Origin of the sequence: Litorisediminicola beolgyonensis (assembly GCF_042679605.1) — a bacterium.
In the GTDB taxonomy this organism is placed as follows: domain Bacteria; phylum Pseudomonadota; class Alphaproteobacteria; order Rhodobacterales; family Rhodobacteraceae; genus Litorisediminicola; species Litorisediminicola beolgyonensis.
Window position 1 is genome coordinate 1 of record NZ_JBHTMU010000028.1, and the last position, 54601, is coordinate 54601.

At 65.9% G+C, this 54601-nt stretch carries 54 protein-coding genes, 2 tRNA genes and 1 riboswitch; of the genes, 16 read left to right on the forward strand and 40 right to left on the reverse strand.

Annotation, left to right across the window (positions count from 1 at the left end; genetic code table 11):
• Nucleotides 1–102 precede the first annotated feature (102 nt).
• The 9 genes from ACFQ4E_RS14375 to ACFQ4E_RS14415 form a co-directional block, all read right to left on the reverse strand.
• Nucleotides 103–1659 (reverse strand): hypothetical protein, encoded by a 1557-nt coding sequence (locus ACFQ4E_RS14375; RefSeq protein ID WP_386804726.1) that lies wholly within the window; start codon nt 1657–1659, stop codon nt 103–105.
• 117 nt (nt 1660–1776) lie between these two features.
• A complete protein-coding gene (locus tag ACFQ4E_RS14380; protein WP_386804728.1) occupies nt 1777–2460 on the reverse strand; it encodes a hypothetical protein in 684 nt (227 codons plus the stop codon).
• Nucleotides 2457–3554 carry a redox-regulated ATPase YchF gene (ychF, locus tag ACFQ4E_RS14385; protein ID WP_386804730.1) on the reverse strand — a complete coding sequence of 366 codons (1098 nt, stop codon included), beginning with the start codon at nt 3552–3554 and terminating at the stop codon, nt 2457–2459. Before ychF ends, ACFQ4E_RS14380 begins: the two co-directional genes overlap by 4 nt.
• 46 nt (nt 3555–3600) lie before the next feature.
• Entirely contained in the window at nt 3601–4974 is a 1374-nt protein-coding gene (locus tag ACFQ4E_RS14390) for an MATE family efflux transporter (protein ID WP_386804732.1), read from the reverse strand.
• Nucleotides 4975–5122: 148 nt separating this feature from the next.
• Complete coding sequence (locus ACFQ4E_RS14395) at nt 5123–6007, reverse strand: NAD-dependent epimerase/dehydratase family protein (RefSeq protein ID WP_386804734.1); 885 nt, start codon at nt 6005–6007, stop codon at nt 5123–5125.
• Between the two features lie 76 nt (nt 6008–6083).
• Nucleotides 6084–7157 carry a hypothetical protein gene (locus ACFQ4E_RS14400; RefSeq protein WP_386804736.1) on the reverse strand — a complete coding sequence of 358 codons (1074 nt, stop codon included), beginning with the start codon at nt 7155–7157 and terminating at the stop codon, nt 6084–6086.
• Nucleotides 7158–7173: 16 nt separating this feature from the next.
• Nucleotides 7174–8580, reverse strand: a complete 1407-nt coding sequence (locus ACFQ4E_RS14405; RefSeq protein WP_386804737.1) for an MBOAT family O-acyltransferase — start codon at nt 8578–8580, stop codon at nt 7174–7176.
• Between the two features lie 133 nt (nt 8581–8713).
• Nucleotides 8714–9520: a hypothetical protein gene (locus tag ACFQ4E_RS14410; RefSeq protein WP_386804739.1), complete on the reverse strand. Its 807-nt coding sequence runs from the start codon at nt 9518–9520 to the stop codon at nt 8714–8716.
• A gap of 3 nt (nt 9521–9523) precedes the next feature.
• Complete coding sequence (locus ACFQ4E_RS14415) at nt 9524–10510, reverse strand: 2-hydroxyacid dehydrogenase (protein WP_386804740.1); 987 nt, start codon at nt 10508–10510, stop codon at nt 9524–9526.
• 103 nt (nt 10511–10613) lie between these two features.
• Here ACFQ4E_RS14415 and ACFQ4E_RS14420 point away from each other — a divergent pair, with 103 nt between their 5' ends.
• The gene (locus ACFQ4E_RS14420; RefSeq protein ID WP_386804742.1) at nt 10614–11129 is read left to right on the forward strand and encodes an SH3 domain-containing protein; all 516 of its coding nucleotides are present in this window, start codon (nt 10614–10616) and stop codon (nt 11127–11129) included.
• A gap of 45 nt (nt 11130–11174) precedes the next feature.
• Here ACFQ4E_RS14420 and ACFQ4E_RS14425 read toward each other — a convergent pair whose 3' ends face one another.
• The 3 genes from ACFQ4E_RS14425 to ACFQ4E_RS14435 all read right to left on the reverse strand — a co-directional run bounded on the left by ACFQ4E_RS14425 (nt 11175) and on the right by ACFQ4E_RS14435 (nt 14714).
• Nucleotides 11175–12275: a Hint domain-containing protein gene (locus ACFQ4E_RS14425; protein ID WP_386804744.1), complete on the reverse strand. Its 1101-nt coding sequence runs from the start codon at nt 12273–12275 to the stop codon at nt 11175–11177.
• A gap of 176 nt (nt 12276–12451) precedes the next feature.
• On the reverse strand, nt 12452–13390 hold the full coding sequence (locus ACFQ4E_RS14430) for a lipid A-modifier LpxR family protein (RefSeq protein WP_386804746.1): 939 nt from the start codon (nt 13388–13390) through the stop codon (nt 12452–12454).
• Nucleotides 13391–13508: 118 nt separating this feature from the next.
• Nucleotides 13509–14714, reverse strand: a complete 1206-nt coding sequence (locus ACFQ4E_RS14435; protein WP_386804748.1) for an acetyl-CoA C-acyltransferase — start codon at nt 14712–14714, stop codon at nt 13509–13511.
• Between the two features lie 271 nt (nt 14715–14985).
• On the opposite strand from ACFQ4E_RS14435, the gene dctP reads away from it, so the two are divergent.
• The 3 genes from dctP to ACFQ4E_RS14450 all read left to right on the forward strand — a co-directional run bounded on the left by dctP (nt 14986) and on the right by ACFQ4E_RS14450 (nt 18868).
• Complete coding sequence (gene dctP / locus ACFQ4E_RS14440) at nt 14986–16083, forward strand: TRAP transporter substrate-binding protein DctP (protein ID WP_386804750.1); 1098 nt, start codon at nt 14986–14988, stop codon at nt 16081–16083.
• A gap of 121 nt (nt 16084–16204) precedes the next feature.
• Nucleotides 16205–17509 carry a TRAP transporter small permease subunit gene (locus ACFQ4E_RS14445; RefSeq protein ID WP_386804751.1) on the forward strand — a complete coding sequence of 435 codons (1305 nt, stop codon included), beginning with the start codon at nt 16205–16207 and terminating at the stop codon, nt 17507–17509.
• Nucleotides 17510–17512: 3 nt separating this feature from the next.
• Nucleotides 17513–18868 (forward strand): TRAP transporter large permease, encoded by a 1356-nt coding sequence (locus ACFQ4E_RS14450; protein WP_386804753.1) that lies wholly within the window; start codon nt 17513–17515, stop codon nt 18866–18868.
• Between the two features lie 95 nt (nt 18869–18963).
• On the opposite strand, the gene ACFQ4E_RS14455 is transcribed toward ACFQ4E_RS14450, so the two are convergent.
• Genes ACFQ4E_RS14455 through ACFQ4E_RS14465 form a run of 3 tightly spaced genes read right to left on the reverse strand, consistent with a single transcriptional unit; the run spans nt 18964 to nt 21491 of the window.
• Nucleotides 18964–19071 carry a DUF2474 family protein gene (locus ACFQ4E_RS14455; protein WP_386804755.1) on the reverse strand — a complete coding sequence of 36 codons (108 nt, stop codon included), beginning with the start codon at nt 19069–19071 and terminating at the stop codon, nt 18964–18966.
• Nucleotides 19071–20072, reverse strand: coding sequence for a cytochrome d ubiquinol oxidase subunit II (gene cydB / locus ACFQ4E_RS14460; protein WP_386804757.1), 1002 nt, complete (start codon nt 20070–20072; stop codon nt 19071–19073). Before cydB ends, ACFQ4E_RS14455 begins: the two co-directional genes overlap by 1 nt.
• Before the next feature lie 12 nt (nt 20073–20084).
• Nucleotides 20085–21491, reverse strand: a complete 1407-nt coding sequence (locus tag ACFQ4E_RS14465) for a cytochrome ubiquinol oxidase subunit I (protein ID WP_386804759.1) — start codon at nt 21489–21491, stop codon at nt 20085–20087.
• Nucleotides 21492–21682: 191 nt separating this feature from the next.
• Between ACFQ4E_RS14465 and ACFQ4E_RS14470 the strand changes: the two genes are divergently transcribed.
• The gene (locus tag ACFQ4E_RS14470) at nt 21683–22567 is read left to right on the forward strand and encodes an MBL fold metallo-hydrolase (RefSeq protein ID WP_386804761.1); all 885 of its coding nucleotides are present in this window, start codon (nt 21683–21685) and stop codon (nt 22565–22567) included.
• Between the two features lie 42 nt (nt 22568–22609).
• Here ACFQ4E_RS14470 and kynU read toward each other — a convergent pair whose 3' ends face one another.
• Nucleotides 22610–23830, reverse strand: a complete 1221-nt coding sequence (gene kynU / locus ACFQ4E_RS14475) for a kynureninase (protein ID WP_386804763.1) — start codon at nt 23828–23830, stop codon at nt 22610–22612.
• A 367-nt stretch (nt 23831–24197) separates the two neighbouring features.
• A complete protein-coding gene (locus ACFQ4E_RS14480; protein WP_386804765.1) occupies nt 24198–24479 on the reverse strand; it encodes a hypothetical protein in 282 nt (93 codons plus the stop codon).
• A gap of 151 nt (nt 24480–24630) precedes the next feature.
• Between ACFQ4E_RS14480 and ACFQ4E_RS14485 the strand changes: the two genes are divergently transcribed.
• From ACFQ4E_RS14485 to ACFQ4E_RS14500, 4 genes are all read left to right on the forward strand, one after another.
• Nucleotides 24631–27204 (forward strand): efflux RND transporter permease subunit, encoded by a 2574-nt coding sequence (locus ACFQ4E_RS14485; RefSeq protein ID WP_386804767.1) that lies wholly within the window; start codon nt 24631–24633, stop codon nt 27202–27204.
• The gene (locus ACFQ4E_RS14490; protein WP_386804769.1) at nt 27201–27974 is read left to right on the forward strand and encodes an outer membrane lipoprotein-sorting protein; all 774 of its coding nucleotides are present in this window, start codon (nt 27201–27203) and stop codon (nt 27972–27974) included. Before ACFQ4E_RS14485 ends, ACFQ4E_RS14490 begins: the two co-directional genes overlap by 4 nt.
• Complete coding sequence (locus ACFQ4E_RS14495; RefSeq protein WP_386804771.1) at nt 27971–29311, forward strand: hypothetical protein; 1341 nt, start codon at nt 27971–27973, stop codon at nt 29309–29311. Before ACFQ4E_RS14490 ends, ACFQ4E_RS14495 begins: the two co-directional genes overlap by 4 nt.
• A 130-nt stretch (nt 29312–29441) precedes the next feature.
• Complete coding sequence (locus ACFQ4E_RS14500; protein WP_386804773.1) at nt 29442–30983, forward strand: aminotransferase class V-fold PLP-dependent enzyme; 1542 nt, start codon at nt 29442–29444, stop codon at nt 30981–30983.
• A gap of 189 nt (nt 30984–31172) precedes the next feature.
• On the opposite strand, the gene ACFQ4E_RS14505 is transcribed toward ACFQ4E_RS14500, so the two are convergent.
• From ACFQ4E_RS14505 to ACFQ4E_RS14525, 5 genes are all read right to left on the reverse strand, one after another.
• Nucleotides 31173–31247: transfer RNA gene (locus ACFQ4E_RS14505), tRNA-Gln, on the reverse strand.
• Nucleotides 31248–31305: 58 nt separating this feature from the next.
• A complete protein-coding gene (locus tag ACFQ4E_RS14510; protein ID WP_386804775.1) occupies nt 31306–32298 on the reverse strand; it encodes a GGDEF domain-containing protein in 993 nt (330 codons plus the stop codon).
• Entirely contained in the window at nt 32295–32897 is a 603-nt protein-coding gene (locus ACFQ4E_RS14515; RefSeq protein ID WP_386804777.1) for a heme NO-binding domain-containing protein, read from the reverse strand. Before ACFQ4E_RS14515 ends, ACFQ4E_RS14510 begins: the two co-directional genes overlap by 4 nt.
• 66 nt (nt 32898–32963) lie before the next feature.
• On the reverse strand, nt 32964–33659 hold the full coding sequence (locus ACFQ4E_RS14520; RefSeq protein WP_386804779.1) for an HAD family hydrolase: 696 nt from the start codon (nt 33657–33659) through the stop codon (nt 32964–32966).
• Complete coding sequence (locus ACFQ4E_RS14525) at nt 33656–33940, reverse strand: DUF3572 domain-containing protein (protein WP_386804780.1); 285 nt, start codon at nt 33938–33940, stop codon at nt 33656–33658. Before ACFQ4E_RS14525 ends, ACFQ4E_RS14520 begins: the two co-directional genes overlap by 4 nt.
• Nucleotides 33941–34040: 100 nt before the next feature.
• Here ACFQ4E_RS14525 and ACFQ4E_RS14530 point away from each other — a divergent pair, with 100 nt between their 5' ends.
• The 3 genes from ACFQ4E_RS14530 to ACFQ4E_RS14540 all read left to right on the forward strand — a co-directional run bounded on the left by ACFQ4E_RS14530 (nt 34041) and on the right by ACFQ4E_RS14540 (nt 36904).
• The gene (locus tag ACFQ4E_RS14530) at nt 34041–35456 is read left to right on the forward strand and encodes a diguanylate cyclase (RefSeq protein ID WP_386804781.1); all 1416 of its coding nucleotides are present in this window, start codon (nt 34041–34043) and stop codon (nt 35454–35456) included.
• Between the two features lie 310 nt (nt 35457–35766).
• Nucleotides 35767–36168, forward strand: a complete 402-nt coding sequence (locus ACFQ4E_RS14535) for a DUF983 domain-containing protein (RefSeq protein WP_386804782.1) — start codon at nt 35767–35769, stop codon at nt 36166–36168.
• Nucleotides 36169–36286: 118 nt separating this feature from the next.
• Nucleotides 36287–36904, forward strand: a complete 618-nt coding sequence (locus ACFQ4E_RS14540) for an NUDIX hydrolase (protein WP_386804829.1) — start codon at nt 36287–36289, stop codon at nt 36902–36904.
• 40 nt (nt 36905–36944) lie between these two features.
• Here ACFQ4E_RS14540 and metK read toward each other — a convergent pair whose 3' ends face one another.
• From metK to miaB, 8 genes are all read right to left on the reverse strand, one after another.
• Nucleotides 36945–38123, reverse strand: coding sequence for a methionine adenosyltransferase (gene metK / locus ACFQ4E_RS14545; protein WP_386804784.1), 1179 nt, complete (start codon nt 38121–38123; stop codon nt 36945–36947).
• A 7-nt stretch (nt 38124–38130) separates the two neighbouring features.
• Nucleotides 38131–38180, reverse strand: a riboswitch (SAM-SAH riboswitch).
• Between the two features lie 39 nt (nt 38181–38219).
• A complete protein-coding gene (lnt, locus tag ACFQ4E_RS14550) occupies nt 38220–39713 on the reverse strand; it encodes an apolipoprotein N-acyltransferase (RefSeq protein WP_386804786.1) in 1494 nt (497 codons plus the stop codon).
• Nucleotides 39706–40650, reverse strand: a complete 945-nt coding sequence (locus ACFQ4E_RS14555; protein WP_386804788.1) for a hemolysin family protein — start codon at nt 40648–40650, stop codon at nt 39706–39708. Before ACFQ4E_RS14555 ends, lnt begins: the two co-directional genes overlap by 8 nt.
• Before the next feature lie 118 nt (nt 40651–40768).
• Nucleotides 40769–41272 carry an rRNA maturation RNase YbeY gene (gene ybeY, locus ACFQ4E_RS14560; RefSeq protein WP_386804790.1) on the reverse strand — a complete coding sequence of 168 codons (504 nt, stop codon included), beginning with the start codon at nt 41270–41272 and terminating at the stop codon, nt 40769–40771.
• Nucleotides 41273–41279: 7 nt separating this feature from the next.
• Nucleotides 41280–42260: a PhoH family protein gene (locus ACFQ4E_RS14565; RefSeq protein WP_386804792.1), complete on the reverse strand. Its 981-nt coding sequence runs from the start codon at nt 42258–42260 to the stop codon at nt 41280–41282.
• Nucleotides 42261–42406: 146 nt separating this feature from the next.
• Entirely contained in the window at nt 42407–42730 is a 324-nt protein-coding gene (locus ACFQ4E_RS14570) for a hypothetical protein (RefSeq protein ID WP_386804794.1), read from the reverse strand.
• Between the two features lie 11 nt (nt 42731–42741).
• Nucleotides 42742–43353: an OmpA family protein gene (locus ACFQ4E_RS14575; RefSeq protein WP_386804796.1), complete on the reverse strand. Its 612-nt coding sequence runs from the start codon at nt 43351–43353 to the stop codon at nt 42742–42744.
• A 223-nt stretch (nt 43354–43576) separates the two neighbouring features.
• Entirely contained in the window at nt 43577–44890 is a 1314-nt protein-coding gene (gene miaB / locus ACFQ4E_RS14580) for a tRNA (N6-isopentenyl adenosine(37)-C2)-methylthiotransferase MiaB (RefSeq protein ID WP_386804798.1), read from the reverse strand.
• A gap of 113 nt (nt 44891–45003) precedes the next feature.
• Here miaB and ACFQ4E_RS14585 point away from each other — a divergent pair, with 113 nt between their 5' ends.
• Nucleotides 45004–45873 (forward strand): hypothetical protein, encoded by an 870-nt coding sequence (locus tag ACFQ4E_RS14585; RefSeq protein ID WP_386804799.1) that lies wholly within the window; start codon nt 45004–45006, stop codon nt 45871–45873.
• A gap of 90 nt (nt 45874–45963) precedes the next feature.
• Here ACFQ4E_RS14585 and ACFQ4E_RS14590 read toward each other — a convergent pair whose 3' ends face one another.
• From ACFQ4E_RS14590 to fabA, 5 genes are all read right to left on the reverse strand, one after another.
• Nucleotides 45964–46638, reverse strand: coding sequence for an FAD-binding oxidoreductase (locus tag ACFQ4E_RS14590; protein WP_386804801.1), 675 nt, complete (start codon nt 46636–46638; stop codon nt 45964–45966).
• A gap of 51 nt (nt 46639–46689) precedes the next feature.
• The gene (locus tag ACFQ4E_RS14595; protein ID WP_386804803.1) at nt 46690–47013 is read right to left on the reverse strand and encodes a hypothetical protein; all 324 of its coding nucleotides are present in this window, start codon (nt 47011–47013) and stop codon (nt 46690–46692) included.
• 13 nt (nt 47014–47026) lie between these two features.
• Nucleotides 47027–47818 (reverse strand): enoyl-ACP reductase FabI, encoded by a 792-nt coding sequence (locus ACFQ4E_RS14600; RefSeq protein ID WP_386804805.1) that lies wholly within the window; start codon nt 47816–47818, stop codon nt 47027–47029.
• Between the two features lie 21 nt (nt 47819–47839).
• On the reverse strand, nt 47840–49069 hold the full coding sequence (fabB, locus tag ACFQ4E_RS14605; protein WP_386804806.1) for a beta-ketoacyl-ACP synthase I: 1230 nt from the start codon (nt 49067–49069) through the stop codon (nt 47840–47842).
• A 120-nt stretch (nt 49070–49189) separates the two neighbouring features.
• A complete protein-coding gene (gene fabA / locus ACFQ4E_RS14610) occupies nt 49190–49699 on the reverse strand; it encodes a bifunctional 3-hydroxydecanoyl-ACP dehydratase/trans-2-decenoyl-ACP isomerase (RefSeq protein ID WP_386804807.1) in 510 nt (169 codons plus the stop codon).
• Nucleotides 49700–49879: 180 nt separating this feature from the next.
• Between fabA and irrA the strand changes: the two genes are divergently transcribed.
• Complete coding sequence (gene irrA / locus ACFQ4E_RS14615) at nt 49880–50299, forward strand: iron response transcriptional regulator IrrA (protein ID WP_386804808.1); 420 nt, start codon at nt 49880–49882, stop codon at nt 50297–50299.
• Between the two features lie 4 nt (nt 50300–50303).
• Here irrA and ACFQ4E_RS14620 read toward each other — a convergent pair whose 3' ends face one another.
• The 4 genes from ACFQ4E_RS14620 to ACFQ4E_RS14635 form a co-directional block, all read right to left on the reverse strand.
• Nucleotides 50304–51164 carry a BadF/BadG/BcrA/BcrD ATPase family protein gene (locus ACFQ4E_RS14620; RefSeq protein ID WP_386804810.1) on the reverse strand — a complete coding sequence of 287 codons (861 nt, stop codon included), beginning with the start codon at nt 51162–51164 and terminating at the stop codon, nt 50304–50306.
• 32 nt (nt 51165–51196) lie between these two features.
• A tRNA-Leu gene (locus ACFQ4E_RS14625) sits at nt 51197–51280 on the reverse strand.
• A 46-nt stretch (nt 51281–51326) separates the two neighbouring features.
• Nucleotides 51327–51863, reverse strand: coding sequence for a tetratricopeptide repeat protein (locus tag ACFQ4E_RS14630; protein ID WP_386804812.1), 537 nt, complete (start codon nt 51861–51863; stop codon nt 51327–51329).
• 32 nt (nt 51864–51895) lie between these two features.
• Complete coding sequence (locus tag ACFQ4E_RS14635) at nt 51896–52372, reverse strand: Lrp/AsnC family transcriptional regulator (RefSeq protein WP_386804814.1); 477 nt, start codon at nt 52370–52372, stop codon at nt 51896–51898.
• Between the two features lie 263 nt (nt 52373–52635).
• Here ACFQ4E_RS14635 and ACFQ4E_RS14640 point away from each other — a divergent pair, with 263 nt between their 5' ends.
• Together ACFQ4E_RS14640 and ACFQ4E_RS14645 are read left to right on the forward strand one after the other, a co-directional pair.
• The gene (locus ACFQ4E_RS14640) at nt 52636–53379 is read left to right on the forward strand and encodes a rhomboid family intramembrane serine protease (RefSeq protein WP_386804816.1); all 744 of its coding nucleotides are present in this window, start codon (nt 52636–52638) and stop codon (nt 53377–53379) included.
• A complete protein-coding gene (locus ACFQ4E_RS14645) occupies nt 53376–53744 on the forward strand; it encodes a GFA family protein (RefSeq protein ID WP_386804818.1) in 369 nt (122 codons plus the stop codon). The genes ACFQ4E_RS14640 and ACFQ4E_RS14645 overlap by 4 nt, the downstream gene beginning before the upstream one ends.
• Nucleotides 53745–53746: 2 nt before the next feature.
• Here the strand turns inward: ACFQ4E_RS14645 and ACFQ4E_RS14650 are convergent, their stop codons facing one another.
• Nucleotides 53747–54538 (reverse strand): inositol monophosphatase family protein, encoded by a 792-nt coding sequence (locus tag ACFQ4E_RS14650; protein ID WP_386804820.1) that lies wholly within the window; start codon nt 54536–54538, stop codon nt 53747–53749.
• Nucleotides 54539–54601: the final 63 nt, after the last annotated feature.

A 54601-nucleotide genomic window follows, 5' to 3' on the forward strand; every position in this document is an offset into this window, starting at 1 on the left:
CGCGTCCCGCTTGAACTCATCGCTGAACTTGCTGCTGCTCATCATGGCCTCCTTGCCTCAAAATTAGCGAAGAAGGCATCCACGATACACGGGGCTATTCACTCAGCGATAAAGGCTGCAGCTATCGTCCGTGAAAACCTGCGCGCGGTCGGCGAGGAGCGGGGAAAGTTTCGTCGCCGGTGGCTTGTCGCCAAGCGTGCAGATGACCACGCCACCCGGCGCGGCGCCGTCGAGGAACTGCGTGGGGTCATCGACGATCTCGTCCACCAGATCGGAGACCAGGGACGAGATCATCAGCGCCTTGCGCTCGGCGTAATACGGGATCGCCGAGTTCCAGTCGTGCCCGAAAACGAGGATCGGCGCGTCCTCCGGGACCACCTCCTGCACAGCCTCGGCGACGGGAAGGATCGGGTGGCGGAACTGACCGCTCCAGAGCGGCATGTTGAGGATGACGGTGAAAAACACCTGTCCTGAGCAGAGGATGCCGAGACCGACCAGACCCAGCGGCGCCCCTACTCGCTTCGCGAGAAACGCCAGCCCGAGGCCCACCGCGAGCGTCAGGAACACCGTGTTGGCGACGCGGTAATAGTCGTGCTGGATATAGAGGTTGGTGAAGACCAGCATCGGCACGAGGAAACACGTCAGAAGCCCAAGTCCCACCCAGAGCGCCGCGCGTCTCCTTCGGCTTGCAGCGATCAGCGCACCGAGGAGAACGACAAGCGCGAGCGGAAACAGCGGACCGAATGTTTGCCATCCGATGGCGTCCGGCACGAGGCGGAGCCAGAACTCGCCCGAGAGTTTCTGCGCCAGGGTGCCGTAATTCCACTCTTTTAGAGCGTCGGAGGTCAGGGACGCGCCCAAGGGGTTCAAGGCCTTGACCTTGTCCGTGTAGGCCACCCAGGACATCGCGATCGGATAGGGCAGAAGCAGCGGGACGAGAGACGCGGCGAGACGTGCCTTCGGGAGCGCCGATTGCGATCCCTTGAAAGAAACCAGAAGACAGGCGCAGAGGACCAGTCCCGCCGCCAGCGAAAAGCCCGGCAGGGTCGTCGCCTTGGCCAGGCCGCAAAGCACTCCGGCAAGGCCTGCGGTCGCCGCCCACAGCCAGCGCCCCGTCGAGAGAAAGCGCACGAACGCCGCGAGAAACAACAGCCCGAGAAAGAGCGCCGTGGTCTCGATCATGAAGCTCGTCGCCCAGAACGCGTAGACCGGCGCGGCGAGAAAGAGCGCTCCGCAGGTTGCCGCGTGCCAAGTCCGGCCGCCGAAATCGCGCACCAGGCTGAAGATCGGCCAGAGGCAGAGCACCGCGGCAGCGAAGGACACGAGCCGACCGGAAAGGTCGAGCGGCACCCCCAGGCTCGCGACCGCCGCGACGAGGGACTGATACACGGGAAATTCGAAGGGGATCGCCCAGGGCGCGCCGAGGACCGGCGTGGCATAGGACAGGGACAGGCCGTCCCGAAGCATCCAGTAGACGGAGATCGCCGTCTGGCTCTGACGGAATCCGTGGCGGAAGAGGACGGGCTGATTTCCGGCGAGAACCAGGAAGGTCAGGCCCGACAGCAGGACGATGACGAGGATCAGGATCGCGCCGCGGGTAAGAGCGCGCTCGCCATCCGGGGCGCGCTCGGGGAAAGCCCGAAACAGCGGTGTCGTCATCTGGTCCTGCCTCGCCTTTTCTTCTGGCGCGCAGCTTCGGTGCGCGACCCATCGCTGTCCAGTCCGCGCGGAGCCGTCGCGCGCCGCTCTTGCGGGACTGCAACGGACGGGGTCCGCCTAGCTTTGGCGGGGCGCAGCGATGTCGGGCATGGGCACGCTGACCGCGAGCTTCTCTGCAAGCTCTGAACTGAAGCGGGCGACGAGCGCGTTGGAGAAGGCGGGCCTTCGGGCCATCACCGCGCGCAGGCGGTTCACGGGCCAGGTGACGATCTCGGTTCCCTCGTCGAGGCTGACGGTCGCGCTAGCCGGGCGCTCCAGGAGCAGACCGATCTCTCCCAGAAAGACCGGTCCCGATGCGCTGTAGACCGTGTCCCCCTTGGCGATCGCGATCTTGGGGGCTTCGGTCCAGAAGAGATGCGTGACGGGTTGGCCCTCGGTCAGAAGCGCCTCGTCCGGTCGGCTCTGTCGTCGCTCGGCGAGCTTCATGAGACGGCGGAACTGGCCGGGATTGAGGGTCCGGAAGGCCGCGAAGAGACGCTTGTCCTGCGCGCTCATTCCGAGCGTCGAACGCTCGAGCACGATCAGCACGATCAGGGCGATGTTGATCACACCCTGCGCTGAGATCAGCCACACCGATTGCGTGACCGGCGGCATCCGCGTCGCGTAGAAGAGAACGTCGAGGCTGAAGCCGATCACGATGAGCCCGCGCAGCTTCAGCTCGTCTCGCGCCAGAAATCCAAGGATTTTCAGCGCGAATCCGACATAGAGCCCGTATTCCGCGAGCGTCGCGATGGAGCTCATGTGTTGAAGAGGAAATGCATCACGTCGCCGTCGCGGACGACATAGCCCTTGCCCTCTGCCCGCATCTTTCCGGCATCTTTCGCACCCTGCTCGCCGCCCAGCGCGATGAAATCGTCATAGGCGATGGTCTCGGCGCGGATGAAGCCCTTCTCGAAATCGCCGTGGATCACGCCTGCGGCCTGAGGCGCCATCGTGCCTTCCTTGATGGTCCAGGCGCGGGCCTCCTTGGGGCCGACGGTGAAATAGGTCTCGAGGTGCAAAAGCGCGTAACCGGCCCGGATCAGGCGATCGAGGCCCGGCTCTTCCAGCCCCATCTCCGACAGGAACATCTCGGCTTCTTCGGAATCGAGCTGCGCGATCTCTTCCTCGATCTTGGCCGAGATGATCACATGCGCGTTGCCCTGCTCCGCCGCCATCTTCGCGACCGCCTGCGAATGGTCGTTGCCCTCGGCGGCCTCTGCTTCGGAGACGTTGCAGACATAGAGGACCGGCTTCGTGGTCAGAAGCTGCAGCATCCGCCAGGCCTTGGCATCCTCGTCCGAGACCTCGACCGTGCGCGCGGGGCGGCCCGCCTCCAGCGCTTCGAGCGCCAGCTTCATCAGGCGCTCCTGCTGGACGGCTTCCTTGTCGCCGCCGCGGACCTTGCGAACGATGTTCTGCAGCCGCTTCTCGATCGACTCGATATCGGCGATCATCAGCTCGGTCTCGATGGTCTCGGCATCGGCGACCGGATCGACGCGGCCTTCGACATGGGTCACGTCGCCATCCTCGAAGCAGCGCAGCACATGCGCGATGGCATCGACCTCGCGGATATTCGCCAAGAACTGGTTGCCGAGCCCCTCGCCCTTGGACGCGCCCTTCACCAGACCGGCGATGTCGACGAAGGTCATCCGGGTCGGGATCACCTGCTTCGACTTGGCGATGCCCGCCAGCCGGTCGAGGCGCGCGTCCGGCACGGCCACGTCGCCGACATTCGGCTCTATGGTGCAGAAGGGGAAATTCGCCGCTTGGGCTGCGGCGGTCTTGGTCAGGGCGTTGAACAAGGTGGACTTGCCGACATTCGGCAGCCCGACGATACCCATGCGGAAACCCATGCGTGCCTCACTCGATTGGATCTGGCCGCTTCTAGGGTCTGGGCGGTCAGCGTGCAAGCACCTCGCCGCTTTCGAGCGCAGGCAGCGCCTGCCGCCAGAAGCGCCAGATCAGCATGCCGCCTGCCGCGGTCAGCCCGAGGACCAGCCCGGCCCAGACGCCGACACCCCCGAAGCCGTACGGGAACCCGAGAAGCCAGGCCGCGGGGAAGCCGATCCCGAGATAGGCGATCCCGGCCATGATCATCGGAACCTGCGTATCCTGCAGCCCGCGCAGGAGCCCAAGCGCCACCACCTGCGCCCCGTCGACGAGCTGGAACAGCGCGGCCATCCCCAGAAGCGAGACGCCGATGGCGATGATCTCGGCTCTGGCTGGATCGGTCGGGCTCAGGAAAAGACCGATGAGCGGCACCGGCACGAGGACGAAGACCGCCGCCGCCATGAGCGCGGACGAGACCGACAGCCAGAGCACCGCCCGCGCGCCCGCGGCCAGATGCGCCGGATCGCCGCGACCGGCGGCATTGCCCGCGCGCACGGTCGCCGCGTTCGACAGGCCGACCTGCACCATAAAGGCCGCGGCGCTCAGTTGCAGCGCGATGCCGTGGGCGGCGAGCGGCACGGTCCCCAGCCGACCGATCAGCAGGGTCGAGATCGCGAAGAGCGCGACCTCGGCAAGGCTGGTGAGCCCGATCGGCCAGCCGAGGCGGAAGACCTCGGCCATCATGCCGCGATCCGGCCTCCAGAACCGCTGGAAGAGCGCGTGTTCAGGCAGTTTGCGGACCGCGTAGATCATCGCGCCCAGACACCCGACCCCGTGGGTCAGGGTCGAGGCCAGCGCCGCCCCGGCGATCCCCATCTCGGGCAGGCCGAAATTTCCGAAGATCAGCGCGTAGTTGAAGAGGATGTTGAGCGCCGCGGCCAGCGCCGTGATCACGAAGACCACCCGCGTGTGTTCGAGCGCGGCGAGGTAGCTCTTGAGGACCATCGTGCCGAGGGCCGGGATCATGCCCCATCCCGCGATCGCCAGGTAGAGCGCCGCGCCTTCCGCGACCGCGTCGCCCTGCCCCAGGAGCAAGAGCACCGGCTCGGCGAAGACGAAGACCGGCATCACCAAACCGGCAAAGATCATCGACAGCCAGAGACCCATCCGGGTCGCCCGGCGGATCGAGGTCTGATCGTCCTGCGCGACGAAGCGCGCGACCATCGGCATCACCGCCCAGGCGATCCCCGAGCCGAACAGAAAGAAGGTGAAGAACATGGTGTTGCCCAGGGTCAGGGCGGCGAGTTCCTCGACCCCGTACCAGCCGATCATCACCGTATCGGTCAGGCCGATCAAGAACTGCATCAGGTGACCGCCCACCAGAGGCAGACCGAGCACGAGGATCGCCCGGATATGACCGGCAAAAGACAACCGCTGAGACATCATGCTCGTGGAGTACTGCCCGCCCCGCCCGCTCGCAACCACGGGATAGATCAAAGGCGATGCATCGGGTTTGCATCTTTCGGATGTCATCGTCGCGTGGGCCAAGGCTGGCCGGGTTCGGCCATTGGAGCCAGCTGTCGGAGCGGCGTCAGAGCGTGTCGCGCCACCGCTCCGGCGGCTCGAACCCAAGAAGACGCCGCGCCTTGTCGATGTCGTAGACCGTCTCGAAGGGTCCCAGATCGCGCGTGACCGGCAGGCCGTCGTAGAAGCGGCGGATCACCTCTTCGGTCGGGATGGCGACGGAGGTGTCGGGGTTGGCGACGTTGAAGACCTCGAAGCCCAGCCCGTCGGTCTGCAGGCAGCGCTCGACCATCAGGCCGAGATCGCGCGCGTCGATATAGGCGAAGATGTTGCGACGCCGGAGCGCCGGGTCCTCGACGAAGGCCGGAAAGAGCTCCTGGTATTCGTGCGGCTCGATCACGTTGTTGATCCGGAGCCCGTAGAGGTCGATGCCCGAGCGCCTCTGGAAGCTGCGTGCGGTGACCTCGTTGGCGATTTTGGACATGGCGTAGCTGTCCTCGGGAACGGTGGGGTGCTCCTCATCGACCGGGATATATTCGGGCTGGCGGTCGCCATCGGCGAAGCAGACGCCGTAGGTCGTCTCGGAGGAGGCGAAGATCACCTTGCTGATGCCGAGCTTCACCGCTGCCTCGATCACGTTGTAGGTCGAGAGCACGTTGTTGGCATAGGTCACGTTGTCGGGCCGGATCAGGATGCGCGGCACCGCCGCGAAATGGACAACCGCGTCGAAGCCCGGGATGCCAGTGCCTGGCTCCAGCTCGTCGAGCGCGGCATAGGAGGTGAGCGCGTTCCAGACCTGACCGCTGTCGGTCAGATCCACGGTCAGGTTGTCGACGCCGGGGTGATCGAGCGGAACGAGATCGGCGTTGAGGACGCGATGTCCCTGCTCGAGCAGATAGGGGATGACGTGGCGCCCCGCCTTGCCGCTGCCGCCGGTGAAAAAGATGCGCATGTGGACCTCCGCCGTGTTTCTGCGCCGATATAAGGGGGCGCAGTCTTGGCTCAACCTGTGCCCGGCGGCCAGCCTGTCAATTCCGTAGGTCGCTCTCGGTCTCGGTCTCGGCGAACACGTCCGCTCCGCTCCCGATCTCGAGCTCACGTGCCAGCGCCTCGGAGAAGACCGCCGCGCCGTGAATGGTCAGGTGATTGCCGTCGACGAAGACCGCGTTCTTCGTGCGATACGCGCCGGACCAGAAGAAATCGTGGAAATCGACGAAACGCGCGCCCTCGCGCTCGGCCAGCTCTTCGATCAGCGGCCGCTCGATCTCCCAATGCCGCAAAAGCTCGGGCGTCTCGTAATAGGCCTGCGTCACCGGAGGCACGAAGAAGATCAGCTGAAGCCCGGCCTCCCGCGCCGCCTTCGCCATCCGCGTCAGGTGAACGAGGTTCTCCGCGCGGATCTCGGGCTTGGCTGTCAGCGATCCGTCGGCGTGATGCAGGTGGTTCCAGGCATTCATCTCGCTCGCGCGCGGGATGCAGTCCGCGGGCAGCGGCGTGCGCTGAAAGCCGTTGCGGATGCCGTATTCATGCGGGAAATCGGGCGGGTTCTCGATCACGTGGCAGGCTTGCGCGTCGATCTTGTCATCGACGCCGCCAAGAGCCCCGCGCACCAGTCGCGTCACCGCGTTCTTGGAGATCTCGTTGACGCGGATGAACGGCTCGAGCGACGCCAGCCGCGTCGACCAGAGCGTGAGCCGCTCGCTGGTGGTGATCGCCGCCCCCTCGCCGGGCATCGGCGTGTTGCGCAGCCAGCTGCGGTGGACGAGCCAATCGCCTGGATCCCCGATCCTGCGATCATAGGTCAGAAGCACCGGGGAGACCGGCATGAACACGTATTTCAGGTTGGGCAGGCGCGAGATCGCGGCGCGGAGCTTCAGATCGGCGGTGTTGATGTCGCCCGCGTCCTCGCTGAGCGCGTGCCCTGTCAGACCCATCGCCGGATAATAGATGTCCCGCCCATGCGACGACCCGACCGTCAGCGCCTCGATCGCCTCGGGATCGGCCTCGAGCGCCGCGAGCGGCGAGACCCGCGCGGCCTCGGGCAGTGCGAGGTGCAGCACAAGGACCGGCACCGTGAACACGAAGCCTATCCAGAACGTCATGAGCAGGAGGAGGCGCTTAAAAGTCAAAGTATATGAACTCCTGCGGGTTGAAATTGCCAAGCAGGATGGTGAGCGTGATCAGGACGGCGATCAGGATCGGGCGACCCACGGGATGGGCCGCGATGGTTTCCACATGCCAGCGCGCGCCGCGGCTGGCGCGCCAGTCGTTGATCAGCATGAGGGTCAGGAGCATGACCCCGACGGCGAAATTCTCGCGATAGACGCCGTTGGCGAGGATCGACAGCCCCAGGTCGAGCGAGAACATGCTGCCGAGTTGCGTGACGAGCTGATGCGTATCGGTGAGAAAGAACATCGGCGCGCTGAAGCTGATCACGGCAACCATTGCGGTATGCGAGACCAGCGTGGCGACCGCAGCCGGGGGGTTCAGCCGCGCTCCGAGGCTCGCGACCGGTTGCCAGCCCCGCATCACGAGACCCTGCGTCAGCCCGAAGAACAGGAAGTTCCAGGACGCCCCGTGCCAGAGGCCGATGATGCAGAGCGCCATGATCGCGATGAAGCTGCGCCAGGGCTCGTCGGGATGACGGCGCGCGAGCGGGATATGGATGTAGTCGGTCACCCATCGAGTCAGGCTGATATGCCAGCGCTGCCAGAACCCGTTGAGGTTTCGCGCAAAGAACGGCTGGCGGAAATTCTCGGAGAGCTTGACCCCCATCATCCGCGCCAGCCCGCGGGCAATCAGCGTGTAGGCCAGGAAATCGGCATAGACCTGCGCGGCGGCGCAGAACCCGATGGGCCAGAGCAAGAGCCCCCCGGTCTCGCCCCAAAGCGCCGACCAGACGAAGCCTGCGAGGTTGTCGGCGACCGCGAGCTTGGCGAACACGCCCCAGGCGATCAGCACCATGCCCGCCTCGGCCTCGGCGGCGGTCGGCAAGGTCAGGTTGCGCAGCTGCGGCAAGAGCCGCCCGGCCCGCTCGATCGGTCCCGCGACAAGCTGGGGGAAGAAGCTGACATAGAGGAAATAGGTGAAGAAACTCCGCTCCGGCGTCAGCTTTCCGCGATAGGTGTCGAAGGTGTAGCTGAGGGTCTGAAGCGTGTAGAACGAGATGCCCAGCGGCAGGATCAGGTGGTGCAGAACAATCTCGGTCCCGGTCACCGCCTCGACGTTCTCGGCGAAGAAGTTCCAGTACTTGAAGAAGAACAGGATGCCGAGATTGAGCGTGATCGAGGCCAGGAGCCACGCCTTGCGCCGCCTCTGGTCCGAACTGGCAAGGATGCGCAGCGCCGCGACGTAGTCGATCAGGGCCGAGGCGAGAAGAAGCGGCAGGTAGGCGGCGTTGTACCACGTGTAGAAGATCAGCGAGGCCAGCGCGACAAGAGGCGGCCGCCACGCGCTGTGGGCGGCATAATATGCCAACAGGAACAGCGGCGTGAACACCGCGAAAGGGATTGACGTAAACGACATGCGCCTGCTCGGCAAACTCTGTGATTATTGGCCTCTCGCATGCGTTTTCCCCTGAAACTGCGGCGCGAGCGCGGCAAAGATGGGGAATCCCGCGCCACATCCGGCACGTGCCCGCAAAAGCGGCACTTGGCGCTCAGCGCAGCGCTTCGCGGAGCACCCAGAGCCCGAGCCCGGTCAGAAGGACCGGCAGGACAAGGGTTTGGAGCAGCAGAAGGCCGATGATACGCAGGGATGCGTCGAGAATCGTATCGGCATTGGCGAGAAAGAAATTTACGCGGCTGAAGCTGTTGCGAATGACGGTCCAGGTGTCGATGTCGATCTCCGCCTCGGCCTCGGCCCCTTCGGGCAGCGTCTCGCCGAGATCGACGACGGTATCGGCCCCTTCCGCGATGGTGCGAAGCTCGAGCCGGGCCTGCGCGAGATCGGCACCGGTCGCCAGGACCGCGACACCCGACGCCGACCAGAAGAGGACGGGCAGACCGAAGGCGAGCACACCTCCGGCGACCGCGAGACGCGCAAGCCCCCTCGCCCCCTGCCCGCCGGTCGCGCGGCGACTGAGGACCCAGAGACCGCCCGCCAGCACCAGGAGACCCGCGCCGATCCCCGCGACAGGACCAAACGCCACCGAGAGCGCCATCGCGGCGACGGAGACCGCGAAGATTGTCGCGGCGACCTGCTCGACCGTGTCGTCGACGGGCTCAAGAACCTTGAGCGGCTGGACCTCGGCCGAGACGAACATGCTGCCGCCGACATCGACCTCCTGCGCTACCGAGAGCGCGGCGTTGATCGACCGGAGCGAGACATAGACCGCGCCCGCGCTGGCCGCGACGCGGGCGGCCGACTGTCCGGCGAGTGTCGCGACGGGATTGCCGAAGACCAGGCTCAGCGCGGCGAACCCCGCAAAGAGCAGAGCCAGCAGTTGCGGCGCGCGGGCGCGCATGGGTCAGAGCATCGCCGGAACCACCTGGTCCGGCGGTCTGTGACCATCCGCGAAGGTCTTGACGTTGATGATCACCTTCTCGCCCATCTCGATCCGGCCCTCGCGCGTGGCCGAGCCCATATGCGGCAGAAGCGCCACGTTGGGCAGCGACCGCAATTCCGGCGAGACATCGGTGCCGTGCTCGTAGACGTCGAGCCCCGCCCCGGCGAGATCGCCTGCCTTGAGCTTGCGGATGAGCGCGTTCTCGTCGATCACCTCGCCGCGCGAGGTGTTCACGATGACGGAGGTGGGCTTCATCAGCTGCAGCCGACGCGCGTTCATCAGGTGGAAGGTCGACGGCGTGTGCGGACAGTTCACCGACACGACGTCCATGCGCGCAACCATCTGGTCGAGGCTCTCCCAGTAGGTCGCCTCGAGCGGCTCCTCGACGGCGGGGCGCAAGCGGCGGCGATTGTGGTAATGCACCTGCATCCCGAAGGCGCGCGCGCGGCGCGCCACGGCCTGACCGATCCGCCCCATGCCGAGGATCCCGAGCCGCCGCCCTCCGAGACGCCCGCCGAGCAGCGCCGTCGGAGACCAGCCGGACCACTCGCCCGCCTGCATCAGCGACAGGCCCTCGGGGATGCGCCGCGTGACGCAGAGGATCAGCGCCATCACCATGTCGGCGGTGTCGTCGGTGACCACGCCGGGCGTATTCGAGACAAGGATGCCCCGGGCGCGCGCGGTTTCGACATCGACATGGTCGATGCCTGCGCCGTAGCTCGCGATGAGCTTCAGCCGCTCACCCGCCTGCCCGATCAGCGCCGCGTCGATCGTGTCGGTCACCGTCGGCACCAGCACATCGGCGCGCCACATCGCCTCGGACAGCTCGGCCCGGGTCATCGGCGTGTCGTCACTGCGCAGCTCGACGTCGAAGAGCTCCTTCATCCGGGTCTCGACCTCGTCGGGCAAACGTCGCGTGACGACAACACTCAGACGTTTTGATGGCATGTCCGATACCCCGATCTTCCGCGCAACAATCTTTCACGGCACAGTGTCGCATGTCAGGACGGGGCACAAGAACCCGCCGAGATTCAAGAGCAGGTTTCGCGCGATGAAATTTCTCCCCAGGGTGGCTGCCTTCGCGGTCGTGGCAGCCGTGGCGCTTTTTGCGGTCGCGGGCACCGCCCGTGCGGCCGACGGGCGCGGTCCCGTCACCAATCTGCCGCTCCCCCGCTTCGTGTCGCTCAAGGCGTCCGAAGGCAACGTGCGCCGCGGCCCGTCGCTGACGCACCGGATCGACTGGATCTTCGTGCGCCGCGACATGCCGCTCGAGATCACCGCGGAGTACGGGCATTGGCGGCGGGTGCGCGACCGCGACGGCGCGGGAGGCTGGGTGCATTACTCGCTCCTGTCGGGCGCGCGCACGGTTCTGGTCGAGCCGGAAATGCTCGAGCTGCACGCCAAGCCCGATGAGACCTCCGCCGTGACCGCGCAGCTCTCGCAGCGTGTCATCGCCCGGCTCGGCACATGCTCGCAAAGCTGGTGCGAGCTCGAGGCGGCGGGTCATAGCGGTTGGGCGCCGAAAAGCGCGCTCTGGGGTGTCGGCGCCTCCGAGATCCGCGAGTAGCATCAGCACCCCGAGACAAGCAGCCCAGACGCCGAGCCTTCGGCGTCAGGCCGCGTCGTGCTTCAGGATCGCCGCCTCGGAAGCCGTCAGGCTCCGCCGCGCGGACGCACCGTAGCCGCCGGGATTGTCCTCGACCCAAGGCAGCAACCGCTTGAGTCGCGCGAGCGCCGACGGGTCGAGCCCGTCGAGCGAGGTGGCCGCGGGGTGGAAGCTCTCGGTCTCGACGCCATTGGCAAAGACCACCTCGTGGCGCGGCAGAAGCAGGTGGATATAGGTGATCTCGCGCACCGTGTGATCCACCACCACGTTCTCGCCATCGACGAGATCGGAGGCCGAGACCAGGACCTCGGAGGTGTTGAACAGGGTCTGCGCCGCGCGGCCCTTCACCAGGACCCGGTGCATGGGCGAGACCAGAAGCTCCTCGTCCGGGCGCCCTGCCCCAAGGGTGCCGGCCCGGATGCGGATCGGCCGAAGCCGCGGCATGGCAAAGAGACGCGCGCCCGACATGCGGCGGCTGCCGATCCAGCAGATCTGCTGCGCGCCGTTGTCCTTGGTCGCGATCAGGTCGCCTTCGCGCAGCTCCTCGATCCGCCGCGGCCCGTCGGGGGTCGCGATCCGCGTGCCCGGGGTGAAACAGATCACGCCGGTGCCGAGCGCCGCGCTCTCGCTGTTGCGCAACCGGTCGAGCGTGTCATGCACCACCCAGAGATCGCGCCCGCGCGGCGGCAGGTCGTCTTGGAACATCAGGAGAGGCAGGCTGCCGGGGCCGAGCTCGATTACGGTGACGGTGTAGCTCTTGCGCCCGTCGGTCACGACGAAGGACAGGTCCTGCACCGCCGCCTCCGCGTGCACCGGACTGTCGGGTTCGTCGAAGAGCGAGGCGTCGTGAGAGCGCGCGCCCTCGCCGGTGCCCAGAGCCGCGCCGACGAGACGGCGCACCATATGCGCGGCCCGGCGGCGAATGTCGCCATCGCCTCCCCTGCGATCCAGACGCAATACGCTCCCGGGTTGATCAACCCGAAGCGCTTCCCCAGACCAAGCCCAACTGGACCCCGTGGTCAGATTGCAAACCGGGGCTGCCTGCAGCCCGTCGATACTCGTCTGTGACCAGGAAAGGACGAACGTGCCGTGAAAGCCCGTTCCCATACCTGTATGTCCTGCCATTTTTTCTTATTGAAGTTTTGTTAACAAATGTTTGGCAAGATTGGAACAATTCGAATGGATAGGGTCTGCGCGCAGTGAATAGAGCGTGCGCGATTGTCACACCGGCGCAACAGGTGTGACCCTGCCCGCGCCGGTCTTTCGAAGTTTGAAACCGAGGATCAGAAGGTCAGGCGGATGCGCGCGGCACCGACGAACTGGCCTTCTTCCTGACCCTCGAACTCTTCGCCGAGATAGGTCAGGCCGTAGAAGACGCTGTGGACCTCGCCCTGCCAGTGGACACCGGCGCGCACGCGCGAGCGAACGTCACTCAGCACGGGCCCGTCGTCCTCGGGCAGGTAGACCGAGCTCTGGACCTGCGCGATGTCTCCGCCCAGCACGAAGCTGTAGCCCGGCTGCGCGCGGGGGATCACCTCGTAGCGCTGCCCGGTCACCGGCTCGCGGACGCGCAGCCCGCCAAAGGCCAGCCCGCCGAAGGTCATGTCGAAGCCCGCCCGCGCCAGCGTCTCGTCTCCGAGGCGCAGCTCGGCGAACGGGCGCAACTCGATCGCAGAGCCAAGCGCGGTGCTGCGGGCCGCTTCGCCGACGAAGGTCGGATGGATGCCGTTGCCGATCTGATTGTCGAACACGGCCTCGGACGGCGGCGCGATGTCGAGCACGTCGTGGAGCGCGGCGTGAAACTCGTCGATATGGGTCTGAGGCCCGGTCAGCACGAGATCGCCGCCGGTCGCGAAATCGATCCCGCCGCGCTGGAAATGCGTGTGCAGTCCCAGGGACAGGACACCGGCATAGCGCCGGTCGTCCGGATCGGCGGCACGCAGGTTCGAGGGCGCGATCACCCGGCCCTGCCAGCGGAACTCGATGATCTCGCCGGGTTTCTCGGGCGCTTCGCCGTCCCAGTGCTGGCCCCAGATGCGGCTCGATATCAGCCCGCCGGTGTGCCAGCGGTCCTTGGCCGCGGCCATGGAGTCGTTGATGAAGAGACGCCCGTAGCCCAGCCGGACGCGATCCTGCGCCGAGGCGGCCTCGGCAAGGCAGAGGGACAGAAGCACGACGACCGCGCCCGCGAGGCCGCGTCGGAGAAAGAGGACGGAAGACATGAAACCTGCTCGATTTTCATCTTTTGTTAACCGCAGACCTTAAGCGGATCGCGCCGCCTCCGCCAAGCCCAAAGCGACTGCAAATCGCCGCCCTGCCCTCAAAGGTTGCGCGCGGGTCTCAGTCCATGCGTTCGAGCGCGATGGCGGTCGCCTCTCCGCCGCCGATGCAGATCGACGCGACCCCCCGTTTTGCGCCGCGCGCGCGCATCGCGCCCAGAAGCGTGACGAGGATGCGCGCGCCCGAGGCTCCGATCGGATGGCCCAGCGCCACGGCGCCGCCATGGACATTGAGCCGGTCCCGGTCGATCTCGCAATCGCGCATCGACGCCATCGCCACGACCGCGAAGGCCTCGTTGATCTCGAACAGATCGACCTCGCGCAGGTCCCAGCCGATCTTCTCGGCCAGACGCCGCTTGGCATGAATGGGCGCAGTGGTGAACCAGCCCGGTGCCCCGGCATAGGCGGCATGACCGACGATCCGCGCCAGCGGGGCCGCGCCCAGCCGCTCCGCCTCGGAGCGGCGGGCAAGCACCAAGGCGGCGGCCCCGTCATTGATCGACGAGGACGAGGCCGCGGTGATGGTGCCGTCCTTGGCGAAGGCGGGCCTGAGGCCGGTGATCTTGTCGGGATCGATCCGGCGCGGGCCCTCGTCGCTCGTGACCTCGGCCTCGCCCTTGCGCGAGCGCACAGTGACGGGGGTCACCTCCCAGTCGAAGGCGCCGCTCTCCTGCGCGCTCTTGGCCCGGGTGACGCTCTCGATCGCATAGGCGTCCTGCGCCTCGCGGGTGAACTGGTAATGCCGCGCGCACTCCTCGCCGAAGGTGCCCATCGATCGGCGCGTTCCGTCGGGGGCGATGTCATAGGCATCCTCGAGCCCGTCGCGCATCATGTGATCGACCATCGCGCCATGCCCGATCCGCGCCCCGCCGCGCGCCTGCGGCAGAAGATAGGGCGCGTTCGACATGCTCTCCATCCCGCCAGCCACCGCGACCCCGATGGAGCCCGCGCGGATCCCGTCATGCGCCTGCATGACCGCCTTCATGCCCGATCCGCAGACCTTCGAGACCGTCGTGCAGGGCACCTCGGTTCCGAGACCCGCGCCGAGTGCCGCCTGTCGCGCAGGTGCCTGACCGAGGCCCGCGGGCAGGACGTTGCCCATCAGAACCTCCTCGACCGCCTCGGGTTTCAGACCGGCCGATCCCAGCGCGCCGGAGATCGCCGCCGCGCCGAGCTCGGTGGCCGAAAGCGCCGACAACTCTCCGAGAAACGCGCCGAGCGGGGTGCGCGCCGCACCCAGGATCACCACCTCGTCCTGCCCTGCCATCGACGCCTCCCTCTCCGATCAACCGACCTCTGGACCGTAGCCGCGCTCCGCAGGCTTGGCGAGCGGACATTAACTGGGGTTAAAGGCCTCACCCCTTAGTGGGCATTGCAAGTTGGCGCTGTCAGTCTATCGTTCCCTGAGGGGGGAACACCTGCGGTCTGAACCGCGTCGTCGGAACGGGTTCGAAAAAGAAGCCCGACAGCGACATGGGTCCGGATCGTGCGCCGTGCGCGGCGCAAGCGTTCTCCCGTGGCAACAAAGGGAGGATGACATGAAATCCATCACAAATCGTAGGAACGCACTGCGTACGATTGCCGGCGCCGGTGCGGCAACGCTTGCGGCACCGCATATCGCGGGCGCACAGGCCAATGGCACGACCTGGAAGATCCAGACCTCCTGGCCGGGCGGCGCGGGCCTTCAGATCTTCAAGGACTGGTGCGCGACGATCCAGGAAAAGACCGGCGGCGAGCTGGCCTTCACCCCCTTCGGCGCCAATGACGTCGTGGGCGACTTCCAGCTCTACGACGCGGTGAAGAACGGCGTTCTGGACGCGGTGAACCCGTTCACCATCTACGCGCAGGGCATCATCCCGGCGGCGACCTTCCTGACCTCGATCCCGCTCGGGCTGCGCAACCCGCACGAGTTCGACGTGTTCTATTACGGCCTCGGCGGCATCGACATCGCGCGCGAGCTCTATGCCGCGCAGGGCATGCATTTCGTCGGCCCCGTGCATCACGGCCCGAACATCATCCACTCCAAGGTGCCGATCCGCTCGATCGACGACTTCCGCGGCCGCAAGATGCGCCTTCCGGGCGGCATGGTCGCCGAAGTCTTCACCGAGATCGGCGCCGAAACCACCGTTCTCCCCGGCTCCGAGATCTTCCCGGCGCTCGAGAAGGGCACCATCGACGTGGCCGACTACGTGGGTCCGGCGGTGAACTACGCGCTCGGCTTCAGTCAGGTGACCGATTATATCGTGATGGGCCCTCCGGGCTTCATGTCGCTCTACCAGCCGGTGGACATCATGGACATCACCGTCGGCATGGATGCGTGGAACGCGCTCAGTCCCGAGATGCAGCAGTTCGTCGAGATGGAGACGCATGTCTATTCCGACATGCACCACGCCGCGATCCAGGCCGCCGACCAGGAAGCCTGGGGCAAGTTCGAAGCCGACGGCACCGAGGTCACGCGCCTCAGCCAGGACGACGTCGCGCTGATGACCGAGGTCGCGGTGCCGATCTGGTACGATTACGCCAACCGTGACCCGCAAGCGGCGCGCGTGTTCAAGATCCAGCTCGACTACATGATGTCCGGCTCGCTGGGTTATGTCGATCCGGCGCTGACCGAAGGTCTCGAGCTGAAGCTCTGATCCCGAAGCGGAGCGCGCCCGTCCCGGGCGGCGCTCCGCGACGGTCGCACACTCGGGAGCGCCGCGACGCAAGCGGCGCGCCCTCTGCTTTCGCACAGCAAAAGAGGCACGGAGCAGCCAGATGCCCGATTTCAGTTTCACACTGCCGCACTGGCTCTACTGGGTGGGACTCATCGTCTTCCCGCTCATCGCCATGTCGCTGGCCCGGCGTCCGAAGGTCTATGACAAGGGCTATTCGGTTCCGCTCGGATACATGATCCTCGTCACCGGCGGCATGCTCGGCCTGCACCGGTTCTACCTGAAGAACCTCTGGGGGTTCATTTTCATCCCGGTCTTCCTGGTCATCCTCGTGGCCAACGGCCAGAGTCAGGACGCCCGCTCGGCGGTCTCGGACCTCGCCAACGAACGGCGCATCGCCGAGGGCACGCTCGAACGCGAGGCCTCAAGGGTCGAAACCGCCCGCGCCGATGTCGAGGGCTACCGGCAGGAGGTGGCGGAGGCCGAGGAAGGCAGTTTCGCGCAGAAATCGGCGCAGCGACGGCTCGACCGCACCGAGCGCGCCATCACCGATGGCGAGAGCCGTCTGGCCGAAGCACGCCAGACGCTCAGCACGACCGAGACGCCCTTCGCCGAGGCGCAGGAGCGTCGCGCGAACTGGACCTCGACCGCGCGCTGGGCCTTCTACGTCCTCTGCGCGCTCATGCTGATCGACGCGATCCTGATGAAGCGGCTCGTCACTGACGCCAACCGCAACCTCCGCCCCGAGGAGCGCTCGGAGGCCGAGGCGGCGCTGGAAGCAGCCGGCGTGACCGACCAGAAGCCCGACCGCGCCTATGCCGAGAACTGGATCGACCGGCTGTCGCTCTTCTGCGGCGAGTTCACCGCCTACTGGGCCGTGATCGCCGTCTTCGTCTACTATTTCGAGGTGATCTCGCGCTACGTCTTCAACTCGCCCACCAACTGGGCGCACGAGGCGATGTACCTGATGTTCGGGATGCAATACCTGATCGCCGGGTCCTACGCGATGCTGACCGAGCAGCATGTCCGGGTGGACATCTTCTACGCGCCGATGACGCGCGAGAAGAAGGCCTGGGTCGACATCCTCACCTCGATCTTCTTCTTCATCTTCGCGGGCACCCTGCTCGTGACAAGCTGGATTTTCGCAATGGATGCAATCGCCGTGCCCTCGGGCAACGGATTGATCAGCCAATGGGCGCGGGGCGAGGTCGCCACGACGGACATGCTCGCGGGCTGGTCGCTGAACGAATGGACGGACCCCAATATCCGCTGGGGCGAGATCTCGTTCAACGAATGGGAAGTGCCCCTCTGGCCGATGAAATGGGTCATGGTCGTGGGTGCGGTCCTCTTGGTCCTGCAGGGCATCTCGAAGCTCGGTAAGGACATCCGCGCATTGGGGGAGGGCTGATCCATGGGTCTTGAGATTGGCATCGGGTGGCTCACCCTCATCATGTTCGGCTCGCTCTTGGCGCTGCTGATGGCGGGCCTGCCCTTGGCCTTCGTCACCGGCGGCCTCGCTTGCGTGTTCCTCTTCCTTCTAGGGGACGCACGGGCGCTCAACATCGTGCCGAGCCGGATCTTCCCGCTGATGACGAACTACCAGCTCTCAGCCATCCCGCTGTTCATATTCATGGCGGCGATGCTCGAGAGGGCGGGGATAATCAAAGACATGTTCGACGTGATCTACAAGGTCCTCGGCGGCGTGAAGGGCGGCCTCGCGGCCGCGACCATCCTTGCCTCGACGGTCCTTGCGGCGATGGTCGGCGTGATCGGCGCGGCGGTGGTGACGATGGGGATCATCGCGCTTCCGGCGATGCTGGAGCGCAAATACGACCCCAAGATCGCGATGGGCTCGATCATGGCGGGCGGCACGCTGGGCATCCTGATCCCGCCCTCGATCCTCGCCATCATCTACGCGGTGGTCGCCGAGCAATCGGTGGGCGAGCTCTTCATCGGCGCGGTGCTGCCGGGCCTGCTGCTGTCGGGGATGTATATCTTCTACGTGGTGGCGCTGAGCTACATCAATCCCAAGCTCGGCCCCCCGATCCCGATCGAGGAACGCATCTCGACCCGTGAGAAACTCGCGCTCGTCTCGAAGATGGCCGCGCCCATCGCGCTGATCATCATCGTTCTGGGCGTCATCTTCTCGGGTGTCGCCACCCCGGTGGAGGCCGCGGGCATCGGCACCTTCGGTGCCTTCATCGTCGCCGCGATCCACCGCAAGCTCGACTGGCAGACGGTCCGCGAGGCCTGCCTGACCACGCTCAAGGCCAGCGCGATGGTCATCTGGATCATGTTCGGCGCGACGATCTTTGTCGGCCTCTACGTGCTCGAGGGCGGTCAGCAGTTCGTCAACGAGGCCCTGGCCGCCACCGGTCTCGGTCCCTGGGGCATCCTGATCCTGATGCAGGTGCTCCTGGTGATCCTGGGCATGTTCCTCGACTGGGTTGGCATCCTGCTGCTCTGCGTGCCGATCTTCGTGCCGATCGTGAAGGCGCTCGGCGCGGCGAGCTTCGGCCTCGACAGCCCCGACGACCTGGTGCTGTGGTTCGGGGTGCTCTACCTCGTGAACATGCAGATGAGCTTCCTGTCGCCGCCCTTCGGCTATGCGCTCTTCTACCTCAGGGGCGTCGCGCCGCCGGAAATCCCGATGAGCGACATCTTCAAGAGCGCCCTGCCCTTCCTGTTCCTGCAGATCGTGGGCCTTGTGCTCTGCATGATGTTCCCGTGGATCATCACCTGGCTACCAAGGCTGGTCTACGGATAACGGGGTCAGCCCCCCAACGAACGACAAAAGGCGCGGAGATGAACTCCGCGCCTTTCTTCTTTGATCCTTGTGCGTTGGCTCCCTGAGGCGAACGCTCAGATTGCGAGCCGGATGATCCAGGCGACGATCCCAAGAACGCCGACGCTGAGGATCCAGATCGCCACGAACCACCCGACGCGGGACAGAAGCGGCTTGTCCGACATCAGTGATACCCGTCGCCCGGACACACCTTGCCGCGGAAGACCCAGTAGGCGTAGCCGGTATAGATCAGGATGATCGGGATCAGGATCGCGGCCCCCACGAGCGCGAAGGCGAGGCTCGAATCCGGCGCGGCGGCCTGCTCGATGGTCAGGTCGGGCGGCACGATATGCGGATAGAAGCTGATGCCGATCCCGATGAAGCAACACACGAAGATCGCGTTGGCCATCACGAAAGGCGTGAGCTCCCCACCCTTCCGCAGGCTGTCGAAGAGCTTGTAGGAAATGCCGAGCATCAGGAGCGGCACAAGGAACGAGAAGACCGCGTTGTGGCCGCTGAACCAGCGCTCGAAATAGACCGGATCCTGGAACGGCGTCAGGATCGACACCAGCCCGATGAAGCCGAGCGTCGCCAGCGCCAGCCAGAAGGACAACTGCCGCGCGGTGGCCTGCAGCGTGCCCTCGGTCTTGAGGTTGATCCATGTCGCGCCCAGAAGCGCGTAGCCGAACATCAGCGCCACCCCGGTCAGGACCGAGAACGGCGTCAGCCAGTCCCACCAGCCGCCGCCATAAGCGCGGCCGTCGAGCTCGATGCCCTGCACCAGCGCGCCCAGCGCGATGCCCTGGCAGAGCGTCGCGAGATAGGAGCCTACGGCGAAGAAGATCGACCAGACATGCTTCCAGCGCTTGGTCTTCCACCGGTATTCGAAGGCGACGCCGCGAAAGACCAGCGCGAGGAGCATCAGGATGATCGGCATGTAAAGCGCCGGCATCACCACCGCATAGGCCAGCGGGAAGACCGCGAAGAGACCCCCTCCGCCGAGGACCAGCCAGGTCTCGTTGCCGTCCCAGACCGGCGCGACCGTGTTCATGATGACATCGCGGTCCTCTTCGCTCTCGACGAAGGGAAAGAGGATCCCAACGCCCAGATCGAACCCGTCGAGGATGACGTAGACCAGCACCGCGAAGGCGATCAGACCGGCCCAGATGAAGGAAAGCTCAAACATGGATCGGTCTCCTCATTCGCCCGGGGTTGCGCTGGCCATCTGCGGCGCAGGCGTGAGGCCAGCCGCCCGCGTCGGGCCTTCGTCCGGCGCCCGCGCGCCCTCGCCCGCGGTCTTGGTCATCAGGCGCAGGATGTAGAACGTGCCCGCTCCGAAGACGAAGAAATAGACCACGATGAAGGCCATGAGCGAGGCCGCGACAGCGGGCGCCTCGATGGGCGAGAGGCTGTCGGAGGTGCGCAGGAGGCCGTAGACGGTGAAGGGCTGGCGCCCGACCTCGGTCGTGATCCACCCCGCGATCACCGCGACGAACCCGGCAGGCCCCATCGCCAGGGCGGCCCGATGCAGCCATTTGTCGTCGTAGAGACGGCCGCGGTAACGCTGGACGAGGCTCCAGATGCCGACCGTCAGCATGAGCATGCCGATGCCCACCATGACGCGGAAGCTGTAGAAGACGATCGTCACCGGCGGCTGATCCTCCTCGGGGACGGTATCGAGCCCGTCGAGCGGCGCGCCCCATTCGTGCTTGAGAATGAGCGATGAGAGCTGCGGGACCTGGATCGCGTAGTCGATCCGCTTTTCCTCGGGGTTCGGGATGCCGAAGAGGATGAGCGGCGCGCCATCGGGATGGCTCTCGTAATGCCCCTCCATAGCCATGACCTTGGCCGGTTGGTGTTCGAGCGTGTTGATCCCGTGCATGTCGCCCGCAAAGATCTGGATCGGCGTCACGATCGCGGCCATCCACATCGCCATCGAGAACATCTTGCGCGCTTCGGGATCGGCCTTGCGGCGGATCATGTGGAGCGCGCCCACCGCGCCCACCACGAACGCGGTGGTGAGGTAGGCCGCGAGGACCATGTGGGTCAGGCGATAGGGGAAGGACGGGTTAAAGACGATCTCCCACCAGTTTTCCGGCACGAACTGACCGTTCTCGGCGATGGAGTAGCCCGCGGGTGTCTGCATCCAGCTGTTCACGCTCAGGATCCAGGTGGCCGACATCAGGGTGCCGAAGGCGACCATCGCGGTGGCGAACATGTGCAGGCCGTTGCCCACCCTCTCGCGCCCGAAGAGCATGATCCCGAGGAACCCCGCCTCGAGGAAGAAGGCCGACAGAACCTCGTAGGCCATGAGCGGTCCGAGGATCGGACCGGTCTTGTCCGAGAAGACCGACCAGTTCGTGCCGAATTGGTAGGACATCACGATGCCCGACACGACGCCCATGCCGAAGGCGACGGCGAAGATCTTCTTCCAGTAATCGAAGAGGTTCTTGTAGACCGTGTCCCGCTTCCACAGCCACAGGCCGTTCAGGACGGCGAGGTAACTTGCCAGGCCGATCGAGAAGGCCGGGAAGATGATGTGGAAGGAAACAGTGAAGGCGAATTGGACCCGTGCGAGGGTTTCTGCGGTGAACCCGTCAAGCATGTGCACACTCCGTCGTTTTCGTATTTGGAATAGAACTTAGGCAGAATTTCAGAATTTCACCTGCGACACGGTCGGTTCTGACAATTTGCCGCGCTGGCGATTTTCTGTGCCCTTGGCTCTGGAAAACACATTCATTTTTTGCTATATGAAATTCAGCAGAGACAGGTGACAGCATCGAAAGGAAGAGGCTGATGACCGATTATCCCGTTGACATCAGTGTGAAACCCGACGTCGAGGCGTTCTTCGACGAGGCCACGAACACGATCTCCTACATCGTGAAGGATCCGAACTCGGATGCCTGCGCAATCGTCGATAGCGTCATGGACATCGACTATGCCGCGGGCCGGATCACCTATGATCACGCCGATGCGATGATCGCCCGCGTCAAGGAGCGTGGCCTCACGCTCGAATGGATCATCGAGACCCATGTCCATGCCGACCACCTGAGCGCCGCGCCCTACATCCAGGACAAGCTCGGCGGCAAGATCGGCATCGGATCGAAGATCCTCGTGGTGCAGGACACGTTCGGCAAGATCTTCAACGAGGGCACCGAGTTCCAGCGCGACGGCTCGCAGTTCGATGCGCTCTTCGAGGATGGCGACACCTACACGATCGGCACGATGCAGGCTTTCGCGATGTACACGCCGGGCCACACGCCCGCCTGCATGGTGCACGTGATCGGCGACGCGGCCTTCGTCGGCGACACGCTCTTCATGCCGGATGGCGGATCGGCGCGCGCGGACTTTCCGGGCGGCGACGCGGCGACGCTTTACGACTCGATCCAGAAGGTGCTCGCCCTGCCCGACGAGATGCGGCTCTTCATGTGCCACGATTACGGCCCGAACGGTCGCGACATCCAGTGGGAGACCACCGTCGGCGACGAGAAGGCGCACAACATCCATGTCGGCCAGGGCAAGACCAAGGACGAGTTCGTGAAGTTCCGCACCGAACGCGACGCGCAGCTCGACATGCCCAAGCTGATCATCCCGTCGCTTCAGGTGAACATGCGCGCGGGCGAGGTGCCGAAGGACAAGGACGGCCGACCGATGCTGAAGGTGCCACTCAACGGCCTCTGACCCCGCTCCCCGACTTGCGTGAGCGCGGCCCCTCCCCTCGCCTCACGTGACGCGTGCGCGCGCCCGGAACTCTGACCGATCCCAGCTCCGGGTGCGCGTGATGCGCTCCAGCACGTCGACCGCGGCGACAACGTCCGCCTCGGACAGGTAGAGCGGCGTGAAGCCGAACCGCATGAGGTCTGGGGCGCGAAAATCGCCGATGACGCCGTCGGCGATCAGCGCCTGCATCATCGCGTAGCCTTCGGGATGCCGGAACGAGACCTGGCTTCCCCGCGCCTCGGGATCGCGCGGGCTCGCGAGGTCCAGCTCGGGACAGCGGGCCTCGACCTCTGAAATGAAGCGCTCGGACAGCCGGATCGAGGCGGCGCGCAGCCTGTCCATATCGACATCGTCCCAAAGATCGAGCGCCGCATCGAGCGCGGCCATCTGCAGGACCGGCGGAGTGCCCACGCGCATCCGCTCGATCCCCTCGCCAGGCCGGTAGGAGGGCTCGAAGGCGAAGGGCGCGGCGTGACCGAGCCAGCCCGAAAGCGCGGGGCGGATCGCGTCGATCAGATCGGGCCGGACCTGGATGAACGCGGGCGCGCCCGGACCGCCGTTGAGATACTTGTAGGTGCAGCCGACGGCGAACTCCGCTCCGAGCCCCGCGAGGTCAAGAGGCAGAGCCCCGGCGCTATGCGCGAGATCCCAGATCATCACCGCTCCGGCCGCGTGCGCCGCGCGGGTGATCGCCTCCATGTCGTGCAGCCGCCCCGTGCGGTAGTCGACATGAGTGAGCATCACCGCCGCGACGCTGTCGTCGATCCGGTCAATGACGTCTTCCGGCGCGCCGAGGCGCAATGCGTGGCCGCGATCCAGTTCGGCGATCAGGCCTTCCGCCATGTAGAGATCGGTCGGAAAATTGCCGCTATCCGACAGGATGAGCCGGCGCTCGGGGCGCATCTCGAGCGCGGCCGAGAGTGCCTGGTGGACCTTGATCGACAGCGTATCGCCCAGGACGACCGTGCCCGGATCGGCCCCGATCAGCCGCGCGATCCGATCACCGATCCGCCGCGGCATGTCCATCCAGCCGTGCTCGTTCCAGCCCCGGATCAGGCTCTGCCCCCACTCCTCGCGCACCGTGCCGTCGAGCCGCTCGGGCACATGGCGCGGCAGCGGCCCGAGGGAATTTCCGTCGAGGTAAAGGATGCCGTCGGGCAGCAGGAACCGCTCCTTGCGCAGAAGCGGGCTGGCGTCGGGTCGGACGGGGTGTGAAGCGGTCATGTCGTGTTCCATGCTGAGGTCGTTGCACATTCCGCCCCCAAGAGGAACCGGGACGCGAGCCTCTTCGTCAGCTATTTACGATGGACCGATGTTCCGCTCATCGACGCCGGAGGCGGGAGGGTCGCAGCCGTGTGCCTGGCTCGGGCGCGATTGCCGAATCTCCTCTCCAGAAACATGCCCGCCCTTGGCAATCCGACGTGGCACATGTCGGGACCATTCCCGTAGCCGCCAGCCCGAACACAACCCAGAGAAGACCCGCCGCGACATGCTTTTGGACGCGAGACCTTGAAGTGCATTGCGGGATCGAGCCGAATATGAGATCACCGCAGGTGCTGTCGTCGGGCATTTTTCTCGCCGACGTTGTCACTCACAGATCTGCCGCCGCCCGGCATTCCTCCAAGAAACGATTGCTGAAACTGCATCCAATTTTCACAACGACCGTCTTTTTTTCCGATCCTGATGCCCCCCAAGAAACATTCGATTGCCGCTGTCCGCGCACAGCACCAACAATCTTAACGAATTTGAGCGAGCGTCCGTTCTCGGAGAACGGCATTTCCCGAGAAAGGTGTCCTTCATGACTAACGCGACGATAACGCTCCATCGCGATCTTGCGGGTGTTGCGGAGCCTGTCCTCCAATCCGATGCCCATGAAGAGAGACGACCACCAAAGAAACGAATGCCCACCCGACAACCATAGCGGTAACGCGCCCGTCTCCCCGTGAGTCACTCACGCCAGCCTGTCCTCCCGATTTCCGGGGTGACGCCCCCGATAACACCATCGATATCAAAAGCGATTTCACATGAACCCACTTTCCGAATTCGGTGTCGCCCGGCCGAAAGCCGTCTTCTGGGCCACCGGACTGGCCTGTCTCTTCCTCTTTATCGCCGTGCTGGCTCCGACCCTGTCGCCCACGGTCGCGCGGCTGATGCACCCGCTGACCATCGACACCGATCCCGAGAACATGCTTCCCGAGACCGAGGAGGTGCGGGTCTTTCACAACGACATGAAGGCCCAGTTTGGGCTTTATGACTTCATCGTCGTGGGGATCGTGAACGAGACGCGGCCCGAGGGCGTGTTCACCCCGGGCAGTCTTGCCGACATACACGCGCTGTCGGAATTTGCCTTCGACCAGACCTGGACCGATGCCGAGGACAATCCGCGCGGGGTTGTGCGCGTCGACGTGATCGCGCCGTCGGCTGTCGACAATATCGAACAGGCCGGGCTTGGCGCCGTCAGCTTCGAATGGCTGATGGAGGAGCCGCCCGCCACGCAGGCCGAGGCGAGCGCCGTTGCGGCCAAGGCGCAGCGCATCCCGCTATACGACGACACGCTCGTCTCCGGCGACGGGCGGTCCATGGCGCTCTATCTCCCGATCTATCAGAAGCGCGACAGCTACCGGATCGCGCAGGCGCTGCGCGGCAAGATCGCCACGTTCGAGAACGGCGACGACTACCACATCACCGGCCTGACCATCGCCCAGGACCAGTTCGGGGTGGAGATGTTCATCCAGATGGCGATCTCGGCGCCCCTCGCGATGCTGCTGATCTTCGCGCTGATGTGGTATTTCTTCCGCAACGTGAAGCTGATCGTCGCGCCGATGATCGTGGCCATGGCCAGCGTGCTCATGACGATGGGCCTGTTGATCGTGACGGGCAACACCATCCACATCATGGCCTCGATGATCCCGGTCTTCATCATGCCCATCGCGGTGCTCGACGCCGTGCATGTGCTGTCGGAATTCCACGACCGCTACTATCGCCTGCGCGACCGCTACGAGACCATTCGCCAGGTCATGGTCGAGCTCTGGCGGCCGATGCTCTTCACCTCGCTCACGACCTCGGTGGGCTTCGCCTCGCTCGCGCTGGCCGACATCCCGCCGGTGCAGGTCTTCGGCATCTTCGTCGCCATCGGAGTGATGCTGGCCTGGCTTCTGACCATGACGCTGGTGCCTGCCTATATCATGTGCATGAGCGCCGAGAGCCTCGCGGGTCTCGGCCGGAGCGAGGGCAAGACCACGGCGCTGCCGAAGCTCGGAATGGCGGCCTATCGCGGCGCGAAGGCCATCGTTCTGGTGACGGTCGCGCTCTACGCGGTGGCCTATGTCGGGATCACGCAGATCCGCATCAATGACAACCCGGTCAAGTGGTTCCAGCCCGAGCACCCGATCCGCGTCGCCGACCGCACGTTGAACGCGGCCTTCGGCGGCACCTACATGGCCTATCTGGCGCTCGAGGCCGAGGGCGCCGCCGCCAAGGTCACGGCCGAGGATCTCGCCGAACTGGATGACGATGTCCGCTCCGAGCTTCTGGCAGCGGGCGACCTTCAGGCGATGCGCATGCTGGCCGAAACGCGGCGGGACGAGGCCGCCGACGATGCCGATTACACGGCCTGGGACAGTGCGCTGATCGCGCTCGACGTGGCCGAGCAGCGGGGCGAGGTGTTCAAGTACCCTGCCCTTCTGACCTGGATGGCGGATCTGCAGGCCGATCTCGGCGAGAGCGCGCTGGTGGGCAAGTCGAACGGTCTCAACGAGATCATCAAGACGGTGCACCGCGAACTGCTGCTGGGCGAGGAAGAGGAATACCGCATCCCCGACAGCGCCGAAGCCGTCGCGCAGACGCTGATCACCTTCCAGTCCAGCCACCGGCCCAACGACCTGTGGCATTTCGTGACGCCGGACTACCGGTCCTCCGCGATCTGGCTGCAGCTCACCTCGGGCGACAACCGTGACATGCAGTCGGTGGTCGACCGGGTCGAGACCTGGGTCGAGGAAAACCCGCCGCCGACGGCGCTGTCGCATGACTGGTTCGGCCTGACCTACATCAACGTCGTCTGGCAGCAGAAGATGGTGAGCGGGATGCTCACGGCCTTCGCCTCGAGCTTCGTCGTGGTGCTGGTCATGCTGACCGTGCTCTACCGCTCGCTGCTCTGGGCGGTGCTGTCGATGATCCCGCTGACCATGTCGATCGGGGTGATGTATGGCCTCCTGGGCTTCGTGGGCAAGGATTACGACATGCCCATCGCGGTGCTGTCGTCGCTGTCGCTGGGACTGGCGGTGGATTACGCGATCCACTTCATGGCCCGCTCGCGCAAGATCGTGGGGCGCACCGGGTCCTGGCGCACGGCGATCCCGGTGGTCTTCGGCGAGCCCGGACGCGCCATCTTCCGCAACGTGATCGTCGTGGGTGTTGGCTTCACGCCGCTGATCTTCGCGCCGCTCACGCCCTACCAGACGGTCGGCGTATTCATCTCGATGATCCTGCTGATCTCGGGCATCGCGTCGCTCGTGATCCTGCCCGCGCTCGTCACCCTTTGCCAGAAATGGCTGTTCAGAACCCGAACCTCGCCCGCCGCGACAGGAGAAACCGCATGAGACCTTTCATCATCCTCCTCTTCTCCCTCCTGCCGATGACCGCCTTGGCGCAATCGGCGCAGGAGATCGCCAACCGGGCATCGGCGGCCTTCTACTACGCGGGCAATGACGGGCGCGCCAATGTCTCGATGAAGATCACCGGCAAGGGCGGCAACCGCGCGCGGGACATGGTGATCCTGCGCCGGACCACCGGTGGCGTGAACGGCAAGCAGCAGTTTTACGTCCATTTCTCGCGCCCCGCGGACGTGAACGACACGAGTTTTCTCGTCTGGAAGAACCCGCGCGCCAGCGATGACCGCTGGCTCTACCTGCCCGCGCTCGACGTCGTCCGCCGCATCGCGTCCTCCGACGAGCGCACCAGCTTCGTCGGCTCGCATTTCTTCTACGAGGATGTCTCGGGCCGCTCGCCCACCGAGGACAACCATACCCTGATCGAGACCACCGGCGATTTCTTCGTGCTGGAGAGCACGCCGAAATCCCGCAGCGGCGTGGAGTTCGCGAAATACCGCATGTGGATTCATCGCGGCACCTACCTGCCGACCAAGGCCGAGTACTACAATCGCTCCGGCGCTCTCTATCGCACCTTCGAGGCGCTGAAAGTGCAGACGATCCAGGGGGTGCCGACCATCACCCAGGCCCGCATGACCGACAAGGCGATGGGCGGGTCGACGACGATCTCCTACAGCCGGGTGAAGTACAATGTCGGCCTTCCGGGCGACGTGTTCTCGGAACGCAGCCTGCGCGCCGCGCCGGAGCGGTTCCTGCAATGAGGATTGCCGCGCTTTGCCTGGCCCTCGCCGGTCTGCCTGCGGCGGCTCACGCCCAGTCGGTGGCTCTGCCCGAGGGGCTCGAAGGGCTCGGCACCGGCGCGGGTCCGATCCTCGACGCCACGAGCGCGGCTCCGACCGAGACCGTCCTCGCGGAGGAGACGACCGGCCCGAGCCTGAGCGGGTTCCTGGAGCTGCGCCACGCGAGCCGGATCGAGGACGACCCGCTTCTCGGAGGCCCGACGCTCTCGGAGCTGAGATTTCACCTCGATTTCCAGACCGGGCGCGACGTGGTCTGGACCCTCGCGCTCGACGGGATCGTCGACGAGGTGGCGGATGAGCCCGTCGACCTGAAGACAGGCACCGGCCCGATCGACCTCAGGGAGGCCCATGTCTTCTTCCGTCCGCTCGACAATATCGACCTGCGCGCCGGACGGCAGATCCTGACCTGGGGCACCGGCGATCTGGTCTTCGTGAACGACCTCTTCCCCAAGGACTACCGGAGCTTCTTCGCCGGTCGTGCCGATGACTACCTTAAGGCGCCCGTGGATGCGGTGCGCGTCTCGGGCTATTTCGACGCCGTGAACGTCGATCTCGCGCTGATGGACGCCGGACAGACCGACCGGATCGTCACTGGAGAGCGCCTGAGCTTCACCGATCCGGCGACCGGCGTCCCCACCGCGACCGCGCCCCGCCTGAAGCGCCCCGATGGCGTCGATGCGGCGCTCCGGCTCTACCGCACCTTCGGCTCTTGGGAAGCGGCGCTCTACGGGTTCCGCGGCCACTGGAAAAGCCCTGCCGGTCAGGATGACAGCGGACGCGCTCTCTTCCCCCGTCTCAACGTGCTCGGCGCGTCCGTGCGCGGCCCGGTGCTCGGCGGCATCGGATATCTGGAGGTTGGCCATTTCGACAGCGTCGAGGACCGCGACGGCTCCGATCCGAGCATCGCCAACAGCGAATGGCGCGCGCTTCTGGGACATGAACGCGAGATCGCGCAGAACACCACGCTGGGGCTGCAATACAGCGCGACCGTGATGTCCGACCGCTCGGAATATCGCGCGGCGCTTCCCGACGGCGCCGAGGCCACACCTGAACTGCGCGATGTCGCCACCCTTCGTCTCACGCGGCTGTTCCTGAACCAGACGCTTAGGACCTCGGCCTTCCTGTTCCACTCGCCCTCGCAGGAGGATGGCTTCCTGCGCGTCACAACCGATTACGACGTGACCGATTCCCTCTCCTTGGGTCTCAACCTGTCGAAATTCTACGGCGCGCGGGACACGCCCTTCGGTCAATTCCGCGATGCCTCGGCTGTGGGCATTTCAGCACGCTGGAGCTTCTGAGTGCTCTCTCCCTCCCCCTCCAGCAGAATTGGCTACTGCTTCTTAACCGTCCTTGAGGTATACTCGATGACATAAACCTCTGAATTACCAGACAAATATTCAAATACAAGCATATGACAGGCGCCCCAGGATGCACATCAACTCCGTCACAGCCGATCCATTTCATCATTTCCGCGAAGGACTTGTCGCCGGTGGCCACGAAGGGCTGCGCGCGGGCCTGATCGGGAAGACCGCCAAGGTGGACGGGCCCTTCGGTCCGATGCCAATGCTCTACGCCGATTACGTGGCCTCGGGCCGCGCCCTGCGCCAGGTCGAGTGCTTCATGATGGAAGAGGTGCTGCCGACCTATGCCAACACCCATACCGAGGCCTCGTATTCCGGTGCGCGCACGACTGAGCTGCGCGAAGCCGCCCGCGCCCTGATCGCGCGCCATTGCGGAGCAACCGAGGATCATGCCGTGGTCTTCGCCGGGTCGGGCGCCACGGCGGGCCTGAACCGTCTGGTGTCGCTGTTCAACGTGCCGGAAGCGGTCGCGCAGGGGCGGCCCGTTCTGGTCTTCCACGGCCCCTATGAACACCATTCGAACATCCTGCCCTGGCGTGAAAGCGGGGCGACCGTCGTCGAAGTGCCCGAGGCGCCGACCGGCGGCCCGGATCTCGACGCCCTGCGCAAGGGGCTCGAAGACGCACCGGCGGGCGGCCTTCTGATCGGCACGTTCTCCGCCGCGTCCAATGTCACCGGCGCGCTGAGCGACGTGGCCTCGGTGACGCGCGTCCTGCAGGAATACGGCGCGCGCTCCGTCTGGGACTACGCGGGCGGCGGGCCGTACCTGCCGGTCTCGGTCCACCCGGCGCGCGGCGTGACCATCGACGCGATCTGCCTCTCGCCGCACAAGTTCGTCGGCGGGCCGGGCGCCTCCGGCGTGCTGATCGTGCGCCGCGCCGCCTGCACGCGCACCGTGCCAAGCTGGCCGGGCGGCGGGACGGTGGTCTATGTCTCGCAGCGCACGGCGCAATATTCCGCGCGCATCGAAGACCGCGAAGAAGCGGGAACGCCGAACATCCTCGGCGACATCCGCGCGGGCCTCGCGGTCCTCGTCAAGGACGTGATCGGGCAGGAGTTCCTGAACACGCGGCAGGCCGAGCTGGCCCGTCTCGGACTGGAGAGACTGGGCACGGAACCGTCGCTGTCGGTCCTGGGCGACCCGTCGATCCCGCGGCTGCCGATCTTTTCCTTCACCGCCCGGGACGACGAAGGCACGCCGGTTCACTACCAATACGCCACCCGCCTTTTGAGTGACCTCTACGGTCTCCAGACCCGCGGCGGCTGCGCCTGCGCAGGCCCCTATGCGCACCGGCTCCTGGATTTCGGACCGGATGCCGAGGCCCGCATTTACGGCTCCATCGCGCTCGGTCACGAGCTGGAGCGCCCTGGCTTCGTGCGCTTCAACCTCTCCGCGCTTTTCACCGATGCCGAGGTCGAGCGCGTGCTGTCCGCGGTCACGGACCTGCCGCGCGTGTCGCGCCTGCACCGCACGAGATACCGGGCCGATCCGAAGACCGGCATGTTCCAACCGGTCTCCGCGCGCTTCAACCTCACCGAGGAGCAAAGCGGCAAACGCTCGAAACAGCGGATAACCTCCTACCTGTCGAGGGCCGCGAGTTTCTTCTGAAAAGAGCTGGAGTTCTGAAAGCGGACGCCTTCATCAGCCGGGACTGATCCCGCCTGATGAGGGCGCCCGTTTTCACATGACGACCCTCGGAAACCGGCTCACGGCCTTTAGTGATCGCCGTGTGAAAGACACTCTCGGGCGGCCGAAGTGCGATCCTCGCAGGGCTGTCACTGATGTCTTTAGAGGAAGTGGCTGGGGTGGTAGGATTCGAACCTACGGTACACGGTACCAAAAACCGCTGCCTTACCGCTTGGCTACACCCCAACTGCGGGGCTACTTACTTCGGTGGCTTGGCGGGATCAAGACCGTCCGCGTGCAAAATTCAAGGTTCTTTCAGGACGGCCGGCTCCGCCAAGCTGCCGTGCCCCTTGGCGAATGCCGCGCGTCCTCGGCCCGCGTGCTTCGCGTCGTAGAGTGCCCGGTCCGCGGCTTCGAGCGGGGCGATCCCGGTGGTGGCGCAATGCTCGGAGCAGGCTATGCCGATGCTCGCCGAAACACGGCAGGCCTGGCGATCATGAAAGACCGGCTCTTCGATCGCGGCGATCAGGCGCGCAGCGATCCGTTCCAGCCGTGCCGCATCGGCGAGGCCGGGAAAGATCAGCACGAACTCGTCGCCGCCGACCCGCGCGGCTGTATCGCCGCTGCGCACGATAGCGTCGATGCGTTCAGCGACGGCCTGCAGCACCGCGTCCCCTGCCCCGTGCCCAAGGCTGTCATTGACCGCCTTGAAGAGATCGAGATCGATCTGCATCAACGCGAAAGGCCGCCCCTCATGCGTCAGGCGGTCGAGCGCCTGGTCGAGCGCGCGGCGATTGCCGAGGCCGGTCAGCGTGTCGGTGAAGGCCTGCGTCTCCGCCAGGATACGCGCGCTTTGAAGCCGCCGGTTCAAACGGCGCGAGGCGCTCATCGCCGCCGATTTCGCTTCCTGCAGGAACAGGAACTCGACGGACAGATCGGTCGGCGCGAAATCCCGACCGGACAAGCCGTAGCGCGCCACCGCCTCGCCCACGCCGATCCCGAAACTGCAGTCGATAATGGCGCCGCCGCAGGGCTTCCGCACCAGAACGCCGGAGAGCCGCACCTCGTCGGCCCGCAGTCTCAGCCGCAGCTTGCGGCCCGACTGCTGGACCAGATCGGAAAACGCGTCGAGCCCGCGCGGGCGGTCGACATGGATGAGTTCAAGGACGGGCCGGTGGTGCCATGAGAGGCCATCAAGCACGCGGGCCATCGTCGGTCCCACGTGACAGATGCCTCCGTCAGGTGAGAGGTCGAGATGCATCGGGCAGAGCGTGTCCAGCGGACAGGGCGTGCTCATTCCAGCGTCTCCTCGACGCGGGCCGGGGCGAGATCGAAGCTCTTGGCGAGCCCATGCGCCTCGTCGACCAGAAGGACGTCGAGCGTCGCCACGCCATCGAGCCGCGAGCCGGGCTGCAGCAGCGCAAGCGCGCCGTAATCATCCGCCATCGCGCGCAGAACGCCGAGAAGGACGGCGGCGAACAGCGGCTCCGAGCCGCGGCAGAGAACCGTGCAGGATTGTGCGTCGTGCTCGATCACCTCGAGCTCCGGCAGCCGCAGGTCCGGGAGCGCCAGTCGCAGCCGGTCCGGAAGGTCATCGAGCGACAGGAGAAACTCACGGAAGTCGTCGCCGCCATAGCGCAGCAGCCGCCGCGCCGTGCGCGAGTTCGGATGCGACACGAGATAGGTGCCGAGATCTTCGAGGCAGTTTTCCGGCGTGCGTTCGAGGACCGCGGCCATCGCGGCGACGAGGCCCGACGTGGTCTCACGGTCATAGGACAGCATCGGCTCGAAATCCGCGGTTTCGGCATTGGCCGCCCGTGTCACCTCTGTCCAACGCTCCGCGCCGTAGCTGTCCGTCACGAAATTCTGGATGGTGCGATTGATCAATCCATGCATCGCGAAGCTCCTGGCAGGAACTCTGACAGCTTTGGATTAATAAAGTCTGAACAGCGCCGAAGAGAGTTAGCCGAGCCCAAGATAGCGCGGAAGCTCTCCGATCGAGCCCAGCACCTCTGCCGCGAGGGGCGCCAGCTCCGCCTCCTGTGCGGGGCCGGTCAGGACCCCCAGCCCGGTCATGCCTGCCGCCTGCGCCGCGAGTAGATCATGGCGGCTGTCGCCCACCATCAGGCACCGCTCGGGCGTCGCGTCGAGCAGCCGCGCGGCGGCGAGAAGTGGCCCCGGCTCCGGCTTGCTTCCGTGACCGCTGTCGAACCCGAGAATCGCGCGAAACCGGTCCTGAACGCCCGCGCTCGAAAGATGTGCGCGCGCGACCGCTTCGGTGTCGTTCGTGACCACGCCGAGCGCGAGGCCCGAGTTGCGCAACCTGTCGAGAAGCGGGACGAGATCCGCCGCGGCCACCAGCGGCGCCTGGGCCGCGCGCTCGGACAGAAATCCCTCGAGCGCCTCGGCCCGTGTCCCCGGCAGGACCGCGGCAAGGCGCTCGGCCGCCTCGCGATTCGTCCCGGCGATGATCGGGCTGTCGGGATGAAACCGCGCCGCTTGGCGGTCGAACCGCGCCGCGTCGGCCAAGGCGGCGGCCCGGTCCTCGTGACCCTCGGCAAGCGTGTCGATCACATCCACGGCCCAGGCTCCCCAGGTCGCCTGGAAATCGAAGAGCGTGCCGTCCTTGTCGAAGAGGATCGCCTCTACGCCCGTCATGTCCAGTTGACCTGTTCGCCGCCCGGCAAGGCCATCCGCGCCCGCATCGGCGCGTCATAGGGAAGCTCGCGCGCGTCGCAGAACTCGGTCAGCCAGGCATCGTCCATCATCAGGAAGTCGAGAACAGATCCCTGGAACACCGGGTCCGCGAGCGCGGTCCGGAAGGTCTCGGCATCGGCTCCGGTCGAGCCCAGAAAGACGGGCAAGAGGTCGTCATGCCCGGCCAGCCAGGCCACGGCCTGCAATCCCACGATCTCCGCGCGCTCGCGATCGGTCGCCATCTCCGCTCTCCCCGAAACCAATTCTTAACGAGTTTGACAGAAAACCGAGAGAACGGGCCAGCGCAAGCTCGCAGCTCTATCGCAGACGGAGGGAGAGGTCATGGCGGGACGCGTATTGATCGCCGATGCGACGCCGACCAACCGGATCGTGCTCAGGGTCAGGCTACTGGCGGCCTGCTACGACATCAGCCAGGCGGCCAGCGCCGCGGATGTGATGGCACGGGTGGCAAAGGGCGGGATCGACGTGATCATCCTGGCCTCCGACCTGCCCGACCGCCCGGTCACCGCGCTCTGCGCCGCGCTGCGCCGGTCGGGCTCCGCAGGCGAGCCGCGCATCCTGGTGCTGCAGAACCGCGCCGATCCTGCGGCGCGGCTGGCGCTTCTCGGTTCAGGGGCCGATGACGTGATGGTCAAGCCGGTGGACGATGCAGTTCTCCTTGCCCGGATGCGCAACCTGATGCGCGCGCGGGACAGCGAGCGCGAGCTGAGACTGCGCGACGGCACCGACCGCGCGCTCGGCCTGGCCGAAGCGGCCGCGCCGTTCGAACGGCCGGCCGAGATCGCGGTGTTGGCGAACGCCGGCGAGACGCGCCTCGAAGCCCTATGCGCACCGCTACGGGCGCGCCCGCTCTACCGGTTGTCCAATCGCGACCCGCGGGACGTGCTCCGGGACGAGAACCCGAGCTCCGAGGTCTACGTGGTCTCCGAAACCGTCCTCGGCGGGCAGGCTCTGTCGCTTCTGGCCGAGTTGCGCGCGCGTCCGGCAAGCCGTCACGCGGGGATCCTCTACATCGCGCGGGCCGACCAGAGCCAGGGCGCGGCGGCGGCGCTCGATCTGGGCGCGTCCGACATCCTGATGGAGCCGGTCGATCCCCGGGAATTCGCGCTGCGCCTCGACAAGCAGATCGCCTCTGAGCGTATCCGGCAGCGCCTGCGCGCATCGGTCCGGGCCGGGCTGAAAGCGGCGCTCACCGATCCGCTTACCGGTCTCTACAATCGCCGCTACGCGCTTCCGCATATCGAACGGATGGCCGAGCGCGCCGCCCGGGAGGATCGGCCCTTCGCGGTGATGATCGCCGATCTCGACCGGTTCAAGCGGATCAACGACCGGCACGGCCACCAGGAAGGCGACCGGGTGCTGGCCCGCGCCGCGGAGCGGCTGTCGGGAAGCCTGCGCAGCGCCGACCTGATCGCCCGCCTGGGCGGCGAGGAATTCCTGATCGCCATGCCCGACACCGATGCCCAGCGCGCGATGCAGGCCGCGCGACGGCTCTGCGCCGCGGTCCGAACCTCCCCGGACGAGACGGTCCCGGTGACGATCAGCCTCGGCGTGGCGATGGGCGATGGATCGAGCACGGTCGAAGGGATCCTCGAGCAGTCCGATGCCGCGCTCTATGCCGCGAAGAAAGGCGGACGGAACCGGGCGATGCTTTATGATGATCGAATGGTTCTCTCGCGGATTGCGAGCCCCGTCCGACAGGCCCAACTGCCGCTCTTCGCTGCAGGAGGGACGTGAGGGCCGGTATCTCGGCTCTTGGCACGAGCCGAACGGAAGACCGCGACCGGTCCTCGCCTTCAAGCGCACGGCGCCGGCTTCGCAGCGAAAGAGTTGCGTAGCCCAGCTAGGGTGGTTGTGCGAGAAGACCGAGCAAGAGGTCGGAAAACTCGCCTGTTTGCCCCGAACCGCTCGGGCCTCACCGAGACACCACCACCGTCAGATCGGCGCGACATCCCGACGCGGGGCAGATTGGCCTCTTCCAACAGGGCTGCGGCGGCCTCATCTTGGTCGGTAACTTTCGCCCCAGACCCGACTCAAGGACCAGCCGATGTCTGCCGACCTCGATACAGCCAAGCCGACCGAAGCGGACCGTGCCACGGGTCCCGCGCTCCTGAAGGGGTGGCGGCGGAAATGCCCCAATTGCGGGACTGGCCCGCTTCTGCGCGGATATCTCAAGGTACGCGAAAGCTGCCCGGTCTGTCGCGAAGAGCTGCACCACCACCGCGCCGATGACGGCCCCGCTTACCTGACGATCCTGATTGTCGGGCACCTGATGGCGCCGCTCCTCCTGATCGTCTTCGAGACCTGGCGCCCGGAGCCGCTCGTGCTCTTCACCGTGTTCGCGGTTGGCTGCATCGGATTGTCTCTCTATCTTCTGCCCCGATTGAAGGGGATGATCGTGGCCTTCCAATGGTCGCGACAGATGCATGGGTTCGGCGGCACGGCATGAGGCTGGCCCCGGCCCCGGAAAGGCCGAGGTGAGCTCAGATCCTGTCCAGCCGGTTCCGGTACGCGACGCCGCGACGGTCATCGTCCTGCGCGACCGCCGGACCGCGCCGCGGATCCTGATGGGCCAGCGCGGCGCCAAGGCCGCGTTCATGCCATCGAAATTCGTCTTCCCCGGAGGCGCGGTCGACCGCGGCGATGCGGATATACCGCTCGCGAATCCGCTGTCCCTGCCCTGCGCGGACCGGATGGAGGAAGACGCCCCCAAGGGCATCGGCACGGCGCTTGCGGTCGCGGCGATCCGCGAGCTTTTCGAGGAAACCGGACAGGTTCTCGGTCTTCCCGGAGACTGGTCCGGCGACGTGCCCACCGACTGGACCGCATTCGCCGCAACCGGGCATGTTCCCTCGGCCGAGGCGCTGCGCTTCGTGTTTCGCGCGATTACACCGCCCGGCCGGCCGCGCCGGTTCGACGCGCGGTTCTTTCTCGTGGATGCCGATCATCTTGCGTCGGACCCGGATGATTTCTCGGCCGCGTCCGACGAATTGGCGCATCTTAGCTGGGTGCCGCTTGGCGAGATCCGGGCGCTCGACATGCCCTTCATCACCGAGGTCGTGCTGGCAGAGATTGCCGCAAGCCTCGACCGCACCGAAGCGCCCGCCTCCGTGCCCTTCTTCAGGAATGACGACGAGCAGAGCCTGTTCCTGAGGCTCCGCGGCACCTCGCCCCTGGCGGGCTGACGCGGACCAGGCCGCGCCATCCTGCCCCTAAGGCTTGCGCTCAGACCTCGGCCTTCAGCTTGTCGGCGAGATCGGTGCGTTCCCAGGAAAATCCGCCATCCTCTTCCGGCGCGCGCCCGAAATGGCCATATGCGGCGGTGCGGGCATAGATCGGGCGGTTCAGGTCGAGATGGGTCCGGATGCCGCGCGGCGTGAGATCCATGACCTTGGGGATCGCGCGTTCGATGGCCGCCGCATCGACCTCGCCCGTGCCGTAGGTCTCGGCATAGATCGAGAGCGGCTTGGCGACGCCGATCGCATAGGAGACCTGGATCAGGCAGCGCTCGGCCAGCCCCGCGGCAACTACGTTTTTCGCCAGATAACGCGCGGCATAGGCCGCCGAGCGATCGACCTTGGTCGGGTCCTTGCCCGAGAACGCGCCGCCGCCATGCGGCGCGGCCCCGCCATAGGTGTCGACGATGATCTTGCGGCCCGTCAGGCCCGCATCCCCGTCGGGACCGCCGATGACGAAGGTGCCGGTCGGGTTGACCCACCATTCGGTCTCGGGCGTGATCCAGCCGTCGGGCAGGACCTCGCGGACGTAAGGCTCGACGATGGCCCGGATATCCGCCGAGCTCTGGCTCTCGTCGGCATGCTGGGTCGAGAGCACGATCTGCGTCACGCCCACCGGCTTGCCGCCTTCGTATCGGACCGAAAGCTGGGTCTTGGCATCGGGGCGCAAAAGCGGCTCGGTGCCGGATTTGCGAACCTCGGCCAGACGCCGGAGGATCGCGTGGGAATACTGGATCGGCGCCGGCATCAGCGCGTGGGTCTCGTTCGTGGCGTAGCCGAACATGATGCCCTGGTCGCCCGCCCCCTCGTCACCGCGCTCGCCGGTCACGCCTTGCGCGATATGCGCGGACTGCTCGTGCAGGAGGTTGGTGATCTCGACGGTCTCGTGGTGAAACTTGTCCTGCTCGTAGCCGATATCCTTGATGCAGGCGCGCACGATGTCCGGGACCGACGCCATGTAGCTCGCGAGCTTGTCCTGATCGGTCAGGCCGATCTCGCCGCCGATGACGACGCGGTCGGTGGTCGCGAAGGTCTCGCAGGCCACGCGGGCGAGCGGGTCCTCGGCCAGGAGAGCGTCGAGGATCGAGTCCGAGATGCGGTCACAGACCTTGTCCGGATGGCCCTCAGACACGGACTCCGAGGTGAAGATGTAGTCCTGTCGCGACATGGGGAAGTGCTCCATTGGGTCTATTGCCGCCACGCCAGGAAGCCGTTGTGACGGGTATTTTTCTACAGGCGCAGCTAAGCACCCCGCCCCTCGGGGTCAATCGGAATGTCTGCGCCTACCCGTCAGCGCCAAAAGGGCGAGCGCCAGAAGCAACAGAAACACCGGGATATCACCCGTTCGCGCATAAAGCGTGACCGGACCGGGCGGTGGCAACGGCAGATCGAGCGCGCCCTCGGCCCCGAGCGGCAGGGACCCGAGCACCCGCCCCCAGGGATCGATCACCGCCGAGACCCCGGTGTTCGCGGCGCGGAGCACCGGCAGGCCCTGCTCGATGGCGCGCAGCCGCGCTTGGGCGAGGTGCTGATACGGACCGGAGGCCGCGCCGAACCAGGCATCGTTTGTCAGTTGCAAAAGGAGAGCCGGGCGCTCGTCGGTGCCGCGCACATCCTGCGGGAACACCGCCTCGTAGCAGATGAGCGGCAGCGCCTTGCCGATGGCGCCGAGATCCATGAGCTGGGGTCCCGGACCCGCCGAATAGCCATACTCGGCCCGCTGCGCGAGCCCGCCTATGCCGACATGCCGGAAGGCCCAGGCCGCGGGCATGTATTCTCCGAACGGCACGAGGTGGTGCTTGTCATAGGTCTGGCTGACGGCACCGTCCGCGTTCATGTAGATCGCGGAATTGTAGTAGCGGCCCTCCTCGACGCGCTGAACGCCGATCACCATCGGGACCGAGCCGCCTTCCTCGTGCAGGATGGCAAGCGCCTCGCCCGCGTTGTCGAGCATCATCGGAAGCACGGTTTCGGGGGTGACGATCAGGTCCGGCCGAGGCTCAAGCCCGGTGTAGAAGACGAGCCGCTCGAAGAAGACCGGAATGCGGTCGCGTTTCCACTTCTCCGCCTGCGGTGCGTTGGGCTGCACGAGCCGCACGATGGGTCCCGCGCCCTCGTCCATCGCTCCGATCCGCGCCGCACCGCCGCCCCAGAGCCCGGCAAGGAGCGCGAGCGCCGCGAGGGCGGGGAGCGGGCGGCGGAGGGTCACGGCACGCGCGGCCAGCATCGCCGTCGTCAGGGTCAGAAGCACCAGCCCGTGCGGGCCGATCCAGGCGCTCCATTGCGCGACCGGCGTCTCGGTCCAGAAATAGCCGAGAAGACCCCACGGAAAGCCGGTGAGGATATAGGCGCGCGCCAGCTCTGCCAGCGTCCAGAGCGGGACCAATGCCCAGCGCTGACCGATCCGGGCTGATGCCCAGGCCGGCAGCGCCCAGAAGAGCGCCAGCCCCGCCGCGATCAGGACAAGCGCGAAGGGCGCCATCCACCCGGTCACCGCCGCATCGACCTGGAACGGTTCGGTGATCCAGTTGAGCGAGACCGCGAAATAGCCGACGCCGAAGGTCCAGCCGCTCCATCCCGCGACGCGCGGCCTGCGTGCGCCCGAGATCAGGGCGACGCCCAGAACGAGCGCCGGGAGCGCGACATACCACAGCGACCAGGGCGCCTGCCCCAATGCGAAAAGCCCGCCCAGCCCGAGGGCCAGAGCGGGCCGCGCGAGGGCGCTGCGCTTGCGGCGCAGGCCGCTGGTCTCAGCCACTGCCTGCAGCGGCGCCTCCGCTCGCGGTTCGGATATTGGCCGCCGCGGCGGTGCCCGCGGTTCCGGGCAACCGCACCCGCAGCCGCTTGATGCGGCGCGGATCGGCGTCGATCACCTCGAACTCGACCCCCGCCGGATGCGGAACCATCTCGCCCCGCGCCGGGACGTGCCCGGCGAGCGCGAAGACGAGACCACCCAGGGTGTCGATCTCCTCGGCGTCGATATCGTCGCTTTCGGTGAGCTGCAGACCGATCTCGGCCTCGAACTCGTCGAGCGAGGTCTTGGCCTGCGCGATGTAGCAGCCGGTCTTTTCCAGCCGGAAGGTCTTGTCCTCGTCGGTGTCGTGTTCGTCCTCGATCTGGCCGATCACCTGTTCGATCAGGTCTTCGATCGTCACCAGACCGTCGACCCCGCCATATTCGTCGATGACCAGAGCCATGTGACGGCGTTCGGACTGCATCTTCGTCAGGAGAACGCCAATGGGCATCGAGGGCGGGACAAAGACGAGCGGGCGCAGCATCTTCTTGAGATTGAAGCGCGTGCCCGAGCCGTTGAACCCGTGCATGAGCGCGAAGTCCTTCAGGTGCACCATGCCCACGGGCGTATCCAGGGTGCCCGTATAGACCGGCAGCCGCGTCAGACCGCTGTCGCGGAAGATCTTGACGAGCTCGTCCTTGGTGATCGTGTCGGGCACCGCGATGATGTCGGCCTTCGGGATCGACACGTCATCGACGCGCATCCGGCGGAGGTTGATCATGCCGTGGGTGCGAAGAATGGAGGCCGGAGCGCTGTGTCCGTTCGCCTCTTCGTCCTGGTCAGTCTCCTGTCCCGAGAACGCATCGAATATCCAGCGGAACAATCCCTGTCCGCCCGCTTCGGTCCTGTCCGTGTCTTGCGCGCTCTGCGCAGCGTTAGACGAGCCGTCTGTGTCGCCCATTATCCTCTGTCTGTCCTTCTGTGGCAGCAGGGCCAAGCCCTGCGGGAAGTATGTGGTCTCTCATGCGCGTTTGCCAAGAGCCCCGGGCCGCAAGGCCGATGCTCCGGTTGCGGCCATGTCACGGCTCCTGCGCATAGGGGTCGGCGATTCCGAGACCGGCCAGGATCTTGGTCTCCAACGCCTCCATCCGAAGGGCGTCGGCGTCGGTTTCGTGATCATAGCCCAAAAGATGCAAGGTTCCGTGAACGACCAGATGGGTGACATGATCGTCGAAACTGAGGCCCGCGGCCAGTGCCTCGGCGGTGCAGACCCCGAAGGCCAGCGCAATATCGCCCAAGGCCTCGTCCTCGTCTGCCGGTGGCGGCAGATCCGGCGCCGCGCCGGGCTGCTCGGGCGCGAGATCCCAGGCGGGCCAACTCAGCACGTTGGTGGGACGCGGCTTCTTGCGGAACTCCGCGTTGAGGGTCGCGATGCGGGCATCCGAGCAGCCAAGGACTGCGATCTCGTAGCCCTCGGGGTCGACCCCCGCGCCCCGGAGAGCCGCCTGCGCGGCGCGCTCGGCGATCTCGGCCAGACCGGTCCCCTCCCAGTCGGGGCCCTCCAGAACCGTCTCGGTCAGCATCGCGCGCTCAGCCCGGCTGGGGGCTGTCGCGGTCATAGGCCTCGATGATCGCGGCGACGAGCGGATGGCGCACCACGTCTTTCGCGGTGAAGTAGTTGAAGCTGATCTTGGGGATCCCGGTCAGGAGCCGCTCGGCATCCTTCAGGCCCGACTGCACGCCGCGCGGCAGGTCGATCTGGCTTCGGTCACCGGTGATTACCATACGCGACCCTTCGCCGAGGCGCGTCAGGAACATCTTCATCTGCATCGAGGTGGCGTTCTGCGCCTCGTCGAGTACCACGAAGGCGTTCGACAGCGTGCGACCGCGCATGAAGGCCAGGGGCGCGATCTCGACCGTCTTTTCCTCCATCATCCGGGCAAGCTGCTTGCCGGGGAGGAAGTCGTTCAGCGCGTCGTAGAGCGGCTGCATGTAGGGGTCGATCTTCTCCTTCATGTCGCCAGGCAGAAAGCCCAGGCGCTCGCCCGCCTCGACCGCGGGGCGCGACAGGATGATCTTGTCGACCGCGCCGGTGATGAAGAGATTCACCCCCACCGCGACGGCGAGATAGGTCTTGCCGGTGCCCGCGGGGCCGATGCCGAAGGCCAGCTCGTTCTCGTAGAGCGACCGGACATAGGCCTTCTGCGCCTCGGTTCGCGGCTCGATCAGCTTCTTGCGCGTCTTGATCTCGACCTTGCCGCCGCCGAACATCTCGAGCTGGTCGGCCGGGCTCCCGCCCTCGGTGCCCATGCGGAACTCGCGGTCGATATCGCCGTGGCCCACGGGGCGGCCCTGCTCGAGCCGGTTGTAGAGCGATCTCAGGACCTCGATGGCCTCGGTCTGCGCGGCGGGCTCGCCATGCACCGACAGGTAGTTGCCGCGGCGCAGGATCTGCACGCCAAGGCGGCTTTCGATATCGGTCAGGTTGCGGTCGAACTCACCACAAAGCTCGATCAAAAGGCGGTTGTCTGGGAATTCGATGCTGGCTTCTGTCAGGGTGGCAGCGTTCACTCAGGTCTCCGGGTCTGCGAGTCTGTCGATATTGTCCCAAGCCAGCCGGGTAAGGGCAAGCGCGGGACGGCTCAGGCGCAATGAAAAAGGCCGCGCATGGGAAAAACCATGCACGGCCCGGTGACATCTTGATGAACCTGCGGCGGTCAGAGCGGGTCTCCGATGATGGACGTGGAGCCGCCCTTGAAATCCCCCACCGTCGAGGTCGGTGGCGCGGCGCCCGAACAGACCGGCTTGCCGTATTTGTCGAGCCGCTGCGACAGGTAGCCTTCGACGCCGTCGTCGATGATCCAGTGGTCGCAGCCGTTCGGATCGATCCAGATACCGGCCTTGAGCTGGCTGAGATCCTTGGAATCGATGCCGCGGTCGATGGACTTGTCGGGGCCGTAGGCGCCGAAGCCCTCGCCCAGTTCGCATCCGGCCAGTGCAAAGGCGGCCAGCCCGAGAAGCGAAAGTTTTGTGATGGTCATGGCCACGCTCCTCAACGGATACAGATGATTTCGACGCGGCGGTTCTTCGCCATGCCCTCGGTCGTGGCGTTCGACGCCGCGGGCATCCGCTCGCCGTAGCCGCGGATGTCGACGATATTGGCGCCGACCGAGCGGCCCACCTTGGCGACCGCGTTGGCGCGGTTGTAGCTGAGCTTCATGTTGTATTCGTCGGAGGCCCGGCTGTCGGTATGGCCCGCGATCACGAAGGCCGTGGCCGAGGCGGAGCTGAAGAACTCGGCCAGGCGCTGCTTGCCGCCCGGAGAGATCGCGTAGCGGTCGGTGGCGAAGAACTGGTCGGTGTTCATCACGCCGCAGACATTGCCGCGGCGGCAGACCGGGATGCCTTTGCGGTTCACGTGGGGGCTCATGTAGCCCTCGACACCGTCATCCATGACCCAGTGCTCGCAGCCATCGGGATCGACCCAGATGCCGGGAATATATTGCTCGCCCACCACGACGGTTCGCGTGTTCTGGGTCGAGATCACGGGAGCGCCCAGGCTCTCCGTGTCGGCAAAGGCTGGCGCCGCTGTCACACTCATCGCCAGCGCGGTCAGCGCGGCGGCCAGGCGGCCCGTCCCGTAGATGTAGCTCCCCACAGCCATGTCCCTTCCGATACCGTTGACTGCGCCCGTTTCGGCAGCGCGCAGGCGCGCACGACCGTTCAAACGCTTAATAGTCGCCAGAGTATCAACAAATTTTTTTCTGTGAAGCGAAAACCACAAGATATTGTAGCGGCCGGGGAAACAATCACGAGCCGTGACCGGCGGGCACCAAGGGTCGAATGAGGTCGATCAGCGGCCCCCTCTCGGGACGGCGCATAGACGCTCAGAGCGTCACGAGCTCGCCCATCAGCGAGTTCGGACCGCTTTCCACGATGCGGACGCGCCTCAGATCTCCCGGAGCGATACCGTCCGCGGCGACATGCACGGCATGGAGATGGTCGGACTTGCCCACCATCTGCCCCGCGAACCGTCCCGGTTTTTCGAACAATACGCCGACCTCGCGCCCGACCATCGCGTCCTGCGCGGCGCGCTGGTGCTTGACAAGAAGGGCCTGAAGCCGCTGGAGACGCTCGTCCTTCACCTCTTCGGACAGCTGATCGCGCTCTGCGGCAGGCGTGCCCGGGCGGGTCGAGTACTTGAAGGAGAAGGCCGAGCCGTAGCGGACCTCGTCGATCAGATCGAGGGTCGCCTGGAAGTCCTCTTCGGTCTCCTCGGGAAAGCCCACGATGAAATCGCCGGAGAGATGCAGGTCGGGACGCGCGGCGCGGAGCCGCTCGATCAAGCGGACGTACTCCTCGGCGGTGTGCTGGCGGTTCATCCGCTTCAGGATCCGGTCGGAGCCCGCCTGCACCGGCAGGTGCAGGTAGGGCATGAGTTTCTCGCATTCGCCATGTGCCGCGATGAGCGCGTCGTCCATGTCGTTCGGATGCGAGGTCGTGAAGCGGATGCGCAGAAGCCCGTCGATCTCGGCCAGCGCGTGGATCAGGCCCGCGAGTCCGCCCTCGTGCCCGTGATAGGCGTTGACGTTCTGACCGAGAAGCGTGATCTCGCGCACGCCGCGCTTGACCAGATCGTGCGCCTCGGCGATCACGCGGTCCGCCGGGCGCGACACTTCGGCCCCGCGCGTATAGGGCACGACGCAGAAGGCACAGAACTTGTCGCAGCCCTCCTGCACGGTCAGAAACGCCGTCGGCCCGCGCGCGGCCTTGGGGCGCGCGGCGAGATGGGCGAACTTGTCCTCTTCCGGAAATTCCGTGTCGAGCGCCTTGGCCCCTGCCCCGGCCCGCGCGGCAAGTTCGGGCAGGCGATGGTAGCTCTGCGGTCCGACCACGAGATCGACCATCGGCTGGCGCCGCATGATCTCTTCGCCCTCGGCCTGGGCGACGCAGCCCGCAACGCCGATCTTGAGGTCGGGTTTCTCGGCCTTGAGGCTCTTGTAGCGACCGAGCTCGGAATAGACCTTTTCGGCGGCGCGTTCACGGATGTGGCAGGTGTTCAGCAGGATCATGTCCGCATCGTCGGGACGATCCGTGGTGACATAGCCCTCGCCGCCCAGCGCTTCGGACATGCGCTCGCTGTCATAGACGTTCATCTGACAGCCATAGGTCTTGATGAAGAGCTTTTTCGGCTGGGTCATCTCTGGCGCTCCGGCAACGGGGTCGAGGCCGGGGCATATCGCATCCGAGGCCCGGCTTGCAATGACCCCCGCTTTCACGAATTCTGAACCGCGGAACGGCAGAATGGGGCGCCATGCGCTACGACTCTCTGGACAGCTTTCTCTCGACCGGCAAGGACGCGCTGGCCCGCGGGCCGGTGGCGCTGATCTTCATCGAGGACGAGGTCGAGATCGACACCACGATCCGGCACCATCAGCAGCTGGGCTTTGCCGCGGTCGTGACCTTCATGCCTACCGTGTTCGCGCTGCCGCCCGATCTCGACGGTTTCGTGCACCGGGTGGATTACGACACCGCCGCCGAGGACGCGGCACAGAGCGCGGTCAACGCGATCATCCCTGCGGCACCGGGCGTCTGGCTTTATTACTGCTACAACGCCGAATACCTGTTTCACCCGTTCTGCGAGACGCGGACCGTGGAAGAGATGCTGGCCTTTCACACCGAAGAGCGCCGCGACGCGATGCTCACCTATGTGATCGATCTCTACGCCGCCGATCTTGCGCGCAATCCGACGGCCGTGTCGCTCGACGAGGCGTTTCTCGATCGGTCGGGATATTACGCCCTGGCCCGGCAGGACGCCGCGAATCACAACCATCCGAAGGAACGGCAGCTCGATTTCTTCGGCGGGCTGCGCTGGCGCTACGAAGAGCACGTGCCCGCCGATCGGCGCAAGATCGACCGCATCGCGCTCTTCAAGGCGAAGCCGAACCTGATGCTGAGGTCGGACCACACATTCTCGGACGAAGAATACAACACCTATGCCTGCCCCTGGCACAACAACCTGACATCCGCGATCGTCAGCTTCCGAACCGCCAAGGCGCTGAAGCGCAACCCCGGCTCGGCCTTCGATATCGGAAGCTTCCAGTGGTACAACTCGGCGCCGTTCGAATGGCATTCGCGGCAGCTTCTGGACCTGGGGCTGATGGAGCCTGGTCAGTGGTTCTGAGCGGGCGGCGGCCTCCGGGACGGAGGCCGAACGAAATCCGGACCGGATTTCGCGCGGATTTCGGTTCGAAATCCGCCTCGCCCGGGCCCCTCAGTCGAACTCTTCGGTGACGATGTCGCCATCCTCGACGCCGATCTCTTTCAGTGCGCCCGAGATGTCCTCGATCATCTTGTCCGGCCCGCAGACATAGCACTTGCCCGCGCCCGGCGTGACATGCTGCGCCAGCATTTCCTTGCCGATCATGCCCATGCAAAGCGGCGAGCTCGGCTCGTCTGTCACCGTGAACACGCATTTGAGCCCCGGCATCCGCTCGAACGTGTCGCGCAGGATGATGTCCTTCTCGGTCATGTTGGAGAAGATCAGCGTCGAGCCTTCGAGCGTCCCGTTTTCTTTGAGCCGCTTCTTCAGGATCGCGATGAACGGCGTGATCCCGGCCCCGCCCGCGATGAACCAGCCCGCGCCCTTGTCGGCGATGGCGCCCCAGGGATCGTCGATCACCGCCTTGTCGCCCGGCTTCATCTTCGCGATCTGCTCGGTCACCCCGTCATGCGACGGGTAGGACTTGATCACGAACTCGAGCATGTCGTCTTCGGGCAGCGAGGTGAAGGTGAAGGGACGCTTCTCGTCGCGCCACTCGTCGCGGTCGAGCGCCAGGTCGACGGCCTGGCCGGGTGCGAAGTCGAAGCCGTCCGGCCGGTCGAAGACGAGATGGTAGGTGTCGTGGGTGACGGGCGTGATCGAGGTCAGGGTCAGCTTGTGGGACATGAATCGGCTCCTTCTGTTGCCGATCCAACGCCCCCTGATGCGGCGGGTTCCTCAGATCGACGGATCGAAGGTGCAGGGCATCATATGCCCGCCGCTCGCCCGCTCGAGGGTTCCGTCCCGGAAGATGCCATGCGCGTAGGTCGCGCCGGTCAGATAGGACACGCAGGTCAGCCCGGCCTGCATGATGTCGTTCTCGAATCCGGCCTCGCCGCCCATGGCCGCCGCCGCCTCCTCCCGGGTCATGCCCGGGGTGAGGCCCGGCACGTCCTGCATAACCGGCATCGCGCCACCGGTCGGAGCCGTGCTCTGGGGTGCATCGCCACAGGCCGCGAGTGACAGGGACAGGATTGCCAGGACCGGGATCGTCAGACGCATCGCGCTCGCCTCCTCAGAGATTGTCGTATTGCGGCATGCCGAGGACGTGGAAGCCGCCATCGACATGGATAACCTCGCCGGTCGTGCAGGCGCCCGCATCCGAGGCCAGCCAGACCGCCGTGCCGCCGACCGCGTCGAGCGTCGCATTGGCGCGCAGGGGCGCGTTCATGTCGGTGTGCTTGTAGGTCTTGCGCGCGCCACCGATGGCCGCCCCGGCCAGGGTCTTCATCGGTCCGGGCGAGATCGCGTTCACGCGGATGCCCTCGGGTCCCAGATCGTTGGCGAGGTAGCGCGTCGCGCTTTCCAGCGCCGCCTTGGCCACGCCCATCACGTTGTAATTCGGCACGACCTTGTTCGAGCCCTGATAGGTCAGCGTCAGGAGCGTCCCGCCCTTCTCGACCATCAGCGGATGGGCGCGCCGGGCGACCTCGATGAAGCTGTAGCAGGAGATGTCGAGCGACGCCTTGAAGTTCGCCCGGCTCGTGTTGAGGAACCGCCCCGTCAGCTCCGACTTGTCGGAAAAGGCGATGGCGTGGACGAGAAAATCGAGACTGTCCCAGCGCTCGCCGAGCGCCGCGAAGGCCGCATCGAGCGACGCATCGTCGGTGACATCCACGTCGACCATGAAATCCGAGCCGACGCTTTCCGCCAGGGGCTTCAGCCGCGACCCGAAGGCCTCGCCCTGGTAGGTGAAGGCCAGCTCGGCCCCGGCCCCGGCCATCGCCTTGGCGATACCCCAGGCAATCGAGCGTTCGTTGGCGACGCCCATCACCAGACCGCGTTTTCCGTCGAGAACTCCGCTCATATCCGCCGTCCCGTCCCGTGATCAGTCTTTGAACTTGCTCAGAAGCATCGATCCGTTCGTGCCTCCGAAGCCGAAGGAGTTGGTCATGACCGTGTCGAGCCCAGCGTTCTCGACCAGCTCGGTCGCGATCTCCTCGGGCTTCAGCGCCGGGTCGAGGGTCTCGACATTGATCGAGGGCGTGATGAAGTCGTGCTCGAGCATGAGAAGGCAGTAGATCGCCTCCTGTGCGCCGGTTGCGCCCTGGCTGTGGCCCGTCATCGACTTGGTCGAGCTGACCGGAGGCGTGCTGCCATCGCCGAAGACGCGGCGCACCGCCTCGATCTCTCCGACATCGCCCACAGGCGTCGAGGTGCCGTGCGCGTTGATATAGCCGACGCTGCGGCCTTCGGGCAGCGTCTGAAGCGCCAGCCGCATGGCGCGCTCGCCGCCCTCGCCCGAGGGCGCGACCATGTCGTGGCCGTCCGACGTGGCCCCGTAGCCGGTGACCTCGGCATAGATCTTGGCGCCGCGGGCCTTCGCGTGCTCCAGTTCCTCGAGCACCACGATGCCGCCGCCGCCGCCGATGACGAACCCGTCGCGGTTCGCGTCGAAGGCGCGCGAGGCACGCTCCGGCGTGTCGTTATACTTCGACGACATCGCGCCCATCGCGTCGAAGAGGCAGGACAGCGTCCAGTCCAGTTCCTCGCCGCCGCCCGCGAACATCAGGTCCTGCTTGCCCATCATGATCTGCTCGGCAGCGTTGCCGATGCAATGCAGCGAGGTCGAGCAGGCCGAGGTGATCGAGTAGTTGATGCCCTTAATCTTGAACGCGGTCGAGAGATTGGCCGAGATCGTCGAGGACATGCATTTCGGCACCGCGAAGGGGCCGATGCGCTTAGGGGCGCCGCTGTTCAGCACCGTCTGATGTGCCGCGAACATGGCACTGGTCGAGGGCCCGCCCGAACCCGCCACAAGACCGGTGCGCGGGTTGGAGATGTCGCTCTCTTCCAGACCGGCATCTGCGATGGCCTGGCTCATCGCGATATGCGCATAGGCCGCGCCCGGCCCCATGAACCGCAAAGTGCGCTTGTCGACATGCTCGGAGACGTCGAGCTTCACGTTGCCGGCGATCTGGCTTCGGAAGCCGTGCTCCTTCATGTCCTCGTTCGCGGTGATGCCGGATTTGCCGGCCTTGAGCGAGGCGAGGACCTCTTCGGCAGTGTTGCCGATGCTGGAGACGATCCCCAACCCTGTAACGACGACGCGGCGCATGCTCTCTCCCAGTCTTTATGCGGAATCTGTGTAGGCCAGTGCTGCCGGGAGGCGCAAGCAAACGATGGCCGATGCCGGGTCTCCGGCTGGCCTCTTCGCTCGCGCCCTGCGTCTCGCGGATCAGCTTTCGCTGAGGGCCACCTTCATGTCCTTGACGAGATAGATGGTTTCGCCATCGGCCTCGACCCGGCCGTCGGCGACACCCATCGTCAGGCGGCGCGTCTGCACGGCCTTCGTGAAATCGACGTAATAGGTCAGCTTCTTGCGGTCGGGCCGGACCATGCCGGTGAGCTTCACCTCGCCCACACCGAGCGCGTAGCCGCGTCCCGGCCAGCCGCGCCAGCCGAGGTTGAAGCCGGTGAGCTGCCAGAGCCCGTCGAGACCCAGACAGCCGGGCATGATCGGGTTGCCGGGGAAATGGCACTCGAAGAACCACAGGTCTGGGGTGATGTCGAACTCGGCAACGACGTGGCCCTTGCCATGCGGCCCGCCATCGCCCGAGATGTCGGTGATGCGGTCCATCATCAACATCGGCGGCGCCGGAAGCTGGGCGTTGCCCGGCCCGAACAGCTCGCCCCGGGCGCATTTCAGGAGATCGTCCTTGTCGAAGCTGGTCGGATACTCGGCCATTGGCTGCCTGCCCTTTTGGTTGCCTTCCCTTGGCCGACCGCTCTATCAGAGCGCGTAACGCGCATGCAAGCCTGCCCATTTCCGCGGCTTTTGACGTGTCATAGGCTTTTCATTTGAAATTCTCCCGGTCCGACCGCTATATATCGGGTGGTTTCGAGATCCAGAGGACGGCACGGACGCATGCAGAGCGACGCACAGAAGCGGGGACGGGAGTGGCTGAGCCAGGCCGATCTGCGACCGACGCGCCAACGCCTTGCGCTGGCCGAGCTTCTGGTCGGCGACGGCAAGAACCGCCATGTGACCGCCGAAAGCCTCTTTGCCGCGGCCGAGGCGCGCGGCGAGAAGGTGTCGCTTGCGACCGTCTACAACACGCTCCGCGCCTTCTGCGATGCGGGGCTGATGCAGGAAGTCACCGTCGACGGCACGAAGAGCTATTTCGACACCAACACCCACGACCATCCGCATTTCTTCTGGGAGGATGACGGCACGCTCACCGACGCGCCCGCCGACCAGTTGGAAATCGCGCGGCTTCCGTCGGTGCCCGACGGTGCCGAGATCGCGTCGGTCGATGTGGTGATCCGTCTGCGCCGCGCGCCCTGAGCGCTCAGGCCGCCTCTTCCGCGAACCGCTCCGCCAATGTGACCGCTCCGTCCAGCGCGCTTCCGCGTGGCGGTATGAGTGCAGCGCGCACCGGCTCGGACAGCGCCTCGGCATAGGCCTCGGACAGACCGCCCTGAAGACAGATCGGCTCATGCCCGCGCCAGCCGAGCGCGCCCAGCGCACGGTCGAGATAGGCCGCACCCTCTTCGATCAGCGCCTGCGCCACCGCGTCGCCGTTCTGGGCGGCGGTCACGACCTGGGGTGCGATCTCGGCGAAATCCGACGGGCGCGCGCGGCTTGCGAAGCCCACGATCCCGCTCATGCCGCCCTTCGCCGCCAGAAGGCCGTCGAGCGCCGGCGTCATCGGTCCGAGCCCCTCGGCCGCGTGCAGCGCGCGGGTGAGGTAGGAGCGGCCAAGCCAAGCGCCCGAGGCCTCGTCCCCGAGAATGAGACCATGCCCGCCCAGCGCCTGAAGGCGACCGCCCTCTTGCCGCGCGAGGAACGAGCCGGTGCCGATATTGATCACCGCGCCATCGGCGCTGCCGAGCGCACCCACGACCGAGGCGCGCCAATCCTCTTCGACCCGGCACCGCATCAGCGGCAGCGCGCGCGCGACGCGCTGGCCCACTTCGGCGTCGATCACGCCTGCGAGCGCAAGATAGGCCGGCACTTCGGAGAGCTTGCGGCGCGCGCGGGAGCCCAGCGCATGGATGCCGTCCCAGAGCACTTCGAGCGCGGCGTCGAAATCGGTGAACACGTTCGCGCCGGTGCCGCGATGCTCGATCCGGCCCTCGCCCGTCACAAGAACGAACCGCGAGGTGCTGCCGCCCGCATCAACTGCGATCAGGGTCTGCGCGCTGTCCATCGCCTTTCGCTCCTCCGGTTGACGCCCTGCACTGGTACCCGCGGCCGGACTCGAACCGGCACGGCTTGCGCCTGGGGATTTTAAGTCCCCTGTGTCTACCATTCCACCACGCGGGCCTGCATTTCGGCTGAGCTTATAGACGCGTCGCGCGGCGTGGAAAGATCACAGTTTCTCGCCGGGCGGTTCTCGGAGAAGATAGCGCTCCGAAAGCCACGGATTCAGATTTAGCGCCTCGCGCAACACGCGCTGGCCCTCCGCATCGCGGCCAAGCCCGATTAGCGTCAGCGCCTTTCCGGCCAGCGCCGCGACATGACGCGGCGCGAGGTCGAGCGTGGCATCGAGATCGGGCAGCGCGGCGGCGAAATCCTCGCGCAGGAAACTGACGAAGGCGCGCTGGTTGTAGCCCTCGGCATAGTCCGGGCAGTAATCGACAAGCCGGTCGAAAAGCTCCAGCGCGCGCAGGTAGTTGTAGCTCTCTCTCGCACGAATCCCCTCGTCGAGAAGCGACTGCGCGGCCTCGTCCGGCGCATCGCGCCAAAGTGCCCACATCTCGCCCGTCACCGCCCGCGCGGCCATCTCGGTTGGCGCGTCCTGCACGCGGGCAAGAAGCGCGTCGAAGGCCTCGGAATGATCGGGCGCTGCGGGACACTCCGCAAAAGCGGGGAGCGGCACGAGTAGCAAGGCGAAAAGGCGCATCATGCGATGATGCTCCTCCCGACGCCCCGCTCCCGTCAAGTCACGTCTGCGAGCCCATCCTCCTTCACCGCCTGCATCGCGACATAGGTGGAGGTGTTGGAGATATGCGGCAGCTGGGAGATCCGCTCTGCCAGCACCCGGCGGTAGCTGCGCATGTCGGACGTTCTGACCTTGAGCAGGTAGTCGAAACTCCCGGCGATGAGGTGAGCCTGTTCGACCTCGTCGACCTTGGCCACCGCCGCGTTGAACTCCGCCAGCGCCGCTTCGCGCGTATCGCTGAGGCGCACCTCCACGAAGGCCACGTGGTCGAGCCCGAGGCGGACCGGATCGAGGATTGCGCGATAGCCCCGGATCACGCCCGCTTCTTCGAGCCGCTTCAGCCGGGCCTGCGTGGGGGATTTCGACAGCCCGATGCGCCGGGACAGTTCGGTGATGGAGATCCGCCCCTCCTGCTCGAGGGTGTCGAGGATCGAGGTGTCGAACGTGTCGAGATCGAAATTGTCGTCTTTCACGAAAACTCTCCGAGTTTCGGGTCAAATGATTGGAAACCAAGATCTGAACGGGAAAAACAGCGTTAACCTGACAGCGAGCCTATGCCAAAAGCCCGCCGGATGCCACGGAAAGAAGCGCTTGCGCCGCGTTTGCCGAAGCCGGAGGCGCTCGGCCTGCCCCGGCCCGCCGTCGCTTGCGCAAGGCCAGCCACGCTCGGCGCCGCATCAGGGCCCACATGGGTCAATTCACTTGACCAAATCAGGAATTGCGTCACGCTCGGACCATGTTTCCAATACGAGATCATAATCCCTCGGGCTCGACGCCCTACGTCACCTACCTGCTGATCGCCGCGAATATCGGAGCCTTCCTGCTCTATTTCGAGCGGCTCTACAGCGGCGACGGGCTTATGAACTTCTGGCTCGATTACGCGCTCGTGCCGCGCAACATCACCAATGGCCACTCGGCCCTGGGCTTCTTCACCCACATGTTCCTGCATGGCGGCATCATGCATCTCGTCGGCAACATGCTGTTCCTGTTCATCTTCGGCGACAATATCGAGCACGAGATGGGGCCGGTGGGCTTCACCTTCCTCTATTTCGCCTCGGGGCTCGGAGCTGCGCTGCTGCAATACATGGCCGCGCCCTTCTCGACGATCCCGATGGTCGGCGCCTCGGGTGCCGTGGCGGGCGTGATGGGCGCCTATCTCCTGATGTTTCCGCGCGCGCGGATCGACGTGATCGTCATCATCGTCATCATCTTCAAGCGGCTGAACCTGCCGGCCTGGGCGATGCTGATCTTCTGGTTCGGCCTCCAGCTCTGGGGCAGCTGGTCGACGCCGGCCGATATCGGCGGCACGGCCTACTGGGCGCATATCGGCGGCTTCGTCGTCGGTCTCGTGCTGGCCATTCCGCTCTGGATTTCGCGCGGCGGTCCCCGCTACTGGCGCATCACCGACGGCCACCCCCCGCATCCCGAGGGGGAGTTCTGGTCCGGCAGTACGGACGTCCCGAAGGTACCGAGAAAATGACCGATCCCGTCACACTCACTTGCCATTGCGGCGCCGTCGAACTGCGCGTGACGCTGGTCGACGGCCTCGAGACCGCGCGCCGCTGCGACTGTTCTTATTGTCGGCGGAGGGGAGCGCCCGCGGTCAGCGTCAAGCTCGCCGATCTGCAGGTGGTGCGCGGCGCGGACAGCCTGACGCTCTACGAGTTCGGCACGAAGACGGCCAAGCACCATTTCTGCTCGGTCTGCGGCATCTACATGTATCACCGCCGCCGCTCGGACCCGAGCCAGTTCGGCGTGAACATGGGCGCGATCGAAGGCGTCAATCCGAGAGACCACGAACCGATCCGCTGGGCGGACGGGGTCAATCATCCCTCGGACAGCTAGGCTCAAACCTCGCGGATGGTCCGCGCGAGCTGGTCGTAGAGATGGCCGTTGGCGCAGAGGATCGTGCCCGCCTCGAGCGGGTCCTGCTCTTCGCGCACGGCCGAGACCAGCGCGCCCGCCTCGAGCGCGATCAACGACCCGGCGGCGGTGTCCCAGATGTTGAGCTCGCGCTCCCAGTAGCCGTCGTAGCGGCCAGCGGCCACGTAGGCGAGATCGAGCGCCGCCGAGCCGAAGCGCCGGACACCGGCACAGATCGGCATCAGCTTGGCGAGATCCTTCAACGTCGCGGGCAGCGTGTGCTTGGCGGCGAAGGGAACGCCGGTCGCGAAAACCGCCTCGATCATCCGGTTGCGGCCGGACACGCGCAGGCGCTTGTTGTCGTTGAGCCAGGCGCCCGAGCCCTTCTCGGCGTAGAACATCTCGTCCTTGGCGGCGTCGTAGACCACGCCCGAGACGATCTTGCCCTTGTGCTCGAGCGCGATGGACACCGCCCAATGCGGCAGGCCGTGCAGGAAGTTGGTGGTGCCGTCGAGCGGATCGACGATCCAGCGGCGGGTCGGGTCCTCGCCCGCGATCTCGCCGCCTTCCTCGGCCAGCCAGCCATAGGTCGGGCGCGCGCCCAGAAGCTCTTCGCGCAGGATCTTTTCCGCCGCGAGATCGGCGCGGCTGACGAAGTCGCCCGCGCCTTTCATCGACACCTGGAGGTTCTCGACCTCGCGGAAATCCTTGACCAAAGAGCGGCCCGCCTTGCGCGCCGCCTTGAGCATGATGTTGAGATTGGCGCTGCCCTGCATCCTGCCCCCGGGGTCTAGTCGGCTTCGTCAGGGCGCGCGTATAGACCCCCTCGGCGGGGAAGC

Coding starts and splice junctions, on each gene's coding strand:
- miaB (WP_386804798.1), bottom strand. CDS start 44,890: ATGACCCAGCCGAAAAAGCTCTTCATCAAGACCTATGGCTGTCAGATG.
- ACFQ4E_RS14645 (WP_386804818.1), top strand. CDS start 53,376: ATGACCGATCCCGTCACACTCACTTGCCATTGCGGCGCCGTCGAACTG.
- ACFQ4E_RS14650 (WP_386804820.1), bottom strand. CDS start 54,538: ATGCAGGGCAGCGCCAATCTCAACATCATGCTCAAGGCGGCGCGCAAG.
- ACFQ4E_RS14485 (WP_386804767.1), top strand. CDS start 24,631: ATGAACCCACTTTCCGAATTCGGTGTCGCCCGGCCGAAAGCCGTCTTC.
- ACFQ4E_RS14420 (WP_386804742.1), top strand. CDS start 10,614: ATGAAATTTCTCCCCAGGGTGGCTGCCTTCGCGGTCGTGGCAGCCGTG.
- ACFQ4E_RS14435 (WP_386804748.1), bottom strand. CDS start 14,714: ATGGCAGGGCAGGACGAGGTGGTGATCCTGGGTGCGGCGCGCACCCCG.
- ACFQ4E_RS14600 (WP_386804805.1), bottom strand. CDS start 47,818: ATGAGCGGAGTTCTCGACGGAAAACGCGGTCTGGTGATGGGCGTCGCC.
- ACFQ4E_RS14515 (WP_386804777.1), bottom strand. CDS start 32,897: ATGCATGGATTGATCAATCGCACCATCCAGAATTTCGTGACGGACAGC.
- ACFQ4E_RS14430 (WP_386804746.1), bottom strand. CDS start 13,390: ATGTCTTCCGTCCTCTTTCTCCGACGCGGCCTCGCGGGCGCGGTCGTC.
- ACFQ4E_RS14535 (WP_386804782.1), top strand. CDS start 35,767: ATGTCTGCCGACCTCGATACAGCCAAGCCGACCGAAGCGGACCGTGCC.
- ACFQ4E_RS14405 (WP_386804737.1), bottom strand. CDS start 8,580: ATGTCGTTTACGTCAATCCCTTTCGCGGTGTTCACGCCGCTGTTCCTG.
- ACFQ4E_RS14540 (WP_386804829.1), top strand. CDS start 36,287: ATGGGCCAGCGCGGCGCCAAGGCCGCGTTCATGCCATCGAAATTCGTC.
- ACFQ4E_RS14380 (WP_386804728.1), bottom strand. CDS start 2,460: ATGAGCTCCATCGCGACGCTCGCGGAATACGGGCTCTATGTCGGATTC.
- fabB (WP_386804806.1), bottom strand. CDS start 49,069: ATGCGCCGCGTCGTCGTTACAGGGTTGGGGATCGTCTCCAGCATCGGC.
- ACFQ4E_RS14555 (WP_386804788.1), bottom strand. CDS start 40,650: ATGGGCGACACAGACGGCTCGTCTAACGCTGCGCAGAGCGCGCAAGAC.
- ACFQ4E_RS14495 (WP_386804771.1), top strand. CDS start 27,971: ATGAGGATTGCCGCGCTTTGCCTGGCCCTCGCCGGTCTGCCTGCGGCG.
- ACFQ4E_RS14480 (WP_386804765.1), bottom strand. CDS start 24,479: ATGGGCATCGGATTGGAGGACAGGCTCCGCAACACCCGCAAGATCGCG.
- ACFQ4E_RS14465 (WP_386804759.1), bottom strand. CDS start 21,491: ATGCTTGACGGGTTCACCGCAGAAACCCTCGCACGGGTCCAATTCGCC.
- ACFQ4E_RS14520 (WP_386804779.1), bottom strand. CDS start 33,659: ATGACGGGCGTAGAGGCGATCCTCTTCGACAAGGACGGCACGCTCTTC.
- ACFQ4E_RS14470 (WP_386804761.1), top strand. CDS start 21,683: ATGACCGATTATCCCGTTGACATCAGTGTGAAACCCGACGTCGAGGCG.
- ACFQ4E_RS14455 (WP_386804755.1), bottom strand. CDS start 19,071: ATGTCGGACAAGCCGCTTCTGTCCCGCGTCGGGTGGTTCGTGGCGATC.
- metK (WP_386804784.1), bottom strand. CDS start 38,123: ATGTCGCGACAGGACTACATCTTCACCTCGGAGTCCGTGTCTGAGGGC.
- ACFQ4E_RS14375 (WP_386804726.1), bottom strand. CDS start 1,659: ATGACGACACCGCTGTTTCGGGCTTTCCCCGAGCGCGCCCCGGATGGC.
- ACFQ4E_RS14445 (WP_386804751.1), top strand. CDS start 16,205: ATGCCCGATTTCAGTTTCACACTGCCGCACTGGCTCTACTGGGTGGGA.
- ACFQ4E_RS14500 (WP_386804773.1), top strand. CDS start 29,442: ATGCACATCAACTCCGTCACAGCCGATCCATTTCATCATTTCCGCGAA.
- ACFQ4E_RS14415 (WP_386804740.1), bottom strand. CDS start 10,510: ATGCCATCAAAACGTCTGAGTGTTGTCGTCACGCGACGTTTGCCCGAC.
- ACFQ4E_RS14410 (WP_386804739.1), bottom strand. CDS start 9,520: ATGCGCGCCCGCGCGCCGCAACTGCTGGCTCTGCTCTTTGCGGGGTTC.
- ACFQ4E_RS14595 (WP_386804803.1), bottom strand. CDS start 47,013: ATGCGTCTGACGATCCCGGTCCTGGCAATCCTGTCCCTGTCACTCGCG.
- dctP (WP_386804750.1), top strand. CDS start 14,986: ATGAAATCCATCACAAATCGTAGGAACGCACTGCGTACGATTGCCGGC.
- irrA (WP_386804808.1), top strand. CDS start 49,880: ATGCAGAGCGACGCACAGAAGCGGGGACGGGAGTGGCTGAGCCAGGCC.
- ACFQ4E_RS14525 (WP_386804780.1), bottom strand. CDS start 33,940: ATGGCGACCGATCGCGAGCGCGCGGAGATCGTGGGATTGCAGGCCGTG.
- ACFQ4E_RS14630 (WP_386804812.1), bottom strand. CDS start 51,863: ATGATGCGCCTTTTCGCCTTGCTACTCGTGCCGCTCCCCGCTTTTGCG.
- ACFQ4E_RS14450 (WP_386804753.1), top strand. CDS start 17,513: ATGGGTCTTGAGATTGGCATCGGGTGGCTCACCCTCATCATGTTCGGC.
- ACFQ4E_RS14490 (WP_386804769.1), top strand. CDS start 27,201: ATGAGACCTTTCATCATCCTCCTCTTCTCCCTCCTGCCGATGACCGCC.
- ACFQ4E_RS14620 (WP_386804810.1), bottom strand. CDS start 51,164: ATGGACAGCGCGCAGACCCTGATCGCAGTTGATGCGGGCGGCAGCACC.
- ychF (WP_386804730.1), bottom strand. CDS start 3,554: ATGGGTTTCCGCATGGGTATCGTCGGGCTGCCGAATGTCGGCAAGTCC.
- ACFQ4E_RS14575 (WP_386804796.1), bottom strand. CDS start 43,353: ATGGCTGTGGGGAGCTACATCTACGGGACGGGCCGCCTGGCCGCCGCG.
- ACFQ4E_RS14570 (WP_386804794.1), bottom strand. CDS start 42,730: ATGACCATCACAAAACTTTCGCTTCTCGGGCTGGCCGCCTTTGCACTG.
- ACFQ4E_RS14390 (WP_386804732.1), bottom strand. CDS start 4,974: ATGTCTCAGCGGTTGTCTTTTGCCGGTCATATCCGGGCGATCCTCGTG.
- ACFQ4E_RS14640 (WP_386804816.1), top strand. CDS start 52,636: ATGTTTCCAATACGAGATCATAATCCCTCGGGCTCGACGCCCTACGTC.
- fabA (WP_386804807.1), bottom strand. CDS start 49,699: ATGGCCGAGTATCCGACCAGCTTCGACAAGGACGATCTCCTGAAATGC.
- ACFQ4E_RS14425 (WP_386804744.1), bottom strand. CDS start 12,275: ATGGGAACGGGCTTTCACGGCACGTTCGTCCTTTCCTGGTCACAGACG.
- cydB (WP_386804757.1), bottom strand. CDS start 20,072: ATGTTTGAGCTTTCCTTCATCTGGGCCGGTCTGATCGCCTTCGCGGTG.
- ACFQ4E_RS14590 (WP_386804801.1), bottom strand. CDS start 46,638: ATGTCCCACAAGCTGACCCTGACCTCGATCACGCCCGTCACCCACGAC.
- ybeY (WP_386804790.1), bottom strand. CDS start 41,272: ATGCTGACCGAGACGGTTCTGGAGGGCCCCGACTGGGAGGGGACCGGT.
- ACFQ4E_RS14530 (WP_386804781.1), top strand. CDS start 34,041: ATGGCGGGACGCGTATTGATCGCCGATGCGACGCCGACCAACCGGATC.
- ACFQ4E_RS14585 (WP_386804799.1), top strand. CDS start 45,004: ATGCGCTACGACTCTCTGGACAGCTTTCTCTCGACCGGCAAGGACGCG.
- ACFQ4E_RS14400 (WP_386804736.1), bottom strand. CDS start 7,157: ATGACGTTCTGGATAGGCTTCGTGTTCACGGTGCCGGTCCTTGTGCTG.
- ACFQ4E_RS14395 (WP_386804734.1), bottom strand. CDS start 6,007: ATGCGCATCTTTTTCACCGGCGGCAGCGGCAAGGCGGGGCGCCACGTC.
- kynU (WP_386804763.1), bottom strand. CDS start 23,830: ATGACCGCTTCACACCCCGTCCGACCCGACGCCAGCCCGCTTCTGCGC.
- ACFQ4E_RS14510 (WP_386804775.1), bottom strand. CDS start 32,298: ATGAGCACGCCCTGTCCGCTGGACACGCTCTGCCCGATGCATCTCGAC.